Origin of the sequence: Methylococcus mesophilus (assembly GCF_026247885.1) — a bacterium.
In the GTDB taxonomy this organism is placed as follows: Bacteria; Pseudomonadota; Gammaproteobacteria; order Methylococcales; family Methylococcaceae; genus Methylococcus; species Methylococcus mesophilus.
On record NZ_CP110921.1, the window covers coordinates 1433837 to 1488920 of the forward strand.

The 55084-nt window shown below is 62.7% G+C and carries 56 protein-coding genes and 1 pseudogene (1 of these 57 only partly in view); 25 read left to right on the forward strand and 32 right to left on the reverse strand.

From position 1 onward, the window contains the following. The 4 genes from OOT43_RS06550 to OOT43_RS06565 form a co-directional block, all read left to right on the forward strand. Nucleotides 1-943, forward strand: partial view of a cation:proton antiporter gene (locus OOT43_RS06550; protein ID WP_266024030.1) — the 3' portion only. The gene continues 263 nt to the left of window position 1, outside the view; 943 of the gene's 1206 nt are visible here — the last part of the coding sequence; the start codon falls outside the window, past its left edge; the stop codon is at nt 941-943. A 6-nt stretch (nt 944-949) separates the two neighbouring features. Beyond that, nucleotides 950-1375 carry a hypothetical protein gene (locus OOT43_RS06555; protein ID WP_266024032.1) on the forward strand — a complete coding sequence of 142 codons (426 nt, stop codon included), beginning with the start codon at nt 950-952 and terminating at the stop codon, nt 1373-1375. 74 nt (nt 1376-1449) lie between these two features. Then, nucleotides 1450-2382: a protein-methionine-sulfoxide reductase catalytic subunit MsrP gene (msrP, locus tag OOT43_RS06560; RefSeq protein ID WP_266024033.1), complete on the forward strand. Its 933-nt coding sequence runs from the start codon at nt 1450-1452 to the stop codon at nt 2380-2382. A 13-nt stretch (nt 2383-2395) separates the two neighbouring features. Continuing rightward, nucleotides 2396-3013, forward strand: coding sequence for a protein-methionine-sulfoxide reductase heme-binding subunit MsrQ (locus OOT43_RS06565; RefSeq protein WP_266024034.1), 618 nt, complete (start codon nt 2396-2398; stop codon nt 3011-3013). A 9-nt stretch (nt 3014-3022) separates the two neighbouring features. Here OOT43_RS06565 and OOT43_RS06570 read toward each other — a convergent pair whose 3' ends face one another. Beyond that, nucleotides 3023-3277, reverse strand: coding sequence for a hypothetical protein (locus OOT43_RS06570; protein ID WP_266024035.1), 255 nt, complete (start codon nt 3275-3277; stop codon nt 3023-3025). 25 nt (nt 3278-3302) lie between these two features. Continuing rightward, nucleotides 3303-3926, reverse strand: coding sequence for a ParA family protein (locus tag OOT43_RS06575; RefSeq protein WP_266024036.1), 624 nt, complete (start codon nt 3924-3926; stop codon nt 3303-3305). A gap of 137 nt (nt 3927-4063) precedes the next feature. On the opposite strand from OOT43_RS06575, the gene OOT43_RS06580 reads away from it, so the two are divergent. Together OOT43_RS06580 and OOT43_RS06585 are read left to right on the forward strand one after the other, a co-directional pair. Beyond that, nucleotides 4064-5416 (forward strand): GGDEF domain-containing protein, encoded by a 1353-nt coding sequence (locus tag OOT43_RS06580; RefSeq protein WP_266024037.1) that lies wholly within the window; start codon nt 4064-4066, stop codon nt 5414-5416. 36 nt (nt 5417-5452) lie between these two features. Continuing rightward, nucleotides 5453-5947 carry a glutathione peroxidase gene (locus OOT43_RS06585; RefSeq protein ID WP_266024038.1) on the forward strand — a complete coding sequence of 165 codons (495 nt, stop codon included), beginning with the start codon at nt 5453-5455 and terminating at the stop codon, nt 5945-5947. On the opposite strand, the gene OOT43_RS06590 is transcribed toward OOT43_RS06585, so the two are convergent. Further along, complete coding sequence (locus tag OOT43_RS06590) at nt 5944-6687, reverse strand: substrate-binding periplasmic protein (protein ID WP_266024039.1); 744 nt, start codon at nt 6685-6687, stop codon at nt 5944-5946. The two genes, OOT43_RS06585 and OOT43_RS06590, sit on opposite strands and share 4 nt — an antisense overlap. Nucleotides 6688-7018: 331 nt before the next feature. On the opposite strand from OOT43_RS06590, the gene OOT43_RS06595 reads away from it, so the two are divergent. Continuing rightward, nucleotides 7019-8767, forward strand: a complete 1749-nt coding sequence (locus OOT43_RS06595) for a DUF1800 domain-containing protein (protein WP_266024041.1) — start codon at nt 7019-7021, stop codon at nt 8765-8767. A 5-nt stretch (nt 8768-8772) separates the two neighbouring features. Further along, a complete protein-coding gene (locus tag OOT43_RS06600; RefSeq protein ID WP_266024042.1) occupies nt 8773-10128 on the forward strand; it encodes a DUF1501 domain-containing protein in 1356 nt (451 codons plus the stop codon). A 58-nt stretch (nt 10129-10186) separates the two neighbouring features. On the opposite strand, the gene OOT43_RS06605 is transcribed toward OOT43_RS06600, so the two are convergent. From OOT43_RS06605 to OOT43_RS06630, 6 genes are read right to left on the reverse strand one after another with little or no spacing between them, the layout of a single operon-like run. Further along, on the reverse strand, nt 10187-11359 hold the full coding sequence (locus OOT43_RS06605; RefSeq protein WP_266024043.1) for a fused response regulator/phosphatase: 1173 nt from the start codon (nt 11357-11359) through the stop codon (nt 10187-10189). After that, a complete protein-coding gene (gene cheB / locus OOT43_RS06610; protein ID WP_266024044.1) occupies nt 11352-12419 on the reverse strand; it encodes a chemotaxis-specific protein-glutamate methyltransferase CheB in 1068 nt (355 codons plus the stop codon). The genes OOT43_RS06605 and cheB overlap by 8 nt, the downstream gene beginning before the upstream one ends. After that, nucleotides 12416-14671: a hybrid sensor histidine kinase/response regulator gene (locus tag OOT43_RS06615; protein ID WP_266024045.1), complete on the reverse strand. Its 2256-nt coding sequence runs from the start codon at nt 14669-14671 to the stop codon at nt 12416-12418. The genes cheB and OOT43_RS06615 overlap by 4 nt, the downstream gene beginning before the upstream one ends. Further along, nucleotides 14668-15321 (reverse strand): chemotaxis protein CheW, encoded by a 654-nt coding sequence (locus OOT43_RS06620; protein ID WP_266024046.1) that lies wholly within the window; start codon nt 15319-15321, stop codon nt 14668-14670. The genes OOT43_RS06615 and OOT43_RS06620 overlap by 4 nt, the downstream gene beginning before the upstream one ends. Continuing rightward, nucleotides 15318-16574: a CheR family methyltransferase gene (locus tag OOT43_RS06625; RefSeq protein WP_266024047.1), complete on the reverse strand. Its 1257-nt coding sequence runs from the start codon at nt 16572-16574 to the stop codon at nt 15318-15320. The genes OOT43_RS06620 and OOT43_RS06625 overlap by 4 nt, the downstream gene beginning before the upstream one ends. Next, complete coding sequence (locus tag OOT43_RS06630) at nt 16565-17026, reverse strand: chemotaxis protein CheW (protein ID WP_266024048.1); 462 nt, start codon at nt 17024-17026, stop codon at nt 16565-16567. Before OOT43_RS06630 ends, OOT43_RS06625 begins: the two co-directional genes overlap by 10 nt. A 112-nt stretch (nt 17027-17138) precedes the next feature. Here OOT43_RS06630 and yfbR point away from each other — a divergent pair, with 112 nt between their 5' ends. Continuing rightward, a complete protein-coding gene (yfbR, locus tag OOT43_RS06635; protein WP_266024049.1) occupies nt 17139-17726 on the forward strand; it encodes a 5'-deoxynucleotidase in 588 nt (195 codons plus the stop codon). A gap of 10 nt (nt 17727-17736) precedes the next feature. Here yfbR and OOT43_RS06640 read toward each other — a convergent pair whose 3' ends face one another. From OOT43_RS06640 to parE, 16 genes and pseudogenes are all read right to left on the reverse strand, one after another. After that, nucleotides 17737-18162, reverse strand: coding sequence for an SRPBCC family protein (locus tag OOT43_RS06640; protein WP_266024050.1), 426 nt, complete (start codon nt 18160-18162; stop codon nt 17737-17739). A gap of 231 nt (nt 18163-18393) precedes the next feature. Then, nucleotides 18394-19230, reverse strand: a complete 837-nt coding sequence (locus tag OOT43_RS06645; protein WP_317134057.1) for a helix-turn-helix transcriptional regulator — start codon at nt 19228-19230, stop codon at nt 18394-18396. Nucleotides 19231-19488: 258 nt separating this feature from the next. Then, complete coding sequence (locus tag OOT43_RS06650) at nt 19489-19968, reverse strand: GNAT family N-acetyltransferase (protein ID WP_266024052.1); 480 nt, start codon at nt 19966-19968, stop codon at nt 19489-19491. Nucleotides 19969-20120: 152 nt separating this feature from the next. Continuing rightward, entirely contained in the window at nt 20121-20657 is a 537-nt protein-coding gene (locus tag OOT43_RS06655; RefSeq protein WP_266024053.1) for an SRPBCC family protein, read from the reverse strand. Between the two features lie 123 nt (nt 20658-20780). Continuing rightward, nucleotides 20781-21194, reverse strand: coding sequence for a GNAT family N-acetyltransferase (locus OOT43_RS06660; RefSeq protein ID WP_266024054.1), 414 nt, complete (start codon nt 21192-21194; stop codon nt 20781-20783). 246 nt (nt 21195-21440) lie between these two features. Next, nucleotides 21441-21656, reverse strand: coding sequence for a DUF4287 domain-containing protein (locus tag OOT43_RS06665; RefSeq protein ID WP_266024055.1), 216 nt, complete (start codon nt 21654-21656; stop codon nt 21441-21443). Nucleotides 21657-21923: 267 nt separating this feature from the next. Further along, nucleotides 21924-22283 carry a nuclear transport factor 2 family protein gene (locus OOT43_RS20535; protein ID WP_394358046.1) on the reverse strand — a complete coding sequence of 120 codons (360 nt, stop codon included), beginning with the start codon at nt 22281-22283 and terminating at the stop codon, nt 21924-21926. A 150-nt stretch (nt 22284-22433) separates the two neighbouring features. Next, nucleotides 22434-22997, reverse strand: coding sequence for a DUF6194 family protein (locus OOT43_RS06670; protein WP_266024056.1), 564 nt, complete (start codon nt 22995-22997; stop codon nt 22434-22436). Continuing rightward, complete coding sequence (locus tag OOT43_RS06675; protein WP_266024057.1) at nt 22994-23422, reverse strand: hypothetical protein; 429 nt, start codon at nt 23420-23422, stop codon at nt 22994-22996. The genes OOT43_RS06670 and OOT43_RS06675 overlap by 4 nt, the downstream gene beginning before the upstream one ends. Continuing rightward, a complete protein-coding gene (locus tag OOT43_RS06680) occupies nt 23419-23712 on the reverse strand; it encodes a TfoX/Sxy family DNA transformation protein (protein WP_266024058.1) in 294 nt (97 codons plus the stop codon). Before OOT43_RS06680 ends, OOT43_RS06675 begins: the two co-directional genes overlap by 4 nt. A gap of 14 nt (nt 23713-23726) precedes the next feature. Next, a complete protein-coding gene (locus tag OOT43_RS06685; protein ID WP_266024059.1) occupies nt 23727-23927 on the reverse strand; it encodes a tautomerase family protein in 201 nt (66 codons plus the stop codon). Between the two features lie 66 nt (nt 23928-23993). Further along, complete coding sequence (locus OOT43_RS06690; RefSeq protein ID WP_266024060.1) at nt 23994-24467, reverse strand: VanZ family protein; 474 nt, start codon at nt 24465-24467, stop codon at nt 23994-23996. Nucleotides 24468-24620: 153 nt separating this feature from the next. Further along, nucleotides 24621-25196, reverse strand: a complete 576-nt coding sequence (locus tag OOT43_RS06695; protein ID WP_266024061.1) for a DUF6151 family protein — start codon at nt 25194-25196, stop codon at nt 24621-24623. A gap of 581 nt (nt 25197-25777) precedes the next feature. Next, a pseudogene (locus tag OOT43_RS06700) lies at nt 25778-25879 on the reverse strand (transposase); the annotation flags it as partial. A 7-nt stretch (nt 25880-25886) separates the two neighbouring features. Beyond that, nucleotides 25887-28121 carry a DNA topoisomerase IV subunit A gene (gene parC / locus OOT43_RS06705; protein WP_266024062.1) on the reverse strand — a complete coding sequence of 745 codons (2235 nt, stop codon included), beginning with the start codon at nt 28119-28121 and terminating at the stop codon, nt 25887-25889. Nucleotides 28122-28140: 19 nt separating this feature from the next. Then, complete coding sequence (gene parE / locus OOT43_RS06710) at nt 28141-30027, reverse strand: DNA topoisomerase IV subunit B (RefSeq protein ID WP_266024063.1); 1887 nt, start codon at nt 30025-30027, stop codon at nt 28141-28143. A 155-nt stretch (nt 30028-30182) separates the two neighbouring features. Here parE and OOT43_RS06715 point away from each other — a divergent pair, with 155 nt between their 5' ends. The 4 genes from OOT43_RS06715 (at nt 30183) to OOT43_RS06730 (ending at nt 33866) form a co-directional block, all read left to right on the forward strand. After that, on the forward strand, nt 30183-30413 hold the full coding sequence (locus OOT43_RS06715) for an exodeoxyribonuclease VII small subunit (protein WP_169602617.1): 231 nt from the start codon (nt 30183-30185) through the stop codon (nt 30411-30413). After that, a complete protein-coding gene (gene ispA / locus OOT43_RS06720) occupies nt 30403-31305 on the forward strand; it encodes a (2E,6E)-farnesyl diphosphate synthase (RefSeq protein WP_266024064.1) in 903 nt (300 codons plus the stop codon). Before OOT43_RS06715 ends, ispA begins: the two co-directional genes overlap by 11 nt. Nucleotides 31306-31431: 126 nt before the next feature. Further along, a complete protein-coding gene (gene dxs / locus OOT43_RS06725; RefSeq protein ID WP_266024065.1) occupies nt 31432-33351 on the forward strand; it encodes a 1-deoxy-D-xylulose-5-phosphate synthase in 1920 nt (639 codons plus the stop codon). Then, nucleotides 33351-33866: an adenine phosphoribosyltransferase gene (locus tag OOT43_RS06730; RefSeq protein ID WP_266024066.1), complete on the forward strand. Its 516-nt coding sequence runs from the start codon at nt 33351-33353 to the stop codon at nt 33864-33866. The genes dxs and OOT43_RS06730 overlap by 1 nt, the downstream gene beginning before the upstream one ends. A gap of 77 nt (nt 33867-33943) precedes the next feature. Here the strand turns inward: OOT43_RS06730 and hpnH are convergent, their stop codons facing one another. Continuing rightward, entirely contained in the window at nt 33944-35059 is a 1116-nt protein-coding gene (hpnH, locus tag OOT43_RS06735) for an adenosyl-hopene transferase HpnH (protein ID WP_266024067.1), read from the reverse strand. 390 nt (nt 35060-35449) lie between these two features. Here hpnH and OOT43_RS06740 point away from each other — a divergent pair, with 390 nt between their 5' ends. From OOT43_RS06740 to OOT43_RS06770, 7 genes are read left to right on the forward strand one after another with little or no spacing between them, the layout of a single operon-like run. Further along, nucleotides 35450-36538, forward strand: coding sequence for a phytoene/squalene synthase family protein (locus tag OOT43_RS06740; protein ID WP_266024068.1), 1089 nt, complete (start codon nt 35450-35452; stop codon nt 36536-36538). 31 nt (nt 36539-36569) lie between these two features. Further along, a complete protein-coding gene (shc, locus tag OOT43_RS06745) occupies nt 36570-38534 on the forward strand; it encodes a squalene--hopene cyclase (protein ID WP_266024070.1) in 1965 nt (654 codons plus the stop codon). Next, nucleotides 38531-39241, forward strand: coding sequence for a phosphorylase family protein (locus tag OOT43_RS06750; protein WP_266024071.1), 711 nt, complete (start codon nt 38531-38533; stop codon nt 39239-39241). The genes shc and OOT43_RS06750 overlap by 4 nt, the downstream gene beginning before the upstream one ends. A gap of 8 nt (nt 39242-39249) precedes the next feature. Next, nucleotides 39250-41904, forward strand: a complete 2655-nt coding sequence (locus OOT43_RS06755; RefSeq protein ID WP_266024072.1) for an MMPL family transporter — start codon at nt 39250-39252, stop codon at nt 41902-41904. Between the two features lie 53 nt (nt 41905-41957). After that, complete coding sequence (locus tag OOT43_RS06760; RefSeq protein WP_266024073.1) at nt 41958-43346, forward strand: aspartate aminotransferase family protein; 1389 nt, start codon at nt 41958-41960, stop codon at nt 43344-43346. Between the two features lie 27 nt (nt 43347-43373). Continuing rightward, nucleotides 43374-43754 (forward strand): copper resistance CopC family protein, encoded by a 381-nt coding sequence (locus tag OOT43_RS06765; protein WP_266024074.1) that lies wholly within the window; start codon nt 43374-43376, stop codon nt 43752-43754. A gap of 18 nt (nt 43755-43772) precedes the next feature. Further along, nucleotides 43773-45449, forward strand: a complete 1677-nt coding sequence (locus OOT43_RS06770; RefSeq protein ID WP_266024075.1) for a copper resistance D family protein — start codon at nt 43773-43775, stop codon at nt 45447-45449. 325 nt (nt 45450-45774) lie between these two features. Here OOT43_RS06770 and OOT43_RS06775 read toward each other — a convergent pair whose 3' ends face one another. From OOT43_RS06775 to OOT43_RS06800, 6 genes are all read right to left on the reverse strand, one after another. Continuing rightward, nucleotides 45775-46404: an HpnM family protein gene (locus tag OOT43_RS06775; RefSeq protein ID WP_266024076.1), complete on the reverse strand. Its 630-nt coding sequence runs from the start codon at nt 46402-46404 to the stop codon at nt 45775-45777. A 198-nt stretch (nt 46405-46602) separates the two neighbouring features. Further along, a complete protein-coding gene (locus OOT43_RS06780) occupies nt 46603-49101 on the reverse strand; it encodes a heavy metal translocating P-type ATPase (RefSeq protein WP_266024077.1) in 2499 nt (832 codons plus the stop codon). Next, a complete protein-coding gene (locus OOT43_RS06785; protein ID WP_266024079.1) occupies nt 49094-49678 on the reverse strand; it encodes a heavy-metal-associated domain-containing protein in 585 nt (194 codons plus the stop codon). Before OOT43_RS06785 ends, OOT43_RS06780 begins: the two co-directional genes overlap by 8 nt. A gap of 51 nt (nt 49679-49729) precedes the next feature. Next, entirely contained in the window at nt 49730-50164 is a 435-nt protein-coding gene (locus OOT43_RS06790; protein ID WP_266024080.1) for a hypothetical protein, read from the reverse strand. Between the two features lie 83 nt (nt 50165-50247). Next, the gene (locus OOT43_RS06795; protein WP_266024081.1) at nt 50248-50451 is read right to left on the reverse strand and encodes a heavy metal translocating P-type ATPase metal-binding domain-containing protein; all 204 of its coding nucleotides are present in this window, start codon (nt 50449-50451) and stop codon (nt 50248-50250) included. Nucleotides 50452-50576: 125 nt separating this feature from the next. Next, the gene (locus tag OOT43_RS06800) at nt 50577-50849 is read right to left on the reverse strand and encodes a hypothetical protein (RefSeq protein ID WP_266024082.1); all 273 of its coding nucleotides are present in this window, start codon (nt 50847-50849) and stop codon (nt 50577-50579) included. Between the two features lie 322 nt (nt 50850-51171). Between OOT43_RS06800 and OOT43_RS06805 the strand changes: the two genes are divergently transcribed. The 5 genes from OOT43_RS06805 (at nt 51172) to OOT43_RS06825 (ending at nt 54914) form a co-directional block, all read left to right on the forward strand. Further along, nucleotides 51172-52104, forward strand: a complete 933-nt coding sequence (locus OOT43_RS06805; protein ID WP_266024083.1) for a sulfite exporter TauE/SafE family protein — start codon at nt 51172-51174, stop codon at nt 52102-52104. Nucleotides 52105-52230: 126 nt separating this feature from the next. After that, nucleotides 52231-52848: a methylthioribulose 1-phosphate dehydratase gene (locus OOT43_RS06810; RefSeq protein WP_266024847.1), complete on the forward strand. Its 618-nt coding sequence runs from the start codon at nt 52231-52233 to the stop codon at nt 52846-52848. After that, the gene (locus OOT43_RS06815; RefSeq protein ID WP_266024084.1) at nt 52845-53405 is read left to right on the forward strand and encodes a 1,2-dihydroxy-3-keto-5-methylthiopentene dioxygenase; all 561 of its coding nucleotides are present in this window, start codon (nt 52845-52847) and stop codon (nt 53403-53405) included. The genes OOT43_RS06810 and OOT43_RS06815 overlap by 4 nt, the downstream gene beginning before the upstream one ends. After that, a complete protein-coding gene (gene mtnC / locus OOT43_RS06820) occupies nt 53402-54085 on the forward strand; it encodes an acireductone synthase (protein WP_266024085.1) in 684 nt (227 codons plus the stop codon). The genes OOT43_RS06815 and mtnC overlap by 4 nt, the downstream gene beginning before the upstream one ends. A gap of 241 nt (nt 54086-54326) precedes the next feature. Then, nucleotides 54327-54914: a YcbK family protein gene (locus OOT43_RS06825; RefSeq protein ID WP_266024086.1), complete on the forward strand. Its 588-nt coding sequence runs from the start codon at nt 54327-54329 to the stop codon at nt 54912-54914. The last annotated feature ends 170 nt before the right edge of the window (nt 54915-55084 follow it).

Below are 55084 nucleotides of genomic sequence, written 5' to 3' on the forward strand. Positions count from 1 at the left end.
CGGGGCGCTCGGTTGGGCGCTGTCCTTCGGCGTTGCCATTCTGTGCGTGCTCCTGTTCCAGGCAATGGGCTTGATCCCCCTGCCGCTGCTGCTGGCTGCGGCAGCTCTGACCACCACCGCGCTGGGCATACTCGTGCCCATCCTGCGCGACTCCGGGGAAATCGATACCGAATTCGGCAAGTATGTGGTGGCTTCTGGAGCGTTCGGCGAACTCGGCCCGATGTTCCTCTTGTCCTTCCTGGCGATTCCGGACGACAGCAATATCCTCCATACCCTGTTCGTGCTTTCCTTCGTGGCGATCACCCTGGTTACGGCATACCTTGCCATCCGGGTCCGGTCCTCGAAGGTGATCGATCGCCTCGCCCGCTCCATGCAGCGCAGCGGTCAATTTCCCGTGCGCATCTGTATCGCCCTGCAGGCGCTCCTGATCCTCCTGGCCGGGAAGTTCGGCCTGGACATCGTCATGGGCGCCCTCGCCTCGGGCATGGTCGTGGGACTCGCCAGCAAAGGACCCGGAGGCGAGGCACTGCGGTCCAAACTCGACGCCATCGGATACGGCTTTCTCGTCCCCATATTCTTCGTCACGGCAGGCATACGGTTCGATCTCGACGCGCTCTGGGCAAGTCCCCTCGCGCCGCTCCAGGTCGTCATCCTGCTCGGGTTGCTCATATTGGTCCGGAGCGTTCCCTTGTGGGTTTACCGGCGCAGTCTGGCGCCCGCCGACGCCATCCCGTTCATGCTGTATTCCGCGACGGGTTTGCCTCTGATCGTCGTGATCACCGAGATCGCCCTGTCGTCGGACCTGATGTCGCCGGAACGTGCGGCGGTCCTGGTCAGCGCCGGCATGATCTCGGTACTTGCTTTCCCGATTCTGGCCGACAGGCTGCGAATAAAGCTCGGCCTGCCGGCATCAGGAGCCGAAGTCCCTATGCATGAGAAGTGAGCGTTCATGAAAACCCATGCCCAGTTCCCCTATGTGGCCGTCGCGGCTCTGCTGCTGCAGGCGTGGCTTACCGCCCTCGGCGACGACTCCCCCAAAGAATCGCCGTCGATCGAGGACATCGGACACAAGATGAAGGAAACCGCCCGGGCCATCGGCGACTACTCCTCTCAGAAGGGGAACGAGGCCGCCGACTCCGTGAAATCCGGATTCAGCGAGCTGAAGTCACGAACCGGCGAACAGTGGCAGCAGGTCGACCGGGCAGCACGGGACACGTCGAAGGAAACGCTCGACCAGGCCTCGACCCAGGCGGATCGCATCAAAACCGGCTCGCAGGACGCCTGGGGCCATCTCAAGAAAGGATTTTCCGACGCGTTTTCATCATTCCGAAGGGCTTGGGACAAAGACCGTCGGGACAGCGACTCGAGCGAATAAAGCGGCCCGTCGCGGCCGTGGGGCGACATGCAGTACCATCAGGTACCACTCGCCACTGGAGCCGGGAGACTGCCATGCGTAAGACCAGCTCACCCACAATCGCCCCGTCCGAAATCACGCCGAGGGACATGTACTTCGGCCGCCGCCGCTTCATGCAGGCGGCAGCCGGCGCGGCGGCTGCCGCCCTCCTGCCCCGTGGGCTCAGCGCGGGCGAGAACCTGCCCGGCGTGCGGACGGGCGCCTACGTCCTGCCGGACGCGCTGACTCCCTTCGAAGACGTCACCCATTACAACAATTTCTATGAGTTCGGAACGGACAAGGAAACGCCGTCCCGAACCGCCGGCAGCCTCAAGACCCGCCCCTGGACGGTATCCGTGGAAGGCGAAGTGCAGAAACCCAAGGTGTTCGACGTCGACGAATTGCTCAAAGTCGCCCCTCTCGAGGAGCGCATCTACCGCCTGCGCTGCGTCGAGGGCTGGTCCATGGTGGTGCCCTGGGTGGGTTTTCCGCTGGCCGAACTCATCAAGCGCGTCGAGCCCACCGGAAACGCCAAATTCGTCGAGTTCATCACGCTGCACGACCCGATCCAGATGCCCGGCCAGAAGTCATCGGTGCTGGACTGGCCCTACCGCGAGGCCCTGCGCCTCGACGAGGCCATGCATCCCCTCACGCTCCTGGTCTTCGGGCTTTACGGCGAAGTGCTGCCGAATCAGAACGGCGCGCCGGTTCGGATGGTCGTGCCCTGGAAATACGGCTTCAAGAGCGCCAAGTCCATCGTCCGCATCCGCTTCGTCGAGCAGCAACCGATCTCGACCTGGACACGGGCGATCCCGGACGAATACGGCTTCTATGCCAACGTCAATCCGGACGTGGACCACCCGCGCTGGAGCCAGGCGAAAGAGCGCCGGCTCGGCGAATTCTTCAAGCGGCCCACGCTGATGTTCAACGGCTACGCCGAACAGGTCGCCCACCTCTATGCCGGCATGGACCTCAGGAAATTCTTCTAGGGGAAGGAAGCATTTGCGGCCCGAACCGAACGCACTGCGGGCCGCGGAAACCGCCGTGTTTCTCGCGGCCCTGATTCCGCTGGCAAGGCTCGCCGCCGGCGCCGCGCTCGGCACCCTGGGCGCCAATCCCATCGAAAAGATCATCCGGACGGCGGGCTACTGGACCCTGAGCTTTCTGCTCATCACCCTCGCCGTCACGCCCTTGCGCATCCTCCTGCGGCAGCCCTGGCTGGTGCGTTTTCGGAGGATGCTGGGCTTGTTCGCATTCTTCTATGGCACACTGCATTTCACCGGCTATCTGGTGCTGGACCAGTTCTTCGACTGGCAGGCGATACTGAAGGACATCGCGAAACGCCCGTTCATCACGGTGGGCTTCCCTTCTTTCGTGCTGCTGATTCCGCTGGCGGTCACGTCAACCGATGCGATGATGCGCCGGCTCGGCGGCAAGCACTGGCAGCGCCTGCACCGGCTGGTCTACGTCTCGGCCGTCGGCGGGGTGATCCACTACCTGTGGCTGGTGAAGAAGGACATCGCCGATCCTCTGAGGTTCGCGATCCTGCTCACCGTGCTGCTCGGATTCAGGGCGATCGTCCTGCTGCGCCGCCGCGCCCGCGCGGTCTCGGCGGCTTGAGCTTTCCCGTCAACGCACCAGGACCCAGGGAAAAACCACCGTATAGGTCATGCCGTACACCGCCCCATAGACCGTCAGCCGGCAAGCGCGGCCGATCGCCGGGACGATTCCTGCGCGTCCGGCCGGCGCAGCCGCGACCGGGGCATCCATCGATCCGGCAGCCGGAATCCCTGCCGCAGCCGCCGTTGTTTCCGCGTCTTCGGCCGGCTTCCGCCGTGCCTTGCGCACTGCGGTCGAGAGTTTCACCTTGCTGTTGTTCGCCACGATGCCTTCCTTCAAGCACTGAGATTCAGAATACGGCGGGGCCGCAAATCCACCGATACAAACGATCGATCTCCTCCGCCCCCTTGCCCCGCGGTTCGAATTCCTGGATCGACTTGCCGCAAGTGAGCGAATGCACGTAAGCCGCGCGCTGCACGATGCGCACCGGGGCCAGCGTGACCTCATAGCCGGCGACGGCTTCCGCCGCCTCGTCCGCCAGCGCTCCGCGCGAGGGAATCGAATTCAGCACCACCGCCGCGGGTGTACCGGCCAGCCGGGCCAGGTCGATGGTGGTGCCGATCGCGTGCAGATCGAGCACCGCGGGCCGGCAGGGAATGAGGATCAGATCGGCGGCACGCGCCGCCGCCAGCGCTGCAGTCTCCGAATGCGGCGCCGTGTCGATCACCGTGAAACCGCCGCCGTCGGCACGGGCTCTGTCCAGGCATTGCTGCAGGCGGTTCGCCTGGGCCGACTCGACCCGCGGCGCGAGCGCCTCCCGGTTGTCGCCCCAGACGCTGGCGCTGGCCTGGGGGTCCAGATCGACCAGCGTGACGCTCCGGACTCCCGCAAGCTCCGCCGCAACGGCCAGGTTGATGGCCAGAGTGGTCTTGCCGGCTCCGCCTTTCTGCGAAATCACTGCGATGATTTTCATGGCCCAAAGCTACTGGACAAGCCCTATCCGGGTCAACCCGCGCCACGCTGTGCGGCTGATGCAAAGCCGGCTAAACTCAGGACTGTCGGCAAACCGGCCCGGTTTCCAGCCGCTACCAGCAACCTTGGAACGCCACGATGCTCCGACTGACCCGCAAAGTCTTCGTCGACCTGTCGATCTGGATGATCGGCTTCGGCCTGTTGATCGGGCTGATTTTTCCGTTCTTCGCACTGAGTCTGGGGATTCCTTCCTCATTCGTCCTGACGCCCTGGTTTTTCGCGGCTTGCATCACTGCCGGATTCGCCGTGGGTGCGATGAACATTGCGCTGGCGCGTTCGGTCGTCGGCGAGCGGCTGCGGCTGCTGGCGGAACGGATGAGCCTGGTCGCAAGCCGGCTGAGAAGCATGGCGCACGGCGACACTGCCGAAAAATGCACCCCGGACCATTGCACCATCCAGGTCGATTCCGACGACGAAATCGGCGACAGCACCCGGGCATTCAACCAGTTGATCCATGCGCTGGCGCTTTCGATCGAAACCGAAACGGCGGTGCGCAACTTCACAGAGATGTTGGTCAGCCAGCTCGACGTGCATCAGCTTACCGAACAGGCCTTGGCGCTCTTGCTGCAGCACACCGGCGCGGACGGCGGGGCGATCCTGATCGAAGTGGAGGGAGAAATCCGGGTCGCGGCGTCGCAGGGCATCGGCAGCGCCCACACTCTGGGGAACAACGACCGCGTCCGCAGCGCCTTGCGGAGCGAGCGCCGCCACAGGGTGAAACTGCCCGAGGACCTGGTGGTGGACGGCATGCTGGCGCAGTTCCGGCCGCGGGAAGTCATCATCGACCCCGTGCTGCACAAGGAGGTGATCCTCGGGGCGGTCGTGCTGGCCAGCGGTCATGGCTTCAGTGCCGAAGACCGGAATCGTCTGGACGTCTTCGAAAGAGGCCTCGCGCTGGCATTGCACAATGCGCTCCTGTACGACCGTTTGCAGACCCTGGCTGCGCTCGATCCCCTCACCGGCGCCTACAACCGCCGGTTCGGGATGGCCCGGCTGGGCGAAGAGTTCAGGCGCGCGGTCCGGCTGAACCTGCCGCTCGGCCTCCTGATGTTCGACATCGACTATTTCAAACGAATCAACGACACCTACGGCCATCTGGCCGGCGACCGGGTGCTCGCCCGCGTCGCCAAAACCGCGCGCACCGTGCTGCGCGAGGGGGACGTCCTGGTCCGCTACGGCGGCGAGGAGTTCATCGCGGTCCTGCCCGCCGCATCACTGCACGACCTCGAATACGTAGGCGAGCGACTGCGCCACATGGTCGAAGACCTCATACTGATGGATGGCGACCAGTCGATACGCGTGACTGTCAGCATCGGGGCGACCGCGTATCCTGACACCGACGTGGAAAACGACACCGCCCTGGTCGACCGTGCCGACAAGGCGCTTTACACCGCGAAATCGGGCGGGCGCAACCGCGTGGTCGTCACCTGACGCCGCATTTCCCTCGCTCTTGCAACAGGACACGACATGAACATCTACGACTTCGAAGTCCGCACCCTGGACGGCGAAACCATTCGCTTGGACGTCTACCGGGGCGAGGTTCTCCTGATCGTCAACGTCGCCAGCCGCTGCGGCTTCACCCCGCAGTACGCCGGCCTGGAAGCGCTGTACCGGCGCCACCGCGACGCCGGCCTGGTGGTGCTGGGCTTCCCCTGCAACCAGTTCGGCGCCCAGGAGCCGGGCAGCGAGGCGGAAATCAGGCAGTTCTGTTCGAGCCGGTACGAAGTGAGCTTCCCGCTGTTCGCGAAGATCGAGGTGAACGGCGAGCATGCCCACCCGCTCTACGCCTATCTCAAGTCCGCGCAACCGGGGCTGCTCGGCAGCGAAGCCGTCAAATGGAATTTCACCAAGTTTCTGGTCGGCCGCAACGGTGAAGTCGTCAGGCGCTACGCCCCGACCGCGGCGCCGGAGAGCATCGAACCCGACCTCTTGCCGCTGCTGGCCGCGGGGAGCGGGGGCTAGGGACTGTAGTTGTGGGCATCCAGAATGCGGCCGTAGGTGCCGTCGTTCTTCATCGCCTTGAGAGTCCGGTTGAAATCGTCGACGATCCGCGCGTGATTGGGATTGGCGCGGCTGACGGCGATGTGGAGCTGCTCCAGGCCGACCGGCCGCGGCAGGAATTCGAGGCGGTTCTCGCTCTCGGGCAGGTATCTCTTCGCCGTGTATTCCAGCACGTGCTTGTCGTCGATCACCAGATCGCATTGGCCCTCCACCAGTTCGGTCAGCGCCTCGACCAGGGTGTCGTTGGCGATCTTCAGCACCCCGCCCGCACGGAGAAATCCTGAAGGATAGCCGTAGTTCTTCACCATACCGATTCGCAGGCCCCGGATGTCGCCGTAATCCTCGAACTCGATGTCGGTCCATTTGCGCTTGACGAAGCGGACGTCGTTGACGAGGTAAGGATCGCTGTAGTCGAGATATTGGGCGCGTTCGTCGGTGTACCAGATGTTCGCGACCACGTCGTAGACGCCGATGCTCGCCCCTTCCAGGTCGCGCGACCAGTCGTCCACCGTGAGTTGCGTGGTGTAACCGGCGCGGGAAAACACGGCGGACACCAGATCGATGGCCAGACCGCCGCCCGTGGCGGTCGGGTCGACATAGGGCGGCCACTCGTCGGCCACCACGCGCAATTGCTCGGCCCTGGCGGCCAGGGCAAAGAACAACAGCATGGCAGCCAGACTCAGCTTAGGCAGTTTGGACATCTTGGGACCCCGTTCCTTGATGAAATTGGTCGATGGCAGCACGGTTGAAGGAAATGCGCAATGGCTGCGGTGGGAGAAAAATAGCACTCGCGCGGCCCACCGCGCTCGGTTCGGAAGTGTAGAGGGAGTAAGCGACGAAATCGAGACGCTGGAAATTTCGAACAAGTCCGGCTACGGGCTTTGCGCACAGATGGCTATACTTTGGACCGGCGCTGGAGTTATGCAATTTACGCGCTGCCGGGCGCCTGACTCAGGAGCCTACCCGGCCGGAACCGGAAACAACGCGCACGGGGACCCAAACCCTGTCGATAAATACGATAAAGAGGCTGCCATGACCCGCGCAAGAATCCCCGACATCGGGTTCCACGGATCCCGAAATCCAGCATTGGAAAAAGTATCGAAACCCGTGCGCTGGTTGCCAGCCGCCGGAGCCGTCGTCTTGCTCGGCGCGACCGCTTTGGACACGCAGGGCGCCTCCGCGGCGGTCAACACCGCCGATGCGGTACGCTTCCTCGAACAAGGCAGCTTCGGGCCGACCGATGCCGCCATCGCGGAAGTGCAGAAACTCGGCTTCAGCGGCTGGCTGGACATGCAGCGCAACCTCCCGGCTTCGCGCTTTCCGGATCTGCCCGAGTTTCCTTCCAATCCCGCGGAAGGCTGCCCCAAGGACGATCCGTCAACTTCCCAGAACTGCTACCGGGACCATTACACCCAGTTTCCCCTGCAGATGCAGTTTTTCCTGCATGCCTTGGGCGGGACGGACCAACTACGCCAGCGGGTGGCTTTCGCATTGAGCCAGACGCTCGTGGTGTCCGGGGTCCAGATCCAGCAGCCCAGTGCCCTGGCGCCCTACCTCAACATCCTGGCGGACAACGCGTTCGGCAATTATCGCGACCTGCTGGAAAAAATCACGCTGAATCCCGCCATGGGCGATTACCTCGACATGGTGAACAACGACAAGCCGAGCAGCGACGGCAAGTTCAAACCCAACGAAAACTACGCCCGCGAAATCCTGCAGTTGTTTTCGATCGGCCTCTATCAGTTGAACACGGACGGCACCCTCAAGCTCGATTCGAAAGGCCAGTCCATCCCGACCTATACCCAAGACACCATCGGGAACTTCGCCCGCGTCTTCACCGGCTGGACCTATGCCCCCAAGGACGGCGCCACGCCCAAGAAGCACAACCCGCGCAACTATCTCGTTCCCATGGTGCTGTACCGGGTCAACGGCGCGGACACCAACCACGACAAGGGCGCGAAGCCACTGCTCAGCTATTCTGGCGCGGTGTATTCCACGTTGCCGGCCAACCAGGACGGGGAAACCGACCTCAAACAGGCGCTGGACAACATTTTCCGGCATCCCAACGTCGGGCCTTTCATCGCCAAGCGGCTGATCCAGAACCTGGTGACCAGCAACCCGAGCGCGGCTTACGTGGGACGGGTCGCCAGGGTATTCAATAACAACGGCTCCGGCGTCCGGGGGGATCTGTTCGCCACCGTCAGGGCGGTCCTGCTCGACAAGGAAGCGCGCGGCGCTTCGCGCCGGGAAGCGGGATATGGGCGGTTGCGAGAGCCGGTGCAATTCGTAACCAACCTGCTCCGCGCATACAACGCCCAGAGCGACGGTGTGCTGGCCGAACTCCCCAAGGCCATGGGCCAGAACCTGTTCTACTCGCCTTCCGTCTTCAACTATTACCCCCGTGAATACACCGTCCCCGGAACGGCGCTGCAAGGGCCGGAATTCGGCATCGAGTCCAGCGCCGCCGCGCTCAACCGCGCGAACGTCGCCTATCTCCTGATTCTTTCGAAACTGCAGCTTCCGGGGGCGACGACGCCGACCACGATCGATCTGAGCGGACTCGACGCCCTGGGCGCCAATCCGGACGCCACCCAGCTCATCGAATCGATCAACCGGCTGCTGATGCACTCCTCGATGTCGAAGGACATGAAGACCACCGTCGGCGCCGCCCTGCCATGCACGCGCAAGGCCGGCCAGGGCAGCTGCACGGAAGCGCATCTGCGCGCGCAGATCGCCCTCTATCTCGTCGCGACCTCGTCGCAATATCTGATCCAGAGGTAACCGCCATGATGTCACGCCGAAAATTTCTTAAGCAGTCGAGCCAGACACTGGGGGCAGCCGCCCTGCTTTCCAGCCTCGGCCGGATCGTCCCGGCCCAGGCCGCCGCGGGCGATTACAAGGCCCTGGTCTGCATCTTCCTGGCGGGCGGTAACGACAGCAACAACACCGTCATCCCCTACGACGACTATGCCGCGTATCAGGCGGTCCGCGGCACCGGCGCGCTGCTGAACATCCCGCAGGCCCAACTGCTGCAGATCGCCGCGGCCAGCCACCAGGACAAGCTGTTCGGGCTGCATCCCAGCCTGCCGGAATTGCAGGCGCTCTATGCCTCCGGCAGACTCGCGGTCCTGGCCAACGTGGGCACGCTGGTCCGCCCGATAACAAAAACCGAGCTGCTGGGCAGCGGACCGCGCCCGGAAAACCTGTTCTCGCATTCGGACCAGCAGGCCCAGTGGCAGTCGGCCACGGCTTCGAGTTCCGGCCAGTCCATGCCCACCGGGTGGGGCGGGCGGCTGGCGGACGACATCGGGAGCGCCTACAACCCCGGCATCAGCTTTCCCATGGTCACCTCCCTTGCGGGAGTGACCCTGTTTTCCACCGGCAAGACCACCAGCCCGATCGTTCCCGGTGCGACGCTCATCGGCCTCGACGGCAAGGACCCGGTGGCGACGGCGGCCTATAACGCCGTGCGCAAGCTCCAAGGGCTGGACCTGGGGATGACCTTGGTCAAGGCCAAGAGCGCCATCACTTCGTCGGCCATCGACAACAGCCGAACCCTGCAATCGGCGCTGAAAAACGCACCGGCTCTGTCCACCCCCTTCCCCGGCACCAGCATAGGCGGCCAGCTCAAGACCGCGGCCAGCATCATCGCCGCGCGCGGCACGATCGGCCTCAGCCGGCAGATATTCTTCTGCACCCTGGGCGGCTTCGACACCCACGCCGGACAGCCGGGAACCCAGAGCAGCCTCCTCGCCCAGCTCAGCCAGGCCATGAAGGCGTTCTACGACGCCACCGCGGAACTCGGCGTGGAAGCCAACGTCACCACCTTCACCCTCTCGGACTTCAACCGCACCTTCCAGCCGAACTCCGGCCTCGGCACCGACCACGCCTGGGGCAGCCATCATTTCATCCTGGGAGGCGCCGTGAACGGCGGTGATTTCTATGGCCGGTTCCCGGCGCTGCAACTGAAGGGGCCGGACGACCTGACCGGCGAGGGTCGCTGGATACCCACCACTTCGGTGGACGAATACGGCGCGAAACTGGCGGAATGGTTCGGGGCCGCGGACCTCGCCGCGGCATTTCCCAACCTCGGCAACTTCGACACAGGCCGCACCGATCTCGCCTTCATGAAGGCCGGCTGATCGGCGCTGCGGATCATCAATGCTCCGGAGCGTCGAACCCGCTCCGGCGCCCTCGCGATCAATCGAACTTCAATTCCAGGACGGACACGTCGTCTTCGAACTCGGCACGGTCCTGGATGGCACGCATCGCCGCCAGCAGCTCCCGCGGCCCGCCGCCGGCCGAAGCGACCGACGCCAGCTGGTCCATGAACTCGCCGAAGGTGAACTCTTCCCCGCCGGGGCGCGTGACCTCGTAAATCCCGTCGCTGAACAGATAAACCGCAGCGGCCGGCGGTAATCGGAATTCTGCTGTAGCAAAAACGGAATCGCTCATGACACCGATGGGCATGGCCTGCTGACGCAGCTCCGCGGGCGCGCTGCCGGCCGCGATGACGATCGCCGGGGGATGCCCCGCGCTGGCGTACCGCACCTTGCGGGTGGTCCGCTCGAACACCCCGTACCAGATGGTGAAATACAGCAGATTGTGCTCTTCCATGGCAAAGGCTTCGTTGAGCGCGCCGAGCACGGACGCCGGGTCCAGGAAATCCACCTCCGTGAAGGTGCGCCGGCTGACGGCCGCCATTGCCGATACCGAGAGCAGGGCCGGCCCCACGCCATGGCCGCAGACGTCCAGGAGGAAAAATGCGAAATGGCCGGGATCGACGTCGAAATAGCCGAAGGAATCCCCTCCCAGCGTGGTGGAAGGCACGAACTCCCAGGCGCTGCGGATGGGCCCCGCGAGTATCGGCGCCGGCAGTTGCGAGCGCACGTAGCTCGCCGCTTCGTGCAGTTCCGCCGCCAGCGCGCCGTAGGCCTCGTCGCGCTGCAACTGGGCGATGTAGGCATTGGAATGGTAGCGCAGGCGGGCGATCAGCTCGATGCGGTCGGGCAGCTTGACCAGGTAGTCGTTCGCCCCCCGTGCGAAGGCTTCCGCCTTCACCGTCGGCTCCTCCTTGCTCGACAGCACGATCAGCGGGATGTTGCGGGAAGCCGGATGTTCCCGGAACCGCACCACCAGATCGAGGCCGTCCACGTCCGGCATCACCAGATCCTGGAGGATGATCGTGGGCCTTACGCGCTCCGCTTCCGCCAGCGCCTGGGTCGGATCGCTCAGGAAATGGAACTCGATGTCGGTCTCGTCCTTCAGCAGGCGGCGGACGGCTTCGCCGATGATCTTCTGGTCGTCGATCAGCAGCACGACGACGGGGTGGGCAACCGCGAGCACCCCGGCCACCCCTTTCTCTTCACTCATCAGAAGCTCCCTGGGAAACTCGTCCCGGTTCGGATAACGAACGTATGTGCTCCACCACGGCGGGCGCGATCCGGTTCAGAGGCAGAACGGCGCTGGCCGCTTGCTCCCGGACCGCGGCCCCCGGCATGCCCCAGATGACGCTGGTGTTCTCGTCCTGTGCGATCGTCATCATGCCCGCCCGCCTTAAAGCCAGCAGGCCCGCTGCACCGTCCCTGCCCATCCCGGTCAGCAGTACCCCGCAACCGGCCAGGCCAGGGACAACGGCGAGGCTTTCGAACAGCCGGTCCACCGACGGGCAGTGGTTGGCCTTGTCCTCGGCATCGGCGTAGTGGAGCCGCATCCGGCCATCCAGCACCATGTGCGCCTCGCGAGCGGCAAGGAATACCGTAGCAGGCCTGATCCGCTCCGGCCGCTCCAGCAGCCTGACTTCCAGCGGCGTCTGGCGCGACAGCCAGTGTGCCAAGTTGTCGGCAAAACGCGCATCCAGATGCTGCACCACCAGGACGGCAGCGGGAAAATCGGCCGGAAGCCCGGCGAGAACGACGCCGAGCGCATGGGGACCGCCGGTCGAGGACCCGATTGCCACCACCGGCACCGCCCCGCCGTTCGACGGCCGAAGCGGCCGAGGCGCTGGCTTTCCCGCGGATGCCCCTTGGAGCGGCGCGGCCATCAGGGCACCCACCGTTGCTATCTTGCGCAACAGCTCGCCGGCACCGGCAATCTCCTTGCCATCACCCACCCTTCGGGGCGTCTCGACGGCATCCAGCGCACCAGCTGCAATCGCCTCGTAGACTCGGGTGAATGCACCGGCGATCGTCGCCGTCACCACCAGGATGGGGCAAGGGGTCGTGCCCATGATACGGCGGGTGGCTTCGACGCCATCCATCGCCGGCAGATGCATCGCCATCAGAATCAGATCCGGTCTGTCGGCGGCGCAGCGGGCCACGGCTTCCTTCCCGTCGAGGGCGGTCCAGCAGACCTCCAGGCCGGTCGCCGGCTCGACCACGCAACGCAAGGTTTCGATCGCCTGAAGGTCGCCGTTTACGATCGCGATTCTCAAACGGCGGCCTCGCCGATCAGCTCCCGCACCGCCTGGATCAGCGTATCGTCGCGGAATCCGCTCTTGGCGAGGTAGTAGTCCGCGCCCGCCTCCAGTCCAGCCATCCGATCCTCCTCCCTGTCCTTGTACGAAACGATCATGACGGGCAGCCGCTCGAAACGGGCATCGGCCCGTATACGCCGCACCAGCTCGATGCCGTTCATGCGCGGCATGTCGACGTCGCTCACCACCAGATCGTAGCGGCCCAGCCCCAGCGCATTCCAGCCCTCCATGCCGTCGACCGCCACGTCCACCTCGTAGCCGTGGTTTTCGAGCAGCCGCCGTTCCAGTTCGCGCACGGTGATGGAATCGTCCACCACCAGGATCCTGCGGACACGCTGGCGCTCGGGCGCCGCCCGGTTCCGCCGTCCGACCGCCAGCCCGCCCGACAGCATCGAGGCGATGGACCGGAACAGGTCGTCCACGTCGAGAATCAGCACCGGCATCCCGTCCTCTCCGACCGAAACGGCGCTGACGTGCGGGACCTTGCCGAATCGCGTATCCATGGGCCTGACCACCAGCTCGGATTCGCCGAGGAAGTCGTCGACCTCGATGGCGTAGGATTCCCCCTGGTTCATCAGAACTACCGCATGGATACGGTCCGCCGTCGTATCCGGAGCCCCCATGTCCAGCAGCCCTCGGGCGGCGACCAGGGCAATGTTCGCGCCGTCTGCTACGAAATAGCTTCGGCCTTCGACGGTCTTGAGTTCGGAAAGCCCCAGCGCCGCCAGGTAGCCGATGCGCGCCAGGGGAAAGGCATAGGGCTCGCCGCCGAGGCGGACCAGCAGGGTGCGGACCACCGAGCGCGTGACCGGAAGCTGGAGCCGGAATACCGTGCCGCGGCCAGCCTCCGACTCGACCGATACCGAGCCGCCTTCGGCATGGACCATGGATTGCACGACGTCCAGGCCCACGCCGCGGCCCGAAACCCGGCTGGTCATGTCACGCGTCGACAATCCCGGCAGAAACAGAAAGTCGAACAGCTCCGCGTCGGTCATGTGCGTCGCCAGCGCCGCGGTGGTCAGGTTGCGTTCGACGATCTTCCGCCGGAGCCGCTCGCGGTCCACGCCGCGACCGTCGTCGCTCACCGAGATCAGCAGCAGTCCGGCGCGATGACGCGCCTCCAACCGCAGGCTGCCGCTTTCCGGCTTCCCCGACGCCCGCCGCTGCTCCGGCTGCTCCAGGCCATGATCCAGCGCGTTCCGGAGCAGATGGCCGAGCGGCGCCTCCAGCTTGGCAAGGATGTCACGGTCAACCAGGGTGGCGCCGCCGCTGATCTCGAAATGGACCTGCTTGCCCAGCTCCCGCGCCAGATCGCGGACCTGGCGCGGAAACGAGCGCGTTCCCTCCTCGAAAGGACGCATCCGGCCGGCCACCACTTCCCTGAACTGGGATTCGGCAGTCAACGCCGCACGGCGCGCGTGAGCATCCAACTCTTCGAGCGTCCTCGCCAGCCCGTTGCGTATTTCTTCCAGCAGCCGGAGTGCGCTCCCGCCCTGATCTTCTTTTTTCTGCAGCACGGCCGCCAGCCGGCCGAGGCCACGGCGAGTGGTCTCCAGCCCGGCGAGGGTGTCCTCCATGCGGTGCGCCTCCACCAGCGACTCGGAGGCCAAGCTGATGATCCGGTTGAGCACCTCGGCGCTGATTTTGACGGAGCGGTCAGACGCCCCGGCGGCCGGGGGCTCCGGTGCCGGCGCGGCGGGCGGCGCCACGGCTTCGGTTTCGGAAGGAGGCGGCGCGGCTGCGGCGACCGCCGCCGGGGCCTTGGCGGCGGTCGCGGCGGCTCCTGACCCGGCGGAGCCGCCGGCCATATCCGATTCCGCCTTCTCGATATCCCGCAAACGGCGCTCCAGATCGTCCGCCGCGTCCGCCTGCGCCACCAGCCAGGCCGGCAGGTCCGGCTCGTCCACCTGCGCCAGGGCGACGATCCAGTCGACGCCCTTGAGCAGCACGTCGACCCGCGCCGGAGTCAGCGCCAGCCTGCCTTCCTTGGCCGCCACCAAGCCGTCCTCCATGGCGTGAGCGATGCCGACCGCCGCGTCCAACCCCAAGACCCGCGCCGCCCCCTTGAGCGAATGGGCCGCACGCATGAGCGACTCGATCTGCGCGGGTCCGGCGGGTTCCGCTTCCAGCGCGATCAGGCCCGCGGTCAGGACGCCCGTATGGGTGTCGACTTCCTCCCGGAACAAGTCCAGCAGGGCGAAATCGCTCATCGCAACAGGGCCTCCAGCGCCCCGAACAGGCGTTCGGCGTCCAGCACCGCTATGCTGCCCACATGATGCCTCACCAGCCAGCGGGTATATGCGTCCGCGGCCCGGCCGACCGTCGCCGGCGGCCTGCTTTCCTCACCCAGGATCAGACGTCTCGCGCCCAGGATGGCTCCGACCGGAAACACCAGCCGGCGTCCCTCCCCGCCGCAGACCAGAACCAGTTCACTCGTGGAATCGGCTTCGGTTTCGATGCCCAGGACGGCAGCGAGGGAAAAATATGGCATCAGGTCGCCGCGCACGCTCATGATTCCCAGGAACTCCTTACCGCTGCGGTGCGGAACGCTCCGCCAGGGGCCCGGCGCGACGCCTTCCCGCACCCGCTCCGCCGGCAGGGCGAACCACTCCGCCCCCAGCCGGAAGACTACCAGCGACGTCCGCTCCGCCGCGTCCGCGTCCGGAACGGCCGAGAGTTGTTCGGTCCAGCGGTCGATGCTGTCCTCGGCAGGCAGCCGGTCGAACAACGCACGGCCCGCGGTCTGATAAACGCCGCAGCTGCGGCAATGGATCACCTCGGCGAGCCGGGAGCACTCGCGGCTCCCGTAGATGCCTGTTTGGTTCCAGCAGCTTCCCTCCGGGATTCCCGCTTCCTTCATTGCCCACCCTCGCCGGCGGCGGAGCGGTTGCGAAGCTGGCGGGCGCGCTCGCCATCTCCGCGCCGCTCGTGCAGGGCGGCCATGTGCAGCAGGCTTTCGCCGTGTGAAGGGGCCAGATAAAGCGCCTGGCGGAAATATCTCAGCGCTTCGTCGTCCCGGTTGGCCGCAGACATGACGATCCCAAGCAAGGCGTGGACCTCCGGATCATGCGGGTGCGAAGCCAGATAGCCGAGACAGAGGCGTTCCGCACCCGCGTAGTCCCCACTGTCCGCCAGGGCGCGCGCGGTGCTGATCGCTGCGCCGTCGTCGAACGGCACGGCACGCGCGGCTTCCTTGGCACCAGAGAGCGAATCCGGCCTCGAAGGCCTCGCGCCCCCCGGCGCATCGCGCCTGACCGCCTTGGCGGCCACCGGCCGGGATGGACGAGCGGGAGGGGGCTCCGCTTCGGCCGCGTCCTGCCGTATCCAGGAGAATGCTCCGGCCGCGCCGTGCCGCCGGAACCCCCGGTCGATCCCGCCGATGCCGTCGGCGTGCCCCAGAACCAGCAGCCCGCCCGGATCGAGCGCCTCATGGCAGCGTGCAATGACCCGCTCCCTGAGATCGGCCTTCAGATAGATGAGGACGTTGCGGCAAAACACGGCATGGTAGCGACGGCCGCCGTCACCCCAGCCCGGGTCGCCCAGATGAGCGACCCGGAACTCGACACCGCCCCGAAGCCCATCCTTCACACGGTAGCGGCCCTGACCGATCTCATCGAAGTAGCGGCCCCGCCAGGTACCGTCCCCAGGACTCCGGAACGAGCGTCCGCCGTAGATTCCCGCACTGGCCCCCTCGATGGCTCTCGCACTGATATCCAGGGCTTCGACCTGGAAGTCCCCCTGTTCCAACCCAGCCTCCCGCAGCGCGATGACGATGGACCAGGGCTCCTCCCCCGTCGAACAGCCCAGGCTTAGCGCCCGAAACGGCCCAGTCCGCCGCTCCAGCCGATGCCGGACGGAAAATTCGGTCAGCAGTTCGAAAGCCGGCGGCTCCCGGAAAAACCAGGTTTCGGGCACCAAGACTGCCTCCAGCAGACGCGCCTGCTCCTCGGTATCCGCCGCCAACCTCGCCGGATAGGCCGCGGCGCAGCAGCCGGCGGCGGCGAGCCGCCGCTTCAAGGCGCATTCGACGGCAGCCTCGCCCAGGGCGTGCGGCTCGAGCCCGGCGGTCGCCAGCCAGTCCCACAGCCAGTCGATGTCGCCATTCAGCCGCACCGGTCCACCTCGGCGCACAAACGGGTCAGTTCCTCCGTTGCCAGAGGTTGCCAGCGGATGATCTGCAGCAGAACCCGGTCCAGGCCGGCCACCGCGCCCAGCCACTCGGCGCCCGGAATGCTGACGCCGGTCTCGCGAAGCGCGTCCCGATCGACTGTCTCGGTACCGGTCACCCGCTCGGCCAGCAGTCCCAGGCCAGGCACGGCGCCCAGGTCTTTGGCATTTCCGACCAGAAGCAGACGCGTACTGAGGAGGCTGCGGGAGGGCTGACCCGCGATCAGCAGGCTCAGATCGACAGCCGGCAACACCGCGCCACGATAACGGAACACGCCTGCCACCCAGGCCGGCGCCTGCGGCAGCGGACGCAGTCTGGGAACCTGGGTCACCGTAAAGACATCTGCAGCGGGCAGTGCATAATGCTCACCGCCGATCTGGAAGGGTACGAGCAACATAGTCCGACGATCATACCGGCCCACGCATTTTTCTGCATGCCGCGATCTCCCGCCAGACCGGCGTTCTTACGCCATCAGACCTGCATCAAGACTGCGTGTGATCAGCAATCCCATGAACGAGAGCCCGTTTTTCGCCCACTTAGGCCGCCTGCGCTGGATCAAGCGCTGGGGCCTCATGCGCAACGCCTACGAAGAAAACGTCATGGAGCACAGCTGGGAAGTGGCCGTCATCGCCCACGCCCTGGCGGTGATCCGCGGCGAAATCTTCCAGCGGCCCATCGACGCCGAGCGGGTCGCGACCGCCGCGCTTTACCACGACGTGAGCGAAGCCATCACCGGGGACCTGCCCACGCCGATCAAATACCACTCCCCCGCCATCCGCGACGCCTACAAGGATCTGGAGCAAAAGGCCTCGCAGGAACTGCTCGCCCTGCTGCCGGAAGCGCTGAAACCGGCATTCGCCCGGATGCTGCTGCGGGAAGCCATCCCGGAAGAGTTCTGCGTCCTCATCAAAGCCGCCGACCGCATCGCCGCCTACCTGAAATGCTGCGCCGAACGGCGGGCCGGCAATACGGAATTCGTCAACGCGGAACAAGAAATCCGGGAAAAAATCCGGCAGCTGGAGTTGCCGGAAGTCGACTATTTCATGGCCGTATTCGTGCCCGGCTATGAACTGACGCTGGACCGCCTGGTGCTCTGAGTATTTGTCGTTACGCGCCGCGCAGATCCCTTTCCATGCCATCGATACCGTCGCTTATGGCGCTGCGCACCAGTTCCGCCACCGATGCGGCATCCTCCGGCTCCGACTCGAAATCGATGGTCCAAACCACGATCGCTAAGCCATCGTAAGACTTGAATACTTCCACCGTGCCTTTGTAGTAGGTGACAGGAAACGGAGACAAGGGCCGGAGATAGGTCAGCCTCATGGTGACATCGTCGATCTCTTCGATGGTGTCCTTGATCTCACCGCCGCCCGCCACGGTCATGTACCGCAATGCACCGGCTCCCTTGCCCTCCAACCTGCACGTCTCGATGATCGGAAACCAGACATCGAGCCGCCCTATGTTTCGGACCGCTTTCCAGACCACATCCGCGGATACGTTCAGTTTTTTTGCAATGGGTTGCTTGGTAAGCACAGATATCTCCTCGATCAATTTGGACAACACAACGATTGCACTGGCGGCGCCGACTCCGTCGAATCCCGATCGCCTACGGCCCGCCCAGCACACTGTCTCAGCACCGCCTGGAACCCGTATTGGAAAAATCCGACAGAGCAGAACGGCGCGACGCGCATCGCGGCGCCAATCCGCCGACCGGCGAGAAGACGCATGGACTGCGTCTGGAAATAACTTTTATGGGAAAACCGGCTAATCGCTGTGATATCCGGCCACATTTAAATTCAGCAATCCGGAGCATCGTATAGTCCCGGACGCCTTCACTTGAGGATAAATGGACTCTGGCGGCATCCCGTAAAACTCCCGGAACTCGTGAATCATATGGCTTTGATCGTAGTAGCCTGCCGCGTACGCGAGATCGGCCCAACTCGAATATTTTCCGGTCTGTAATATCGCGCTCCGCAGACGGACTATGCGGGCGTATTTCTTAGGCGTAGCGCCGATATGAGCCTGAAACCGCCGTTCGAGCGTGCGCTCACTCAAGCCCAGGGTACGGGCAACCATAGAAATAGGACAGCTTCCGCCGGATTCATCGAGCGCCTTGCATGCGGTTTGAACCAGCACGTCATCATTACCGACATTCAAACGGGAGAGCAGGAACTGCTCGACGCATTGAACGCGTTCACTCGCCGCCGTCTTGAGAGCCAACTGGTCCTCGATTTCCTCTATCGAATATTTAGGAAAAATATCCCGGCAATCGACCCGCCTTTCCGCGCAATCTCTCGCAACACCCCGGCAGAACACATTCAACCCCCAAGGAGTCAGCCGCGCCGAAACCCCCGATACCTTACCTGACGCACCGAGGTCGCTTCGAAAACTCTGGAAACCGGCGAGTCCGCTACGTGTCGTATAAGTTTGCCCCTTGTGCTTCGTAGTGAGCAAATCGCCGTATAAAAAGCACAAATAGGTTGCGGTATCCGGAAGAATAGAGAGCGCGAGGTTATCGCCGCCCAGCAAATCCTCATAATCCCAAAACGCCGAGACAAAAGGCGCCAACAAACGGGATGGCCGAAAAATCCTCAAGCTCATACTAAGCGTTAAGAAAGAAAAGTCATGCGTCACCTCGGCATGGATTCGCTACGCGCTCTGACGAGTGCCGAGGCCCAGGTTACATGGATGTATCAGCCTTGCCATCCCTGGCTTCTCCATTCCGGCACAAATCCGCCGGGAGCGGATTTGCGTTTCCCCGAAGGGCGGCAGGCAGGATGGCCAGCCGTGAGTCCATGCCGGAATGACGAGCGATGCGGCATTCATTTATTTACGCTTAGTGACGGACAGCATGACATCTCACAATAAGGAGCGGAGCGCGTTCGCCCAGCGTTCCGCCTGATGGATGTAGGTTTCGTTGACCAAACCCCATCCGAGAGCCTGTGACTGATTTTCGAAAATGGCCATTGCTGTCGTCATGCGTTTGAAGCCCAGGCTGCGATAAAAAGGTTCCTTGCCAGGAGCGGAATACAGAATAATCTTTTTATGCCCTGCCGACAGTGCGATAAGTTTTCCAACGATTCCTCTCCCAATGCCAGCGCCTTGGTGCGATGGAAGCACCGCTACGTCACAGATATATGAGCAGTCCGCCCCGTCGGCCAGAGCCCGCCCGACACCCACTATCCGGCCATCATCGTACACAAACAGCCTATATAGGCTGTTTGAAAAGACCTTCTCAAGATCAGAAGGACTCTTCTCTCCAAGCGGGGCCGCACGGTAAAGAGCGGCAAGCTCATTCCAATCGACACCGTCCAATGATTCTTTCCATTCAAGCTTCAATCGAAATTCCGGAAAATTTAAACGTTGAATATAACGAGCGACCTAGCAAACGGCGAAGCCGGCTGCCTGTCCTACCGTCCGTGACGAACTGACCGGTATGGCGGCATCCTGTCAGAAGGCCAAATCGTCACCGCCAAACCTCTTGTGTACCTTCAAAGCAGGGCTTCGAACTTGTCGAGCTGTTGCTGCCACCCCAATGTTCCAAAGAACTTCATGATGAGCGGGATGCCGACTTCAGTGATGGCGATCGTGGTTTTCCCCGCCGCCTCCTTGAACTCCACTGTGACGGTGATTTCATCTGGCCACTTGCCAGGAACACGTACGTCCGATCCCGGTATGGCCTTGCCGTTTTCGTCGGAGAATGACATCGTTGAAACGATTCTCGTGTTAGGGACGACCTCTTTGTAACTTCCCGCATTCCAGACTATCTCGCCTGTCCGCGAACGCATGGAAAGCAAATAGGCGCCACCCACGCGAAGATCGTTTGTTACAACGGGAGCGGTGTAGTCCTTTGGCCCCCACCATTTCTTGACCGATTCCGGGTCATTCCAGACCTGCCACACTCTTTCGACGGGAGCAGAAACGGTCCGTTCGACATAAACTGTCGAGCTGCGACCACGAGCGATGAACAGAAAGGCAATAAAGAGTAATAAAACCACTGACGAGATAGCCACGATTTTGATTAGCATATGAGAGACTCCTTAGTTCGGATGTCACGTTGAGATTATTCAGCACTTCGTCTGCCATCGTCGTTTCCTCTGTCCCGGTGAGCTTGTTTACGCTCTCCTGCGCCCAGGTTCGGCTTCATTGTTTCATTCTATCACTTTCGACTTGGCTAGAATCCAGGCTGATTTATGGGCCTCGAAGCCGATCCGCGGATAGTAAGTTTCCGCGTTCGGTGCGGCCAACAAAATAATCTTCGCTCGCGGCCCTAACCTCGATTGAGTCAGCCGGACCAGTTCTCGGCCAATCCCCGTCCGCTGATAGTTTGTATCAACTGCAAGATCAGAGAGATAGCAACAATACTCAAAATCCGTGAGTGAACGCGCCACGCCAATAAGCTTTTGATCGTCCCATGCCGTGCATAGCAGATTCGCGTGCTGCAACATGGCCAGCAGGCAACGCGGATCATCCACCGGGCGACGTTCCGCCAATGTGGAACGCCGTAACAGGTCTCCGAACTCTTCCGAAGTAATAGCGACAGAACTCTCGTAGCGGATATTCATATCTTTGCCGAAATCTCAGTTCATGTAGGTCCGATTAGCGCAGCGTAATCGGACGAATGTCATTCGCCGCCGTCGACCGAAACGCCTATATCGCCGCACCAGTACCCAGGATAGATTCCATTCGCGAGATACCGGTGCAAGGTGGAATACGGCCAATCCCGCGTACACAGGACATAGCCAGATTCAAGCGGATTCACTTATACATCATCCACATGCCGTCGGTAGTTATCTTGTCAGACATACACTTCAGATACCTTCCTGACCACGAAAATATGCCACAAGCGCGTTTGCATGGCCATGCCCCATCTTGTACTCGTTCTTTAGCCAGGCGACCATATCCATATGCTTAAGGTCTTTTTGATCTTTCAGCAAATCAAACCAGTGGCCGACAGGAAACCCATATTTCTTTTCAATCGAAGGGAAATACGAAGCCGGGCCTTTAACCTTTTCATCTTCAGACATTCGTCACTCCTGGTCGGTGATTTTTGCGAATGGGAATGCTCTATTCATAGAATGAATAATAAACATAGATAAAGCCTCGCCCATAATTCCTGCCAAACTCCAAGATTACGTGCATAAACTGCGACGCACAAGCTGCCTCAATAACACCGACGAGAAATAGATGCAGAGCGGGCCACCCAATATTCGCCATCGCATCGGTTGCTCCCTGTGCGCTGAGTCATTGTAGTGCGACTGGTCCGGTGAGCATGAAGAGTGCAATGAACTCAATCATCGACCACCCGGCTTTCTTTCTGGGACCCGCCTGTCTGCCCAACGTTGAATGCTTCGGTCCGAGGCATTCACCCCAGCCCATTCGAGAGCCGGCCGATGATCATCGAATATACGCATTTCTATGGCCTTGCCGTTGCGGAGCGTATAGGCAGCCGCATGCCGTCCTTCGCGCCACTCCGTCTCGCTCTTCAGTCTCACCCGCACGTATATGAACACGATGACCTTATCGCCAACGACGACGAACCGCTCCGGCTCGCAGGCTCCTTCGGCCCAAGTGCTCCGCGCCTGTGACAGGTGCGCTTTTACTTCTGCATAACCCCGATATATCCCGCCACCTGGGTAGTCCGCTGGTTCGATCTACACAATCTGCGGGGCAAATGCTTCGACGGCTGCATCGATATCGCCCCGGTTGAGCGCAGCATATGTCTCCCTCAATGCGTCGGTCTCAGTTGCAACGGTCGGTGTCGATTGGTCCATATTTATCTCGCGGTGTTCAAACATCTGAATTCACAGGTCTTGCACGGCTTCAGGCGCAAGGTCCGGTGGAATGACCGGTTGGGCCGCTTTTCGGGCAGCAGAGGCAACTCGCTTCTTGAACTTTTCTGTAGCTAGCTGATAGGACTCTGCAAGGAGTGGTTTGAGTTCGTTCAGCGTTTCTGGCGACGGATTCTTAACCGCAATCCAGCACATCCAGCCATAGACTGGGTGGGGCGTGACAATATTGGACTGCGTAAAGTCATGGTCTGAATTGACGATGCAACCGGCAGAAGGCCGGTCGGGGACAGTGCCAAAACGTTCGATAAATGCACGCTTGGAAATGCCAACATTGAGGCGAAATTCGCCAGCGCCGATCTTCGAAGCGTGATCGTTTGCGCCGTCACTTTCCTTGAATGTCAGGAAGTAAATCCCCTTGGGAAGTTGACGATTCGGGTTGTAAAAGAGCGCTCGCTCTCCCCAGTTGAAATCATAGACGACATTTGGGAACGAACGCTGAACGTACTCCACGATCTGGTCAATGGTCAGCCGCACAGGATGCAAGCAGTCGAAAAATAGCGCGCCCGCGTCGCTCATTGCGCTCCCTCATGCAGTCGCCAGTGCACCCAAGTGCCTGCTAACGCGGCAATCGGCAATTCAACAAATCCCCACGCGACGGTAGCTATGGCAATGGGTGCTGTAACGAAGCCCGCAAGCAACATTCCCCACTGCACCCAGGCCCAGACGAGGAACCACACACAAAGGCCAGAGACGATGCCGGCGCGATTGGGGTCGGGAAGGGCGAGCCTGAAAGTAACCGCTAGCCAGACAGAAAAGATGCCAAGGAGCAACAGCTTAAGCACTCCTTGTGCTGCGACGAGTGGGGTTGGGTGCGGAAGGGTAAAGCGTAATAACAGGTTGGCCCATTCGTCAGCGAGTACTACCAAATTTAGGACTGCTTCACCAGCGAGGATTATGAGTCCGGCAGCAACGCCGCCGACGAGTAGTGGAAACGGTTTCATGAGGAGCTCCGGCTTCTTTCTTCTTCCTCAAGAGCAAGCAGCAAACTGGCCCGACGTTTCTTGGCGATATCTCTCCAATGCTCCCCGGTGAGTAATCCTTCCAGCCCCCACAGGAAGTTCAGGCTGGGCTTGAAGTTCAGGCTAGGGTTTTCTCCGGCAGCGCGTTTAACCATCAAATAGGTGCGCACGGAACCAAGCTCAAGAAGCTGCGGTAGCGAAGTAATTCCAGCGGCGCGCAACACTTCACCTGACTTCGGGCCGACTCCGGGGAATAGTCTTTCTTTTTTCATGCTTAATATGAAAGTTATCGTTCCAATTCTTTCCACTCATCTGTTAAGAGGCCTGAAAACCCCCAGTTTTCCTCGTCAATTTCCTGAATGACAACATGGGTATGCTCTGGTTTTTTGCCCAATATGCGCGCAAAGGAATCGGTTACTTCTTTAACGAGTTGAGCCTTTTGTGCCCGCGTGGCGCCCTTTGTGATTTGTATATTTACATATGGCATTTGGGTTTCCCATCAGAAACATGCGGAGATGATTTCTCGTTTTGCGCACCAACAAAGTCATCCTCGTCAAGCGCCCCAGGCCAGCGCTACCCTCTTGAATGCCAAGTTCAATCCAATGCCCAGTCCTACCTGCAACGCAAATGGAAGCCAACTACGGAATGCGCTACCGGCAGTCCCGTTGCTCCTGACATAACAGCAGCCAACATAGTGAAAAAGTAGAGCTGCTGAAACGCCGACGAAATTGGCCAAGATGTCCCGCAGGCGACAGTGGCCTTCCACGAAGAACAGTTGGGTACATTCGACAGCCAACGAGAAGAACAGGATCAAGATCAGGGCTTGAGGATAGAAACGCACTTCATCTCCCCAGTACCGCAATACCAGAAGAACAAGCAGCCCGTACCCAACTACATGTGAACTATTCGTCAGCGCAAGCGACAAATCAAGCGCGGTCAGCCCATAATGCACAGAGCCAATGTGCGTCTGAAAGCCGCTCTGGAGTGGAGTGTACAGCACGTACATCGCCCCAAGCACTAAGAGCATGACGCCCGCCTGCCGCTGGCTTATGTATGGAATGCGCACTGTTGCTCTACATTTCTTCACGACGTCGGGAGGCCGGTGCAATAGGCCCAACGCCTTAGCTAACCGGCGGCGAAGCCGTCCGAGTTGAGCGCAATGTTAGGCACAACGCCATTATTAGAGTGGTGTATGCCGTTCCGCTTCATTCAGAATATGAGGAGCGACGATAGGAGTTACGCCATCCTCGGCAAAGAATGGCGATGGCTTGAATTTTTTGAGCAATTTACCTTTCAGCATGAACGGCATTACGGTTACAAAAGCTCGCAAGTTGAATTTTTCGGGTGTACCAGCGGGCGGCGTTCCCTTTGCATAGCGACCCATGATGCGACTGCGAACCGGCCCCAGCGCTTGATCGACTCCGATCGTGTACACGCAGCGCAGAAAACCCGCCCACGGCTCTTTGGGCCGGATATTAACAATGGGCGTATTGCAGCACGAAGTGGAAAAACGGAATGTTCCGTTAGGCGACAACTGCGTGCATTTCAAGTGCTCCAATCCGCTGAAAATTTCAACATCAGCGGGATATGCGGGAATTACCTCTGTGCCGCCATTGGCGTCAAGTAGATCATCACGTTTAAGGTGATGCAGATAAGACTGGCAATCATCGCAATAACAGACCAGGCGCCCTGGTGTGTTGTTGGGGAAGGCTTTGAGTTTGGCGCGGAATTTTCCACATCCACACTGTATTTCCATGTTGCAAATTCTCCTTGGGTCACAGATTGATGGCAAGCTCTGAATGTCTTTGCCTAACGTCTAAGCATTTATCCGTCGTGCGCAGACGAGGATATCTGGATTCATGGATTCACACTTGCGCGCATGACGGGTAAATGTTTGTTGGACTAAGCCGCGACCACCCCGAGCTTGGGGCACAGGGACGGCCCATCTTGATTTAAGGGGATTGTATTCCGCAGTCCAAACCCGGGGAACCTGCGGGGAGCGGAAATCTGCCGCCCTTCGGGAGGACATCGCGGATTTTGGTGGCTTACGGCGATTTTCTCAGTCCGTTTCATGATCGTTCTTTGGCGAAATTCGGGGATTCTGACGGATGAGCGCAAACGGGCTCCCAGACCGCAGCGGGCCTGTCGCGAAGGGAGCGGGAGAATGGGAAGGAATCGTGGGGCGTCGTCACCCTCCAGTCATTCGTTTCGGTGCCAGAACGGCGGTGATCCGTAGCTGGCCCTGCCGGCAGTGGGGAGAGGGGTAGTCGTCGAAGGGCGCAGGCGCTTTCCGATCCTCGGCAGCCTCTTCTCGTGGTGCGGCGTCGATCGTCGCCCGGCACGGCAGCGGTTGGCGAGCCAGCCGAAGTGGCGGATGCGCATGAAGCCCTTGGGCAGCACATGCAGCAGGAAACGCCGGAGCGGTTCTTCGCCCGGCAGATTCCGCTTATACCGTCTCCAGCCGCTCCACCCGCTGAAATCCCCGCGGCAGCGGATTGCCGCGCCGGCCTCTCGACCCCAGGTAATGATCCAGGTCAGCTGGCTGCAGTGTGAGGGTGCGCTTGCCGGCGGTGGCGCGCAGCGCTGCGCCCACGGACAGGCTGGCCACGGCGACGATGAAGTCCTGCCGCGCTTCGAGGTCGGCGGGAGCGATCTGGATCAGCTTGTTGCCCTTTCCTTTGTTGAGGCGGGGTATTTCGTTCGCCGGGTAGACCAGCAACCTCCCCTGCGCCGAGACGAAGGCCAGGCGGTCGCCGTCGGGGTTCGCGACCCGCAGCGGGGTCGTGACCTTGGCGTGATCGGGCACGGTCAGCAGCGTCTTGCCGGAGCGGTTTTTCGATCCCAGTTCGCCGAGTTGGACCAGGAAGCCGTAGCCGCCGTCGGTGGCCAGCAAATACCAGTCTTCGTCCGATCCGGCCAGCACCGCGGTGAAGGTGGCGCCGGGCGGCGGGTTGAGTCGGCCGGTCAGCGGCTCGCCCTGGCTGCGGGCGGAGGGCAGGTCGTGCACCGCCAGGCTGTAGCTGCGGCCGGTGGAGTCGAGGAAATAAGCGGGCTGGGTCGAGCGGCCCAGCGCTGCGCACAGGAAGCCGTCGCCGGCGCGGTAGCTCAGGGTTGCGGAATCGACTTCGTGGCCCTTGGCCGAGCGTATCCAGCCCTTCTCCGAAAGCACGATGGTGACCGGCTCACTGGCGATCAGGGCGGTGGTGTCCAGGGCCTGGGAGGCCTGGCGGGCGACGATGGGCGAGCGGCGGGCGTCGCCGAATTTCTCCGCATCCTGCCGCAGTTCCTGCTTGATCAGGGCATCGAGTTCCGCACGAGAACCTAAGGTTTTCTCGAGCTGGGCCCGCTCCTGTTCGAGCGCGTCCTGTTCGCCGCGAATCTTCATTTCCTCCAGCTTGGCCAGGTGGCGCAGCTTCAGTTCCAGGATCGCCTCGGCCTGAAGGTCGGTGAGGCCGAAGCGCGCCATCAGCACCGGCTTGGGCTCGTCTTCGCGGCGGATGATGGCGATGACTTCGTCGATGTTGAGGAAGGCAATCAGCAGCCCTTCCAGGATGTGCAGCCGCGCCAGCACCTTGTCCAGGCGATACTGCAAGCGGCGGCGTACGGTCTCGGTGCGGAAGCTCAGCCATTCCGTCAGGATTTCGCGCAGGTTCTTGACCAGGGGCCGGCCGTTGAGGCCAATGATGTTGAGGTTGACCCGGTAGGAACGCTCCAGGTCGGTGGTGGCGAACAGATGCGACATCAATGGCTCGACCTCGACCCGGCGGGAGCGGGGCATGATGACCAGCCGGGTGGGGTTCTCGTGGTCGGATTCGTCGCGCAGGTCTTCCACCATCGGCAGCTTCTTGGCCTGCATCTGGGCGGCGATCTGCTCCATCAGCTTGGCGCCGGATACCTGGTAGGGCAGCGCGGTGACGACGATGTTGCCGTCCTCCAGCTCGTAGCGCGCGCGCAGGCGCACCGAGCCGTTGCCGGTCTGGTACAGCTTCAGCAGCTCCTCGCGCGGGGTGATGATCTCGGCCTCGTTGGGGAAATCGGGGCCGCGAATGCAGCCGAACAGTTCCTCGACCGTCGCCTCGGGCCGGTCGATGAGCAGGATGCAGGCCTCGACCACCTCGCGCAGATTGTGCGGCGGGATGTCGGTCGCCATGCCGACGGCGATGCCGGTGGTGCCGTTGAGCAAGAGGTTCGGCAGGCGGGCCGGCAGGAGCTGCGGCTCTTCCAGCGTGCCGTCGAAATTCGGCACCCAGTCGACCGTGCCCTGCTCCAGCTCGGACAGCAGGGATTGCGCGTAGGGCGTCAGCTTGGCCTCGGTGTAGCGCATGGCCGCAAACGACTTGGGATCGTCGGGCGAACCCCAGTTGCCCTGGCCGTCGATCAGCGGGTAGCGGTAGGAAAACGGCTGCGCCATCAGCACCATGGCCTCGTAGCAGGCCGAATCCCCGTGCGGATGGTACTTGCCCAGCACGTCGCCCACGGTGCGGGCGGACTTCTTAGGCTTGGACTGCGCCGACAGCCCCAGTTCGGACATGGCGTAGACGATGCGCCGCTGCACCGGCTTCAGGCCGTCGGCGATGTGCGGCAGGGCGCGGTCCAGGATGACGTACATGGCGTAATCGAGGTACGCCTTCTCGGTGAAATCCCTTAAGGGAATGCGCTCGTAATTCGCGACTTCGTTCATGGTGGATGCTTGCACAGGTTCAGATATCGGCCAGATTGCCCTTTTCTTCCAGCCAGACGCGGCGGTCCCCTGCCCGCTTCTTGGCCAGCAGCATGTCGAGGCGCTCGTCGGTGGCGGCCGGGTCGTCCAGCGACAGCTGTACCAGCCGCCGGGTGTCGGGATTCATGGTGGTTTCGCGCAGCTGCGAGGGGTTCATCTCGCCCAGGCCCTTGAAGCGCAGCACGTTGATCTTGCCCTTGATCTTCTCGGCTTCGATGCGGTCGAGCACGCCTTTCTTCTCCGCCTCGTCCAGCGCGTAATACACCTGCTTGCCGACGTCGATGCGGTACAAGGGCGGCATGGCGATGAAGACGTGGCCGGCCTCGACCAGGGCGCGGAAATGGCGCAGGAACAGGGCGCACAGCAAGGTGGCGATGTGGTTGCCGTCGGAATCGGCGTCGGCCAGCACGCAGATCTTGCCGTAGCGGAGGCCGCTCAAGTCGCTGGCGGCGGGGTCGACGCCGATGGCCAGGCTGATGTCGTGCACCTCCTGCGAGCCCAGAATGGCGCCGGACTCCACTTCCCAGGTGTTCAGGATCTTGCCGCGCAAGGGCATGATGGCCTGGAAGTCCTTGTCGCGCGCCTGCTTGGCCGAACCGCCGGCGGAGTCGCCCTCGACCAGGAACAGCTCGGTGCGGTTGAAATCCTGCGCCGCGCAGTCGGCCAGCTTGCCGGGCAGCGCCGGGCCGCTGGTGACTCGCTTGCGGGTGACCTGACGGCTGGCGCGCAGCCGCTTCTGGGCACTTTCGATCACCAGTTCGGCGATGCGCTCGCCGACCGTGGGGTGCTGGTTCAGCCACAGACTGAAGGCGTCCTTCACGACGCCCGAGACGAAGGAAGCGCATTCGCGCGAATTCAGCCGCTCCTTGGTCTGGCCGGCGAACTGCGGCTCCTGCATCTTCACCGACAGGACGTAATTGCAGCGCTCCCAGACGTCGTCCGGCGCGATCTTGATCCCGCGCGGCAGCAGGTTGCGATACTCGCAGAATTCCCGCACCGCCTCGGTCAGGCCGGTGCGCAGGCCGTTGACGTGGGTGCCGCCCTGCACCGTCGGCACCAGGTTGACGTAGCTCTCGGTCACCGGCGCTGCGGTTTCAGCACACCAGAGCAATGCCCAGTCCACCGCCTCCTGGCGGCCTTCCATCGCTCCGGTGAACGGCTCCTCCGGTATGCACGCGCTGCCCTGCAACTGGTCCAGCAGGTATTGCGGCAGGCCGTTCTGGTAGCACCAGGTTTCGGTGTCGCCGCTGGCGTCGTCGGTCATCCGGATTTCCAACCCCGGGCACAGCACGGCCTTGGCGCGCAGCAGATGCTTGAGACGCGATCGGGAAAACCGGACATTGTCGAAATAATGCGCTTCCGGCCAGAATCGCACCGTCGAACCGGTTTCGCGCTTGGGCGCGGTGCCGGTCTCGGCCAGTTCACTCACCTTTTCGCCCTTTTCGAAAGCAATGGCGTGGACCTTCCCGTTGCGCCGCACCTCGACCTCCAGCCGCAACGACAAGGCATTGACCACGGACACCCCGACGCCGTGTAGGCCGCCGGAATAGCGGTAGGCCTTCTGGGAGAACTTGCCGCCGGCGTGCAGCTTGGTCAGGATCACCTCGACGCCGGAGACGCCGAGTTCCGGGTGTATATCTACCGGCATGCCGCGGCCGTCGTCCCGCACCTCCAGCCCGCCGTCGGCCAGAAAGCGGACCTCGATGAGGCGGGCGAAGCCGGCCAGCGCCTCGTCCACGGCGTTGTCGATGACCTCCTGGGCGAGATGGTCGGGCCGGCTGGTGTCGGTGTACATGCCCGGCCGGCGGCGAACCGGATCCAGGCCGCTCAGGACTTCGATGGCTGATGCGTCGTAAACTTCATTCATTGGGTGAAATGGCGTGCAGAGTGGGGATAGGGACGCGGCGGCCGTCACAAACAGCGGCGCATTTTAATCAACTTGACAAGTTTGAGATAATGCCGCGTTCGGCCCCGATGCAAACCCGTCACCGCCGCACCTTACGACTACCGCACAGAACCCCCATGGCCCGTAAACCCCCGAGCTTTGAAGAAGCCCTAGCCGAGTTGGAGCAACTGGTGGAACGCATGGAACAGGGCAACTTGCCGCTCGAAGAGTCCCTCAAGCTGTTCGAACGGGGCATCGAGCTCACGCGGACCTGTCAAAAGTCACTGCAGGATGCCGAACAGAAGGTCCAGATCCTGCTAGAAGAAAACAGTTTACCCACTTTGAAGCCTTTTCGTGATGAACCCTGAACAATCTCTGCGCGATTTCATGCAGTCCTGCCAGGAGCGGGTCGAACGGGCGCTGGATGCGCGCCTGCCGGCCGCCGACCGCATGCCGGAACGGCTCCACCAGGCCATGCGCTACTCGGTGCTCGGCGGCGGCAAGCGCATGCGCCCCCTGCTCACCTACGCGACCGGCCAGGCCATCGGCGCGCAAGCGGACCTGCTCGACGGTCCCGCCTGCGCGGTCGAATTCATCCACGTCTATTCGCTGATCCACGACGATCTGCCGGCGATGGACGACGACGACCTGCGCCGCGGCAAGCCGACCTGCCACAAGGCCTATGACGAGGCCACCGCGATACTTGCCGGCGACGGCCTGCAGGCCCTGGCTTTCCATGTGCTCGCCCAGGACCCCAGCATCGCCGTACCGGCGGAAAACCGCATCGCGATGGTCGAAACCCTGGCGCAAGCCAGCGGCCCGGCCGGCATGGTCGGCGGACAGGCGATCGATCTGGATTCGGTGGGCAAGAAACTGGACCTTCCGGGCCTGGAGAACATGCACATCCGCAAGACCGGCGCTCTGATCCGCGCCAGCGTGCGGCTGGCCTGCCTGGCCCGCCCCGGCCTGCCGGCCGAGCAAGCCGACCGCCTGGACCACTACGCCAAGTGCATCGGCCTCGCCTTCCAGATCCAGGACGATATCCTCGACGAGGAAAGCGACACCCAGACCTTAGGGAAAACCCAGGGCAAGGACCGCGACCACAACAAGCCCAACTACCCTGCCCTGTTGGGGCTCGGCGGCGCCAAGGAGAAAGCGAAGGAAATGCACGAAGCCGCACTGGAAAGCCTGGCCGGCTTCGGTCCCGAGGCCGATCTGCTGCGCGAACTTTCCCGCTTCATCATCCAGCGGCAGAGCTAGAGACAGGCCGTGCTTTCCTTGAAAGGCGGGGACCGCGGTTACATAATTCCCGAGTAACCTACTTTACTTATTAAGTCTGGACAGCCGAAGCCTCCGGCCGGACCGAGCAACCTGGAACGCGATTACATGACCGAAACCACAAGATATGCCCTTCTCGAAGCGGCAGACAATCCCGCCGCACTGCGCAACCTGCCGGAAGACAGGCTGCCTGAGCTCGCCGAAGAACTGCGGGGCTATCTCCTGGCGAGCGTGAGCCAGTCGGGCGGCCATCTGGCCGCAGGGCTCGGGACGGTGGAATTGACCATCGCGCTGCATTACGTCTTCAACACGCCCGAAGACAAACTGGTCTGGGACGTCGGCCACCAGGCCTATCCGCACAAGATATTGACCGGACGCCGCGCCCGACTCCCGACCATCCGCAAGAAGGACGGATTGTCAGCCTTCCCCAACCGCGCCGAAAGCCCTTACGACTGCTTCGGCGTCGGCCATTCCAGCACCTCGATCAGCGCCGCCCTCGGCATGGCCGTCGCTGCCGGGCTGGACCGGCGGCCCAGCCATGCGGTGGCGATCATCGGCGATGGCGGCCTCACGGGCGGCATGGCCTTCGAGGCCCTCAACCACGCCGGCACCCTGGACGCTAACCTCCTGATCATCCTCAACGACAACGAGATGTCGATCTCGCCGAACGTCGGCGCGCTCAACAACTATCTGGCGAAGATTCTGAGCGGGAAGTTCTACTCGTCGGTCCGCGAAGGCGGCAAGCACATCCTGGGCCGCCACATGCCCGGCGTGTGGGAGCTGGCGCGCCGCGCGGAAGAGCATGTCAAGGGCATGGTGGCGCCCGGCACCTTGTTCGAAGAACTGGGCTTCAATTATTTCGGGCCGATCGACGGCCACGATCTGGACACCTTGATCACCACGCTGCGCAATCTGCGCGACCAGAAAGGCCCACGCTTCCTGCACGTCGTTACCCGCAAGGGTAAGGGCTACGCGCCGGCGGAAAAAGACCCCGTCGCCTACCACGGCGTCGGCGCGTTCGACCTGGACGCCGACGAACTGCCCAAGTCCAAACCGGGGACACCGACCTACACGGAAGTATTCGGCCAATGGCTGTGCGACATGGCCGCGCGGGACAGGCGCCTGCTGGGGATCACTCCGGCGATGCGCGAGGGCTCGGGCCTGTTCGAGTTTTCCCAGCGCTTCCCGGAGCGCTACTTCGACGTCGGCATCGCCGAGCAGCATGCCGTGACGCTCGCCGCGGGTCAGGCCTGCGAAGGCTATAAGCCGGTGGTGGCCATCTATTCCACCTTCCTGCAGCGCGCCTACGACCAGCTGGTGCACGACGTCGCCCTGCAGAATCTGCCGGTGCTGTTCGCGATCGACCGCGCCGGTCTGGTCGGCCCGGATGGCCCAACCCACGCCGGCAGCTTCGACCTGAGCTTCATGCGCTGCATTCCCAACATGCTGATCATGACACCGGCGGACGAAAACGAATGCCGGCAGATGCTCTACACCGGCTTCGTCCACGACGGACCGGCGGCCGTCCGCTATCCGCGAGGCAGAGGCCCCGGCATCACGCCCGAGGAGACCATGACTGCGATTCCCCTCGGCAAGGGCGAAGTGCGCCTCTCGGGCAAAGGCACCGCCATCCTGGCCTTCGGCACAACCCTGGCGGCCGCACTCGCGGTCGGCGAACAACTCGGCGCCACCGTCGTCAACATGCGCTTCGTAAAACCGCTCGACGAGGCGCTGATCCTGGAACTGGCCGGCAGCCACGACCGCTTCGTCACCGTCGAGGAAAACGCCGTCGCGGGCGGCGCGGGCAGCGCGGTCAGCGAATTCCTCACAGCCCAGCGCTGCGGGATTCCGGTCTGCCAGATCGGGCTGAAGGACGAATTCCTCGACCAGGGCAGCCGCGAGGAACTCCTGGCCATCGCCGGCCTGGACCAGGCCGGCATCGCCCGGTCGATCGACGCCTTCCTTCAGGCCACGGCTGCCACCGAAAAATCCCAGCGCGCCCGCAGCTCGGGCAAGGGCAAGCACTGATGGACAAGCTGCGCTCCCACATCCGCGACATCCCGGATTTTCCAAAACCAGGCATCCTGTTCCGCGATATCACGCCGCTGGTCAAAGACCCGGCGGCGATGAGGCTCGCCGTCCACCAGCTCATCCACCCCTTCATCGGCGATAACATCACCGCCGTGGCTGGCATGGAGGCGCGGGGCTTTATCTTCGGCGCGCTGGCGGCCTGGGAGCTGGGGGTCGGCTTCGTGCCCCTACGCAAGCCGGGCAAACTCCCTTACAACGTCCAGGCCATCGACTATGACCTGGAATACGGCTCCGCCCGCCTGGAGGTACACCTGGATGCGCTAGGGGTAGGCGACCGCGTGCTGATGGTCGACGATCTGCTGGCCACCGGCGGCACGGCCCGCGCCAGTTGCTCACTGGTGGAAAACCTGGGTGCCGAAATCGCGGCCTGCGCTTTCGTGGTCGAACTCGATGGACTCGAAGGACGGCAGGCTCTGAATGGCCGCCGCGTGCATTCGCTGCTGCACTACTGACGCTCTTCCGTTTCCCTCGGGCGCAAAAAAGCCGGCCTCGAAGCCGGCTTTTTTGCTTGCGCCTTACCGTGGCTGGACTATTCGACCACTTCGATGCGGGTCGCCGGACGCACCTTGACTGGAATCGCCCCAGGCGCTTCGGTCTCGTATTCCGGCTTCGGCTCCGGTGCCATTCCCCCTGCCGTTTTCGGCCCGAATAGGGCGACCCAGGCCGCTTTCCAGGGACGGTGCATGGCATCTTCCACCGCACTGGCCTCGTAGCCGCAGTGCGCCATGCAGTTGGCGCATTTCGGATTTTTCGAATTGCCGTACTTGTGCCAGGGCGTTTCGTCCATCAAGGCCCGGAAGGAAGGCGCATAGCCCTCGTCCACCAGCAGATAGCACGGCTTCTGCCAACCGAAGATGTTTCGGGTCGGATTACCCCAGGGCGTGCAGTTGTAACTCTGGTTGCCCGCCAGGAAATCGAGGTACAGCCCCGAATGGTTCAAACGCCAGCCGCGCCCCCGGCCGAGTTTGAACACTTTGCGGAACAGCTCTTTACTGTCCCGCATCCGGATGAAGATGTTCTGCAGCGGCGCGTGCTCGTAGCTGAAGCCCGGCGCGATGGTCACGCCTTCGACGCCCAAGCGCTTGGTGTGGTCCAGGAACTCGGCCACCTCCTCAGGCGACTCGCCCTGAAACAGGGTGCAGTTGATGGTCACGCGAAAACCGCGGGCGATAGCCATCTCGACGGCTTCGACAGCCCGGTCGAACACGCCGGTCTGGCAGACCGACGCATCATGCCTGTCGCGGTTGCCGTCCAGGTGGATCGACAGCGTCAGAAACGGGGAAGGCTGGTAATCGTCGATCCGTTTCTTGAGCAGCAGCGCGTTGGTGCACAGATAAACGTATTTCTTGCGCTCGATGATGCCGCGCACGATCTCGGGCAATTCCTTGTGGAGCAGCGGCTCGCCCCCGGCGATGGACACGATGGGCGCACCGCACTCGTCCACGGCCTGAAGCGACTCTTCGACGCTCAGGCGTCGGTTCAAGATCTCGTCCGGATAATCGATCTTCCCGCACCCGGCGCAGGCGAGGTTGCAGCGGAACAACGGTTCGAGCATCAGCACCAGAGGATAGCGCTTGACCCCGAAAATTTTCTGTTTGAGCAGATACTTTGCGACGGTCAGTTGTTGACGCAGTGGAACGCCCATTCGTTTCTCCTCGATTCTATAGCTGGCGAGACGGAACGGCGTAAGACAACCGCCCCGACAGTCGGTTCATGTCGGCCCAAAGGCACTCCGGCCAAACTCTTGCCCGATAAGCGCCGCCCATGACGACGTTGCGGGACATTTTCCTAGTCTGGCGCTAGGGATTGAGCCCGGATTGTAACAACAATCCTTTTTCTTGTTTAAAAAATGGGGTTTGCGGCATTCCCTTGAATGGGTACGCATGCTAGCATCCAGTTGCATATTACTCAACTCATCTTTGATAAAAAAACAACAGAACTTGACTCAAGCGCCCGAATAGGTAGACTTTCACCCCTTTTACAAGGAGTTAGCCACTGTGGCCGACTCGAGCTCCAGCAACCGACGCCTACCCCGATGAGCGGAACATCCCCCTCGCAACCTGCGATGCACGAGAACATGTCGGACGACGAGTTCCAGGCCTATTTTCTGGACGGGGTGTCGCGCACTTTCGCCCTGACGATCCCGAGACTGCCCGAAAGCTTGGCCCGCCCGGTATCCAACGGCTACCTGTTGTGCCGGATCGTCGACACCATCGAGGACGAGGTGGCACTCGGCTCGGCGCAGAAGAGACGGTATTGCGAACGCTTCGCGCAGGTCGTCGCCGGTCATGCGCCGGCCGCCCCGCTCGCCGACGAGCTTTTTCCGCTGCTCTCGGAACAGACCTTGGCCTCCGAGAGGGAACTGGTCGCCGCCATTCCGCGCGTCATCCGCATCACCCACGGCTTCGCCCCGCCCCAGCAGGAGGCATTGGCCGAGTGCGTAGCCACGATGTCGAGGGGAATGGCCGAGTTTCAGGACAAAGACCTGAGCCACGGGCTCAAAGATCTACGGCAGATGGGCGATTATTGCTACTACGTCGCCGGTGTGGTCGGCGAAATGCTGACCCGACTGTTCTGCCATTATTCGCCGGAAATCGCCGCGCACCGGACCCGGCTCATGGAACTCGCGGTATCGTTCGGACAGGGCCTGCAGATGACCAATATCCTCAAGGATCTGTGGGACGACTATTCGCGAGGCGTCTGCTGGCTTCCGCAGGACGTGTTTTCGGGTTGCGGCTTCGCGCTGTCCGAATTGCGCCCCGGCCACAACAATCCGGATTTCGTCCGCGGCTTCGACCGGCTGATCGGGGTAGCGCATGCGCATCTGCGCAACGCGCTGGATTATACGTTGCTGATCCCGAGCCATGAAACCGGCATCCGCGAATTCTGCCTGTGGGCGCTGGGCATGGCGGTGCTGACCCTGCGCAAGCTCCACGGCAACCTTTATTTCAGCGATTCCAGCCAGGTCAAGATCACGCGGCGGGCGGTCAAGGCGACGATACTCGCCTCCCGGCTGACCCGCGGCAACGACACCTTGCTGAAGACGACCTTCCGGCTCGCCGGACTCGGCCTGCCCACTGAGGTGCCTGCCGCCGTGCTCCAGCCCAGGCCCATCGACATTTGAATACGCACCGAACCTCCAGGAAACATCGCCCATGTTGAGAGAAGCGACAGTAATATCCAACCTCGAACCGCCGCTGACCGCCACATATGTCGAGTCTCCTCTCGATGCGGCGATCCGCCAGGCCAAGGACCGTCTGCTGAGCCTGCAGCACGTGGAGGGCTACTGGGTGTTCGAACTTGAAGCCGACTGCACCATCCCGGCCGAGTACATCCTGATGATGCATTTCATGGACGAAATCGACGGCGAGCTGCAGGCCAAGATCGCCAACTATCTGCGCACCCATCAGAGCGCCGACGGCAGCTATCCGCTGTTCCAGGGCGGCGCCGGCGACATCAGCTGCACCGTCAAGGCCTATTACGCACTCAAGCTGGCCGGCGACTCCATCGACGCCCCTCACATGAAGCAGGCCCGCGAGTGGATTCTGGCCCAGGGCGGCGCGGCGCGCTCCAATGTATTCACGCGCATCATGCTCGCCATGTTCGAGCAGATCCCTTGGCGCGGTGTCCCCTTCATCCCGGTGGAAATCATGCTGCTGCCCAAGTGGTTTCCGTTCCACCTGGACAAGGTGTCGTACTGGTCGCGTACGGTCATGGTGCCCCTGTTCATCCTGTGCAGCCACAAGGTGACCGCCCGTAACCCGTCCAAGACCCAAATCCGCGAACTGTTCACGGTAGACCCGCAACAGGAGCGCCATTATTTCGACCATGTCAGGACACCGCTCGGCAAGGCCATCCTCGGCCTGGAGCGTTTTGGCCGGCTGCTTGAGCCGCTGATCCCGAAAGCCATGCGCAAGAAGGCCACCCAGAGGGCCTTCGAGTGGTTTACGGCGCGGCTCAACGGCGTCGACGGACTCGGCGCGATTTTCCCGGCCATGGTCAACGCCTACGAGGCGCTGGATTTCCTCGGCGTGCCGCCGGACGACGAGCGCCGCAGAATCGCCCGCGAGTCCATCGAGCGGCTGCTCGTGTTCCAGGGCGAGAGCGCCTACTGCCAGCCCTGCGTCTCGCCGATCTGGGACACCGCCCTCACCTCCCTGACCTTGCAGGAAGTGGCTCGCCATACCGCCGATCTCCAACTCGACGCGGCTCTGCACAATGGGCTTAAGTGGCTGGCTTCGAAGCAGATCGACAAGGATGCGCCCGGCGACTGGCGGGTCAACCGGCCCGGCTTGGAGGGCGGCGGCTGGGCCTTCCAGTTCGGCAACGACTACTATCCGGACGTCGACGACAGCGCCGTCGTGGCCCATGCGCTGCAAGGCTCGGAAGACCCGAGCTTCGACGAGACCCTGCGCCTGGCGGCCAACTGGATCGCCGGCATGCAGTCCAGCAACGGCGGATTCGGCGCCTTCGACGCCGACAACACCTATTACTATCTCAACTCCATTCCCTTCGCCGATCACGGCGCCCTGCTCGACCCGCCGACGGCCGACGTCAGCGCCCGCTGCGCCATGTTCCTCGCCAAATGGGTGAACCGGCAACCGGAGCTGCGCCCCGTCCTGGACCGCACGATCGAGTACCTGCGCCGGGAACAGGAAGCCGACGGCTCCTGGTTCGGCCGCTGGGGCACCAACTATATCTACGGCACTTGGTCGGTCCTACTGGCCTACGAGGCCGCCGGCATTCCGAACGACGACCCCGGCGTGCGCCGCGCGGTGGCTTGGCTCAAGAGCGTCCAGCGCGAGGACGGCGGCTGGGGCGAGGACAACTTCAGCTACCACGACACTTCGTTCCGGGGCCGCTTCCACACCAGCACGGCATTCCAAACCGGCTTCGCGCTGATCGCGCTGATCGCGGCGGGCGAAGCCCGATCGCCCGAAGTGCAGGCCGGCGTGGACTATCTGCTGCGGCAGCAGCAGCCCGACGGATTCTGGAGCGACGAATGCTTCACCGCACCGGGCTTCCCCCGCGTGTTCTATCTGAAATATCACGGCTACGACAAATTCTTCCCCCTGTGGGCACTGGCTCGTTACCGTAACGAACGCTACGCCCGGGCGTGATTCGGATCGGTGTCGTCGTCGCCCTGCCGGCCGAATGCCGTACGCTGACGCGGCGCCCGCTGCGCCGCCGCGAACCGCTGGCCGTCAGTGACGCGCTCCACCTCTGCCTGTCCGGGAGCGGCCCGGACAATGCGGCGAAGGCCGCACTCCGGCTGGCAGAAGCGGGCTGCACCGCCCTGGTCAGTTGGGGATGTGCCGGCGCACTGGGGGGGCATCTGGCGTCCGGCGACCTTATGCTGCCCGCCGAAATCGCTTGCGCCGACGGCACGGTATTGCCTGCACATCCCGACTGGCACCGAGCCGCTGTGCGGTATGCAGAAGCCCTTCCCTGCAAGGTGTCCACCGGACGGGTAACCGCCAGCGACGGCGTCGTCCACGGCCGCGACGCCAAGCGGGCGCTGGCGGCCGCCACCGGCGCCGACGCCGTCGACATGGAAAGCGGCGCCATCGCCCACACTGCAATGGCGCTGAAACTGCCGGTGCTGGTGATCCGCGCCATCGCCGACGACGCGGCAACGGCAATTCCCCGCAGCGTGCTCGATGCGCTCGACCCGGACGGCAATACCCGGCTCCCGAGGCTGGTCGCCAACCTGGCCCGGCGGCCTTCGGAAATTCCCGACCTGATCCGTTTGGCCATGGCTTTCAAGGCGGCATCCGCAACCCTGCACGCGATGAGCCCGCATCTGCGCGTTCCCGGAAAACTCTGACTCAAGCAATGTCCAAAGGAAAAAAGACCGTTACGCAGGAAACCCGGACGAGCTTTCTCATCCGGCTGATGCACGGATGGGAATCCAGGGTGCTGACCCATCCCTGGCTGGTCCTGTTCTTCGCGTTTGCCGCCTGCGGCCTGACGCTGCAATACACGATGAAGAACCTGACCGTGAACACCAACACGGCGGACACCATCTCGACGGAACTCCCGTTCCAGAAAAACAGGATCAGGTTCGAAACCGAATTCCCCCAGGACGTCTCCACCATCGTGCTGCTGGTCGAAGGCAAGACGCCCGAACAGGCTTCCGATGCCGTCGACGCGCTGCAGCAGAAGCTGGCCGGGCAAATGGCGACGATCGAGTCGGTCTATGTACCCGATGGCGGCGACTTCTTCGCCCGCAACGGACTCTTGTATCTGAGCCTGAAGGACCTGGAAAAGGTCAGCCAGGATCTGTCCGCCGCCCAGCCATTCTTCGGACGGCTGGCCGAAGACAACAGTCTCGACGGCTTCTTCGGCATCTACGCCCAGGCGCTGGATGCCAAGGAATCTGACCTGCCCGTCGAACTGGGCGCCTTCACCCGCCGCCTCAACGAGGCGTTTCAAGCCGCGGTGGACAACCGCCCCTACCGCCTGTCCTGGCAACAGTTGATCATGGGGCAGAAGGAAGGCCTCGGCATCACCAAGCGTTTCATCGTCATCCGGCCGAAACTCTTCTTCGAGGAACTGATGCCTGCGGCGAAGGCCATAGCCACCATCGACCAGGCCGTAGACGGTATTCGCGCCGATGCCCTGTCCGACGTCCAGGTGCGCAAGACCGGCGAAGTCGTCCTCGAATACGAGGAGATGCTGACGGTGCAGGAAAGCGTCACCATCGCCGGCGTGGCTTCCGCCGTGCTGGTCTGCCTCACGCTGTGGCTGGCCTACCGCTCGTTCAAGCTGATGCTCGCCACTTTCCTGACCCTGGGCATGGGTCTGGTGTTCTCCATGGGTTTCGCCACCCTGGCCATCGGCCAGCTCAACCTGATCTCCATCTCCTTCACCGTTCTGTTCATCGGCATGGGGGACGCTTATTCGTCCCATTTCTGCCTGCGTTATCGGGAGCTCATCCTGCGGGGCATGCCGCAGCGGGCCGCCTTGCGCGAAACCTTCGCGTCGACGGGATCGGCGCTGCTCCTGTGCACGCTGACCGCCGCCATCGGCCTCTACGCATTCATCCCGACGGCCTATTCCGGCGTCGCGGAACTTGGCATCATCGCCGGCACCAGCATGTTCATCGCCCTGGCCACCACCTTTACGGTGCTGCCCGCGATCATGAACATCCTGCCCTATAAGCCTTCCCGCCGTGCGGTCCAGCACAGGCCGCGCGCGCTGACCCGGGTACTGCTGTCCAACTGGCCGATGCGCTATGCCGGGCCGATCCGGATACTGACCCTGATCCTGGGCATCGCTGCCGGCGCGCTGCTGAGCCGGATCGTGATCGACTTCAACCCCATCAACCTGCGCGACCCGGCCACCGAATCTGTCGAGACTTTCAAGTACCTGCTGAAATCCCGCGACACCTCGCCGATGACCCTGGCTTCGCTCGCCTTGAACGAGGAGGATGCGCACACCCGGATTCACCGGTTCGAGAAACTCTCCTCGGTAGACAGCGTGCGCAGCGTATTCGATTTCGTTCCCGACCGGCAGGACGAGAAGCTTGCCGCCATTGCGGATCTGGCGCTGGTGCTCGGACCTCAACTGCAGAATTTCCCGGCCGCCTCCGAGTCCAAGCCGAACCTGCCGACTCTGGAAAAACTGCATGCCGCGCTGCGCAAGCGCCTCGAAAAAGGCCACGATGCCGATGTCGCCGCGCTGGATGGCACCCTCGAAAAGCTCCTGGAAGAACTCCACACATCGCCCCCTCACGCTGTTCAACCCCGTCTCGACGCGCTCGAAAAAAGCGTTCTGGGCGGCTTGAGGAAAACCATCAGCCATCTGAATACCAGCCTGGAAGCCGAGCCGATCACTCTGGACTCCCTCCCCGCGGATATCCGCGAGCGCTGGATCGGCAAGGACGGGCTTTACCGCCTGCAGATATTTCCCAGACACGACCTGAATGATCTGGACAAGCTGCGGGAATTCATCCAGCAGGCCCAGACGGTGGACCCCGACGTGACCGATCTGCCGGTGACCTACCTGGAATCGATGAACGCCGTCATCGTCGCTTTCGCACAGGCTTTCGGAACGGCGCTCGGTGCGATCACGCTTCTGCTGCTGCTGATACTGAGAAACCTCAAGGATACCCTGCTGGTCCTGTTGCCCCTGCTCCTCGCCTCTCTGTTTACCGCAGCCATGACGGTGCTCATCCAGGTACCCTTCAACTTCGCCAATATCATCGCCCTGCCGCTCCTGTTCGGCCTGGGCGTCGACAACGGCATCCACATGGCACACCGGCTGCATTACCTGAATTCCACCCGCGATGCCCTGCTGGACTCCAGCGAAGCCAAAGGCGTGTTCTACGGCGCCCTGACCACCGTATTCAGCTTCGCGAGCCTCGCGTTCACCCCGCATCCGGGCATGTCGTCCATGGGCATCCTGCTCGCCATCGGCCTGATGCTGTCCCTGGTCTGCGCCCTGATAGTGCTGCCGGCATTCGCCGCGCGCCGGGTCAAGGCCTGAGGGGCTTGGTGTAGAATGCGGAATTTGACAATTTACCAAACCCGAGGTTGTTGATGTCGAGTCGTATTGCCGACCTGCTGAAGAACCGCAGAGGCGAAAATTTCGATCTGCATGAGAAACATCTCAATACCCAGATGGTCCGGGTGTTGAAGACGATCGGCTACGACCGGGTGTACGTCCGGGCGCAAGGCCCTTACCTCTACGACGACCAGGATCGGGAATACCTTGACCTCCTCAGCGGCTTCGGCGTGTTCGCCCTGGGACGCAACCATCCCAAGGTGGTCGCCGCGCTGAAGGACGTGCTGGACGCCCAGCTTCCCGATCTGGTCCAGATGGACGTATCCCTCCTGAGCGGCCTGTTGTCGGAAAAGATCCTGCAGCGCTGCCCCGGCGACTTATCGCGGATGTTCTACTGCAACTCCGGCGCCGAAGCGGTGGAAGCGGCCATCAAGTTTGCCCGCTACACCACCAAGCGGGAAAAAATCGTGTATTGCGAACACGGCTTCCACGGCCTCACCCTGGGGGCGCTTTCGCTGAACGGCGAGCAGGTGTTCCGCGACGGCTTCGGCCCGTTGCTGCCGGCCTGCACCGCTGTGCCGTTCAACGACCTCGGCGCCCTCGAGGCCGCCATCTGCCACAACGACGTGGCCGCCTTCATCGTCGAGCCGATCCAGGGCAAGGGCGTCAACCTGCCGGATGACGGCTATCTGGCCGAGGCCGCCCGCTTGTGCCGGAAGCACGGCACGCTATTCGTCGCAGACGAGATCCAGACCGGCATCGGCCGCACCGGAAAATTCTGGGCCATCGAACATTGGGATGTGGAACCGGACATGATCCTGATGGCGAAGGCGCTGTCGGGCGGATTCATTCCGGTCGGCGCCGTCGCCATGAAAAAGCACATCATGGAGGCGGTGTTCAACCGGATGGACCGCGCCGTCGTCCACGGCTCGACCTTTTCCAAGAACAACATGGCGATGGCGGCCGGCATCGCCACCCTCGACGTCATCGACGAGGAAGGCCTGGTCGAAAATGCGGCGCGGATCGGCGAACAGATCACTTCCGGAATCCGGGCGATGGCCGACCGCTACGAATTGCTGCACACGGTGCGGGGCAAGGGCATGATGATCGCGGTCGAGTTCGGCGCCCCCCGCAGCTTTTCGCTCAAGGCCGCCTGGAGCCTGCTGGAAACCGCCAACAAGGGGCTGTTCAGCCAGATGATCACCATTCCGCTGTTCAAGAATCACCGCATCCTGAGCCAGGTGGCGGGGCACGGCATGAACGTGGTCAAGTTCCTGCCGCCGCTGGTGATCGGCCAGAAGGATGCCGACTGGGTACTCCAGGCCATGGATGCGGTCGTCGCCGATTGCCACAAGGTCCCCGGCGCCATCTGGGACCTGGGCAAGAACCTGACCAGCCACGCCCTGAAAGCCAAGGCCGGCTGACCCTTCACCCCAACACGACAGGTAGCCATGTTCCCACGCGCCATCAATCAATCCGGACGGCTCATGCCGGCGATCGCCCTGTGCCTGCTCGCGCTCACTCCCAAGGCCTGGAGCCACGCCGTCGTCACCGAATCCTCGCTGACCAGCCACCCGGTGAAGCCCAACCATCCGACCAAGGTCGTGCTGTTTTTCAACTCCGGGGTCGAACTCGCCCTGTCGCGGGTCTTTCTGGTCAGCAAGGGCGACGTGTTCCACCCGGTCAACATCGCCAACGGCAAAAAGGCGGGCGAGATGCTGGTCGATATTCCCCCGCTGGAACCCGGCGATTATGCGCTGAAATACAAGGTGTTCGCGGCGGACGGCCACTTCACCGAAAACGTGATCCGCTTCCGCGTCGACAACCCGTAGTTCGAGGTCGTACAACCCATGTTCATACAAGGCCTGGCCAATTTCATCGATGATTTCCTCGGCGGCTTGATGCTCATCAGCTATGCGCTGATCGTCGGCAGCCTGATCTGGGCGGCCTGGATTCTGCGGATTTGGGACAGATCCTCGGCCGGCGCCGGCGCGCCGGAACCGGTCGTCGCCATCTGTGTCCGCATACTGAAAGCCGGCGCGATCACGCTGGCCGCCATGCAAGGCACCAAGCTGCTGATCAAGGGCCTGCTGCTCGCCGCTACACTCGGCGATTTCCCTCTCGGCGCCTACATGGGCACGGTGCAGTTCATCGCCGGCCTGCTTCGCTTCATCCTCTCGTGCGGGTTCATCTACCTGGCGGTGCAGCTCAGCGCCGCGCCGCGCAACCGCTCCGCCTGGAACACCGCGGCCGTCCTGACCGTGCCGCTGGTGATCAGCGGCGCCTGGCTGGTCCACGGCGTCGGGCGTTTCGAGCACCGCGAACAGCTCATGGTCATGACGGTGATCCACCAGCTGGCCGCCGCGGTCTGGTTCGGCGGCGTCGCCCAGCTTCTGTTTCTGTGGCATACCCGGCGCTCGGAGCAGGCGGCGCACGAATTCTGGCCGCTGGCGATCACGCGTTTCGGCTGGCTGGGCGCAGCCTCCGTGCTGCTGCTCGTTTCCACCGGCCTGCCACTGGCCATCGAATACATCGGCTCGCTGGACGGTTTGTTCGGCACCGGTTACGGCGCTCTGGTGGCCACCAAGGTTGCGCTGATGGGCGGCGCGCTCTACTTCGCCTACCGCAACCGCAAGGCGGGGAAGGAATGGAAGCTGCGGGGCGCCTCGGCCGACCTGACCGGCAAAGTGCCCTACTTCATCGAAGCCGAGACCTTCGTACTGGTGGGCGTGCTGTTCGTCGCCGCGACGCTGTCTTCACAACCGCCGTCGGTGGACATCAAGGACACCACTGCGACGGTCTCGGAAGTGGCCTACATGTTCGCGCCGCGCCTGCCGAAGATCAGCTCGCCGACGCACGAGCAGCTTCTGGCCGGGGAAGCGGGCCGGGTCGCCGTGGTGGACAAGGTACCGTCGGTCGCCGCCACCGAGTGGTCGGACTACAACCACAACATCTCCGGCATTTTCCTCACCGGCATGTGCCTGGTGGCGATGCTGTCCTATACCGGGCGCTTCCGCTGGACCCGTTATTGGCCGGTGGGCTTCATCGGGCTGAGCATCTTCCTGTTCTTCCGCAGCGATGCGGAAACCTGGCCGCTCGGTCCCATCGGCTTTTGGGAGAGCACTTTCGGCAACGGCGAGGTATTCCAGCACCGCATCGCCACGCTGCTGGCCTTCCTGCTCGGCGTGATGGAGCTACGCGCCCGCACCCGGCCCGATGCGGATCGGCTACGCTACATGTTTCCGGTGCTGAGCGCGTTCGGCGGCATCCTGCTGCTGACCCACTCGCACGCGGAGTTCGAGCTCAAGAGCGAATATCTGATCCAGTCGACGCACACCGCGATGGGCCTACTGGCAGTCGTGGTCGCCAGCGGTCGCTGGCTGGAACTGAGGCTGGCAGCGGCGCCCGCGTCCTCTTCGAGGACCGTAGCCGGGTTCGACGAAGGCCACGTCGCCGGCTTCCTGTCCATCCTCGCCATGTTCGTGATCGGCAACTTCCTGATGTTCTATCGGGAACCGCTGTACTGATCTAACGATCATGGCGACCAGCCGCCCAGGACGATGACAAATCGGCAGGAAGGCCGATTTGCGCGCTCTGCGCCGAAAGGGTGGGATACAGGGAGGTATCGCATGAGCGCCGCCGTCCGCTATGGTCGTTCTCCTCGTCTCCGGCACTTTCATACCGGGCTATCCTGCCCGGCACCCTTCGGGTCAATGCAAATCTGCTCCCGGCAGATTTGTCCCAGCGGGAGAAGGGAGTAAAGGTGCTGCGACTTTCACGTTAAGGATCGTCGCGAGCAAAAAAGGCATCCCGCGGGATGCCTTTTTTACCGTCCCCTGCTGTAAAGCAAGGTCAACTCTTGGAGTTGTTATCGTTGTTGGCGTAGTCCGTGATCTTTTGAGTCAGCTTGCTCATGAGCACATCGAAACCTTCGCGGTCGATCACGCTGGTGTACTGGGCCTTTTTCAGTGCCAGATCGCTGATGCCGTCAACGACGATGTTGATGATCTCCCACTTCCCGTCGAACTGGTTGACCATATAGTCGAATTTCACGGGAGTTTCCTTCGGTGCCACCATTTTGTACCGCACCACCACTCGATCGGGTTTGGCCGCCTGATCCGAGTCGTACTGGAATTGTTCGCCGCCATAGCTGTTGAACTGGGCAGCATAGGTGGCGATGCTCAGTTCCGTGAGTTTCTTCACGAACTCCCTCTTCTGCTCGTCGCTCAACGTCTTCCAGTGGGACCCCAAGGCGATCTGCGCAACGGCTTCGAACTGGAACACCTCGCGCACGACGGGGTCCAGCTTCTTATACCGCCCTTGATAACCGAGTTGTTTTGCATTTTTCATCACGTCGATGAGCGCGCCGTTCAATTTGTCCACCACCACACGCGCAGCTTCCGTGCCGGTATCGGCTGTCGCGACCCTTCCGGCCGACAGCATCAAGGCCAGCGCCAGCCCGCCAAGAATTCGTAACAACATGTAATTCCTCACCATAGGCATATTTACAACAAAATATACCATAACACCCACAGTCCCCGAATCAGTTTCGAACGCAATGAGGACCGCCAGCTCCCTTCGAAGGAGACATTACGTTCGACAACGGCCGAAAAGGCATAGGAGGCTGGGTGCACGGGGAAAGCGTACGACTTGCCTTCGCCGAAGCGGACGGGATGACGCTTACCGGCGCTGTAAGCGCAGGGAATTCAACACGACGGAAACGGAACTGAAAGCCATGGCCCCGGCCGCGATCATGGGACTCAGCCGCCCCATGACTGCGAGCGGGATGGCGATCGTATTGTAGCCGAAGGCCCAAGCGAGATTTTGATGGACGACCTGCAGCGTGAAGTGGCTAAGCGCCATACCGTCCGCCACCCGGCTGATGTCGCCCTGGCTGATGATCATGTCGGCGGTCTGGATAGCCACGTCGGTACCACTGCCTATCGCAAAGCTCACGTCCGCGGCGGCCAGCGCGGGCGCGTCGTTGACGCCGTCGCCGATCATCCCTACCCGCTCCCCCTGCTCCTGCAGGGCGCGGATGATCTCCAGCTTCTGCTCCGGGCGGGCGCGGGCAGTCACTTCCGCGATGCCCACCTGCTGCGCGATGTGCTGGGCAGCCGCTTCCACGTCGCCGGTCACCATCAGAGTCCGGACGTCCAGGTCCTGCAGCCTTTCGATGGCGGCCAGCGCGTGCTCGCGGGGCCGGTCCGCAATGCCGAACACCGCCGCGAGCTTGCCGTCCAGCGCCATGAAAACCGGCGTCTTGCCCTGCCCGGCCAGGCTCGAAGCCGGCTCCAGGGCCGCGGCAAGATCGACGCCGGAGTCCACCAGCCATTCAGCATTGCCAATCAGCACCTCGCGGCGCTCTACCCGCGCGCGGATGCCACGTCCCGGCACGCTGTCGAATTCATGGGAAACCAGGGGTTCGGCTCCAGCGTCCTGCGCCTTGCGCACGATGGCCCGCGCCAGGAAATGCTCGGAGTCAATTTCCGCCGCCGCCGCCAAGCCCAGCAACCGGGGCTCACCCAGCCGCGAAAACCGGACGATGTCGGTGACTTCCGGCTTCCCCTCGGTGATGGTGCCGGTCTTATCAAACACGACCGCGGTGAGTTTCGACGCCATCTCCAGACTTTCGCCATTGCGGATGTAGATGCCCTTGCGGGCGGCCTGTCCGGTGCCGACCATGATCGCCGCCGGCGTCGCCAGACCCAGCGCGCAGGGACAGGCGATGAGCAGTACCGCGATGGCGTTGGCGGACGCCCTGGCCACCGATACGCCGAGCCAAGTCCAGCCGATTAACGTGCCGGCGGAAATCACCAGCACGGTCGGCACGAACACTGACGAAACCCGATCCACGGTCTTCTGAATCGGGAGCTTCGACGACTGGGCCTGCCCCACCATGTGGATGATCCCGGCCAACACCGTATCCTCCCCCACGGCCGTGACCCTGACCTGGAGCGCGCCGGTGCCATTGACACAGCCACCGATCACCCGATCGCCGGGCTGCTTGATCACGGGAACGCTTTCGCCGGTCACCATGGATTCGTCGATGCCGGAACTGCCGGTGAGGACTTCGCCGTCGGTAGGCAAGCGGTCGCCGGGACGCACGCGCACCACATCACCCACCTTCAAGGCCTCGACCGGTACCTCGAACTCCCCGCCGTCCTTGAGCAGCGTAGCGGTGGCGGGCTGCAGGTCGAGCAGGCGTCGGATCGCTTCATGGGCACGGCCGCGGGTGGTCTCCTCCAGGTAGCGCCCGTACAGCACGAAGCTCACGATGGCGGCAGCGGCCTCGAAATAGAGTTCCCCCCGCCGCGTCAGCAAGGCGACGACGCTGGAACCATAGGCCGCGCCGACGCCCAGCGCGACCAGGGAGTCCATGTTGGCCGTCCCCTGCCCCGCGAGTCTCCAAGCCTTGGAGAAAAACGAGCGGCCGCTGCCGAACACCACCGGCGTGGTGAGAATAGCGCTCAACCAAGCCCATGCCCGCCCGTGCGGCATCACCATTCCGAGCACCACCACGGGGGCGCTGAGCAGGGCCGACACCAGGGCCTGGCGCCGCGCCAGCCGCAGACGTTCGGCTTCCCGTGCCGCCATGAGTTTGCGCTGGACGATGCTGTCGGCCGCCTGCGCGCGGTAGCCGATCCGCGCAATGGCTGCCATCACGGCGTCGCGGCTGAGGACGGCCCGGATCGTAGCGGTCTCCGTGGCGAAATTGACCGAAACGTCACGGATACCCGGCTGCCGCTTCAGCATCATTTCGATGAGCAGCGAGCAGGACACGCAGGTCATCCCTTCGATTGCGAACTGCCATTCGCGCACCGGCCCGTCGCCACCACTGCCGCCGAGCGCTTCCGGCGCCTGCTTGCGGCGCCCGAGGCTGGCGATCAGATGATCCGCCACCTGCAGCAGATTCGAGCGCGGAAGCAGGTCCGGATTGAAACGGATTGCCACCGAACCGAGGTCCGCCACCACCCGGACGGACCGTATCCCGGAATGCTTGAGCAGAAGAATCTGCAAGAGGTAGCAGCGCTCCGCATCCTTGCGCAGTGCCGGCGCCCGGATCCGGATACGCCGCCGCAAGGCATGCACGACCTCCAGGTTGGGCCAGGCATGGGCGAACGGCGCCGCCGCCGCGGCGCGGGCCGTCGAAACCTCGGAACCTGTGGCGTCAGACATTGCGGGGACGCCGTGACCGGACCAAAAGGAAAATCATGTAGAACACCGCCATCCACTCGTAGCGGTAGCGAAATGGCTGTCGCAGCCAGTGCTGGGTGATGAGGTGCCAATGCAGCTTGATGAGATAGAGCACCAGCACGTCGTTGAAGAATTCTATCAACCCTCTTTCACGGGCCGGCGTCAGCAGCTTGGGCGAATTTTTCACGCTTCGCTTGGCGAGGATTTTCATGGCCGCCAGGGTCTCTCCCGCCTCCTGTGCTTTTTCCCGCAGCCAGCCGATAGGCCCGCCCATCGGGACGCTCACGGCCCCCTGCGCCCGGCCGGCCTGCCCGACGCCGGCGTCGACGAGTTGGCCCAGCCCCCGCCCAATGGCTTTGAGGTCGCAGACGGCGATGTCGAAGCGCACCGACAGCTTGCGGCTGCCAGGCGACAGGCTGACCCGGTAAACGCCGTCGAGCGCACGCAGGACCGACTCGATCTGAGCGCGCGCCGAAACCTCGCAGAGTTCCGCCGGCAGATCGAATCGCACGTGACCGGAACCGCTGTAGCGCAAAATTATCTGTTTTTTCAGTGACATGATCTCAAGGTCAGACGATAACAGGCTGCCGGCGGGTTTTTATCCGTGTATTCAGGCGTCACCCCGTTCCGAGCCTTCCTGACGCTCGGCCAGCATATCTTCCAGGTTTTCCCGCTGCTGAAGAATGAAATCCTTGCCGCCTTCCGCCACGCTCATAGCCGAGCCGACGATTTCCTTGCGGTATTTGTGAATGTAATAGCCCGCCGCCATGCCGAGACCGAACAGAACCAACGGATGGGTGAATACCCGCTTCAGCAACGACCTTCCGGTGTGCGTCCCCGCCGTCGCGGCGGCCCCAACCGCTGCGCCCTTGGCCACCGCGGCGGCGTTGTGGGACGACTGGACCAGATGGCGGGCGCCTTGCATCGCACCGTGACTCATCATGCCCTCCATGCCGGCCATCGGACCCATCATCCCGTGCTCCATCGCCTTGGCCGCACCTGCCGCCACTTCCGTCATCGCTTTCCCGCCGTGTACATGAGCCATGATCTAGTTCCTCGTTGACTATGCCGAATATTCCGACGCCCCGCCCGTCAGGGGAGCGATCGAGAGCCGGCCCCGATTATCGGTCATTTGTTCGAATGAGGTAAATCCGGCGCTTCCCCATGGCAGGGGGGGGCCTCGGCAAGGATCTCGTACTCGTGAAGCATCGCGTAGATGCCCTGGCAGCCTTCACAGCAGAAAACCTTGAGCCCGCCCGTGGTGTTCAGGGGAAAGCCCGGCGGAATCACGGGCAGGCTGCACAAGTCACAAACACGCGGTTCGGTGTCCATCCATCGTCTCCTTGATGTCTCTTACGAAAAATCAATCAAACCTAGGCAGTTATAATAAAAAACTCCGCAGCGGCTTGCACAGCCTGCGGAGTTCACGCTGGCCTATCCGGCCGGAGGACGGAAATTCAGTGACAGCTGAAGCTTATGGTCGCAGCTTCGGCGCCGTCGCCGGAGCCGCGAATGGCGCGGCTGGAAGCTTTCATGAGGGCGATTCGGAGAGCACCGGTCAGACTGGTCCCCAGGCCGACCTGAGTGGCAATCGCAGGCACCAGGATCAATGAAGCGAAGGCGAGGCCGGTGCCGATCAGCAGCGGTCCGATGGGCGCATCCTGTTTCCGCGCGCGGGCCGTTTTCGGCTTTTCGACGGTTTTCACATGGGCTACCTGGGAATTTTTCATGTTCGGCTCGCTCTGATGAGAATGAATGCTGCGACGAAACAATCTTTTTCAACATTCGTGCCCAATGCCTAGTCGCTTGATTCGCAAGCGCCAACGACTCAACTGAGGATCAGGGATACAGATAGGCATGGCGTATCACACAGGCAAACTGTGTGATATCCCACACCTCTCCCGCACGACCCAGCTCCCGATTCGCGCCAAGGCCTGCCGATCCGGCCGGATTTGACGCCGGACAAGCTGGCAGAAAATCTGCACGCCTTATAATCTCCGAGGCCTCTTGGCTGTCTTCACACCTCATCCGTACCACAACCCGATCGGAAACATGAACTCGACCAACGCAGCGAACCGGCAATCCCTCGCGAGTCCCTCAGCCTGGCTCACAAGGCCAGGCGCGATCGTCCTGGGACTCCTGGGTGTCATCGCGATCCTCTTCCTGGACGAACGCATGGGCGCTCTGGCCCAAATGCCAGCGCTCGGGCGCGACATGAACTACTGGCTGCTGTTCGTGACCGGTCTTCTGACCGGTTTCCATTGCGTCGGCATGTGCGGGGCGCTGGTGCTTGCCTATGCCACCAAACCCGCCAGCGGCGGCAAGCCCTCTCCGCTCTCCCACCTGCTCTACGGTACCGGCAAGACCCTGTCCTATACCTTGATCGGCGCGGTTTTCGGCCTGATCGGATCGATTTTTTCGTTCTCGCCGGTGCTTCGGGGCGCCATCGGCATCGCCGCCGGCCTGTTCCTGGTCCTGTTCAGCTTAGGCACGCTGCGCTGGGTGCCGGCCTTGAGCCATTTCCAGATCAAGACCCCGGGCTTCCTGCTACGGTTCATCGGCACCCAGTCGAGGCAGTCCCACAGCCCCTTCGTCATCGGCCTGCTCAACGGTCTCATGATCATCTGCGGTCCGCTGCAAGCCATGTATGTCATGGCCGCGGGCACCGGCAGCCCGGTCGAAGGAGCCCTGCTGATGTTCTTTTTCGGTCTGGGGACGCTGCCGGTGATGCTCAGCTTCGGCTGGTTCGCCGCGCTCATTTCGGCCGGACTGAAACCCAAGCTGGTCCGCTTCTCCGGCATCATCGTGCTGATCCTGGGAATACTGATGGTCAATCGCGGCCTCAAGACCAGCGAAAGCGGATTCGACTTCCACTCCCTGCTGGTGGGGCTCTCCGGCTTCACCGAATCACGCTGGGGCTTCGTGCTCGCCACGCCGGATGCCCCGCTGCCGCAGGACATGTCCGGGATGCACCACAACCACTGAAGCCTCTTTCCGTAGGGGCGGGAAGTCGACCGGACGAGAAGCGGCCCTGTGCCGGCGATTTTGAATCGGCCCGCCGGCACCGCTAGAATCGGCGCCTCTTCTCTCAACTTCCTCCGGCGAACTCCCATCTTGCACGACACCGAATTCGAAACCCGCGCGGCCGAACTGATCGATGCGGGCCGCTTCATCGACGGCCGCGGCTGGGTTCCCGCCACCAGCGGCAATTTTTCCGCCCGCCTGAGCGATGGCCGGATCGCCATCACGGTTTCCGGCCGGCATAAGGGCCGCCTGCGCCCCGAGGACATCATGCTGGTGGATGCCGAGGGCCGTTCGCTCGACGGCAAGAAACCCTCAGCGGAAGCCGTACTGCACACCGGCATCTACCGGCGCTATCCCGATGTCGGCGCCATCCTGCACCCGCACTCGCCGGCCGCTACCCTGCTGTCGCGGCTGGTCGCCGGCGAAGTGATCCTGGAGGACTACGAGCTTCTGAAGGCGCTGGCCGGCATCGACAGCCACGAGACCCGAGTCGCCGTGCCGATCTTCCCCAACGACCAGAACATTCCCCGCCTCGCCCTGAAAGTCGAGGAGTACATCGAGATGCACGGCGACCTTCACGCTTACATCATCGCCGGCCACGGCTTCTACACCTGGGGAAAATCGGTTGCCGATGCGCTGCGCCATGTGGAAGCGCTGGAATTCCTCTTCGACCTGGAAACCCGCATACACGGAGTCAAACGATGAGCCTTCTGACCATACACCCTGAGTCCGGGACCTCGGCGCCGGAGATCTTCCGCGACGGTGACGCGATTGCGGAGCGGCTGGCTGAAATCGGCGTTTTGTTCGAGCGCTGGCAGGCGGGCCGGGCATTCGAACCGGATGCCGAGCAGCAGACGATCCTTGCGGCCTACGCCGATTCGGTCGAACGCTTGAAGGCGAAATACGGTTTCGAATCGGCCGACGTCATCAGCGTCGGCCCCGATCATCCGCAGAAGGACGAACTGCGGGCACGCTTCCTGAACGAGCATATTCACAGCGATTTCGAAGTTCGCTTCTTCGTCGAAGGCCGCGGCCTGTTCTACCTTCACCCCGGCGACCGCGTCTACGCCATCCTGTGCGAACGGGGCGACCTCCTGAGCGTCCCCTCAAATACCCGCCACTGGTTCGACATGGGCGCCGAACCCTGCCTGAAGTGCATCCGGCTGTTCACCACACCGGAAGGCTGGATAGCGGATTTCACCGGCAACGACATCGGCGAGCGGTTTCCCAGGCTCGAAGAATATCTGAGGACTTTCGCATGATCCGGGCGATCCTCACCGACATCGAGGGCACGACCTCCTCGCTGTCCTTCGTGAAAGAAACGCTGTTTCCCTATGCCCGCGCCCGAATGGCGGATTTCGTCCGCGGCCGCGCCGACGACGCCGCCGTACGAGGCCTGCTCGCCGATGCCAAGGCTGCGGCCGGAGACGCTTCGTTGGACGATGAAGGCGTCATCGCCCAGTTCATCCGCTGGATCGACGAAGACCGCAAGATCACGCCGCTCAAGGCTATTCAGGGCCTGATCTGGGAAGAGGGCTACCGCAATGGCGATTTTTTCGGGCACGTGTACGACGATGCCGTGCGACGGCTCAAAGCCTGGCATGAACAGGGTATCGACCTGTATGTGTTCTCCTCGGGCTCGGTCCATGCCCAGCAACTGCTGTTCGGCCATACCCGCTTCGGCGATCTCAAACCGCTGTTTTCCGGCTACTTCGATACCCGCATCGGCGCGAAGCAGGAACCCGACGCCTACCGTGACATCGCCCGGCAAATAGACCTGCCGCCCGACGAAATCCTCTTCCTCTCGGATATCGAAGGCGAGCTGAATGCCGCCTGGGAAGCGGGCTTAAAGACGTTCCTGCTGGTCCGCGACGGCGGGACGAAGACCAGCGATCATCCCCAGGGAGCGGACTTCGACGCCATCCAGCCGGAACTCTTCTAAACCTCCGAAACGCCGCAGGTTGCCGCAATCCGGACCGCGATTTGAAACAGTTTCGTAACATTCGAAGGGTTGATTTCAGACGTTCATAGCGCTTACAGTTCGGCCTTTGCCCGATTTGGGTGCGGCGATGCCGCCCCTCGGGCCACCAGGATGTCGCAAAAGCCACTGGCAACGGGCTCCGGCCTCAGCGGCTTTTTCCGCACCCTGTCATCAAGATGTTCGACTACCGATAGGGGTAATAATGGGATTCAATTCGTCCTTGCGCCCGCCCGTGCGCGCATCCGAACCCAATCTCAGCCGCCGCAGTTTTCTCACTCGTGCAGGGATCGCCGCCACCGGGGCCCTGCTGATTCCCAGCTTCGATGCCTACGCGTACTCCTTGAGCAGAGAGCGCACCCTGTATCTCTACAACAAGCATACCGGCGAAGACTTGACCCTGGTATGCTGCCCGGAGCGAAATTACGACCGCGGTCTGCTGCGGCAATTCAGCCACTTCCTTCGGGATCATCACGCCGAGGAAAGCTATCCCATGGATCCGGGGCTGATCGACATTCTCTACGCGATTTCCGCAATGACCCGCTCCAGCGGCACCTTCGAAATCATTTCCGGCTATCGCGCCCCGGAAACCAACCGGATGCTGCGCAAGCACAGCCACGGTGTGGCGGAACACAGCCTGCACATGGAGGGAAAGGCGATTGATCTGCGCATGAGCGACGTCAGCACCCGAGCGATTCGTAAGACCGCGCTGGCGCTGCAGTACGGCGGCGTAGGTTATTACCGCCGCGCCGATTTCGTTCATCTGGACACGGGGCGCATCCGCTCCTGGTAAGGCCCTCGGCCGGACACGCTGGACAGGTCGGGCCCGCTTGCGCAAACTATGCGGGACCCGCCGTACGGTCGCCGGTGCCCTCCGCGGCCGGCCTATCGCTTGCCCGGTTCTTTTCAGGATACTCCGGCCGCGGGACGAGACGGTTCGCCCACCTTTGGAATGGATACTCG

What these genes read in the sequence shown, in the direction of transcription:
- OOT43_RS06555 (WP_266024032.1), top strand. Translation starts at nt 950, where the DNA reads ATGAAAACCCATGCCCAGTTCCCCTATGTGGCCGTCGCGGCTCTGCTG.
- msrP (WP_266024033.1), top strand. Translation starts at nt 1,450, where the DNA reads ATGCGTAAGACCAGCTCACCCACAATCGCCCCGTCCGAAATCACGCCG.
- OOT43_RS06575 (WP_266024036.1), bottom strand. Translation starts at nt 3,926, where the DNA reads ATGAAAATCATCGCAGTGATTTCGCAGAAAGGCGGAGCCGGCAAGACC.
- OOT43_RS06580 (WP_266024037.1), top strand. Translation starts at nt 4,064, where the DNA reads ATGCTCCGACTGACCCGCAAAGTCTTCGTCGACCTGTCGATCTGGATG.
- OOT43_RS06585 (WP_266024038.1), top strand. Translation starts at nt 5,453, where the DNA reads ATGAACATCTACGACTTCGAAGTCCGCACCCTGGACGGCGAAACCATT.
- OOT43_RS06590 (WP_266024039.1), bottom strand. Translation starts at nt 6,687, where the DNA reads ATGTCCAAACTGCCTAAGCTGAGTCTGGCTGCCATGCTGTTGTTCTTT.
- OOT43_RS06595 (WP_266024041.1), top strand. Translation starts at nt 7,019, where the DNA reads ATGACCCGCGCAAGAATCCCCGACATCGGGTTCCACGGATCCCGAAAT.
- OOT43_RS06600 (WP_266024042.1), top strand. Translation starts at nt 8,773, where the DNA reads ATGATGTCACGCCGAAAATTTCTTAAGCAGTCGAGCCAGACACTGGGG.
- OOT43_RS06605 (WP_266024043.1), bottom strand. Translation starts at nt 11,359, where the DNA reads ATGAGTGAAGAGAAAGGGGTGGCCGGGGTGCTCGCGGTTGCCCACCCC.
- OOT43_RS06615 (WP_266024045.1), bottom strand. Translation starts at nt 14,671, where the DNA reads ATGAGCGATTTCGCCCTGCTGGACTTGTTCCGGGAGGAAGTCGACACC.
- OOT43_RS06620 (WP_266024046.1), bottom strand. Translation starts at nt 15,321, where the DNA reads ATGAAGGAAGCGGGAATCCCGGAGGGAAGCTGCTGGAACCAAACAGGC.
- OOT43_RS06630 (WP_266024048.1), bottom strand. Translation starts at nt 17,026, where the DNA reads ATGTTGCTCGTACCCTTCCAGATCGGCGGTGAGCATTATGCACTGCCC.
- yfbR (WP_266024049.1), top strand. Translation starts at nt 17,139, where the DNA reads ATGAACGAGAGCCCGTTTTTCGCCCACTTAGGCCGCCTGCGCTGGATC.
- OOT43_RS06645 (WP_317134057.1), bottom strand. Translation starts at nt 19,230, where the DNA reads ATGAGCTTGAGGATTTTTCGGCCATCCCGTTTGTTGGCGCCTTTTGTC.
- OOT43_RS06655 (WP_266024053.1), bottom strand. Translation starts at nt 20,657, where the DNA reads ATGCTAATCAAAATCGTGGCTATCTCGTCAGTGGTTTTATTACTCTTT.
- OOT43_RS06660 (WP_266024054.1), bottom strand. Translation starts at nt 21,194, where the DNA reads ATGAATATCCGCTACGAGAGTTCTGTCGCTATTACTTCGGAAGAGTTC.
- OOT43_RS06665 (WP_266024055.1), bottom strand. Translation starts at nt 21,656, where the DNA reads ATGTCTGAAGATGAAAAGGTTAAAGGCCCGGCTTCGTATTTCCCTTCG.
- OOT43_RS06670 (WP_266024056.1), bottom strand. Translation starts at nt 22,997, where the DNA reads ATGAGCGACGCGGGCGCGCTATTTTTCGACTGCTTGCATCCTGTGCGG.
- OOT43_RS06675 (WP_266024057.1), bottom strand. Translation starts at nt 23,422, where the DNA reads ATGAAACCGTTTCCACTACTCGTCGGCGGCGTTGCTGCCGGACTCATA.
- OOT43_RS06680 (WP_266024058.1), bottom strand. Translation starts at nt 23,712, where the DNA reads ATGAAAAAAGAAAGACTATTCCCCGGAGTCGGCCCGAAGTCAGGTGAA.
- OOT43_RS06685 (WP_266024059.1), bottom strand. Translation starts at nt 23,927, where the DNA reads ATGCCATATGTAAATATACAAATCACAAAGGGCGCCACGCGGGCACAA.
- OOT43_RS06690 (WP_266024060.1), bottom strand. Translation starts at nt 24,467, where the DNA reads ATGCTCTTAGTGCTTGGGGCGATGTACGTGCTGTACACTCCACTCCAG.
- OOT43_RS06695 (WP_266024061.1), bottom strand. Translation starts at nt 25,196, where the DNA reads ATGGAAATACAGTGTGGATGTGGAAAATTCCGCGCCAAACTCAAAGCC.
- parC (WP_266024062.1), bottom strand. Translation starts at nt 28,121, where the DNA reads ATGAACGAAGTCGCGAATTACGAGCGCATTCCCTTAAGGGATTTCACC.
- parE (WP_266024063.1), bottom strand. Translation starts at nt 30,027, where the DNA reads ATGAATGAAGTTTACGACGCATCAGCCATCGAAGTCCTGAGCGGCCTG.
- OOT43_RS06715 (WP_169602617.1), top strand. Translation starts at nt 30,183, where the DNA reads ATGGCCCGTAAACCCCCGAGCTTTGAAGAAGCCCTAGCCGAGTTGGAG.
- ispA (WP_266024064.1), top strand. Translation starts at nt 30,403, where the DNA reads ATGAACCCTGAACAATCTCTGCGCGATTTCATGCAGTCCTGCCAGGAG.
- dxs (WP_266024065.1), top strand. Translation starts at nt 31,432, where the DNA reads ATGACCGAAACCACAAGATATGCCCTTCTCGAAGCGGCAGACAATCCC.
- OOT43_RS06730 (WP_266024066.1), top strand. Translation starts at nt 33,351, where the DNA reads ATGGACAAGCTGCGCTCCCACATCCGCGACATCCCGGATTTTCCAAAA.
- hpnH (WP_266024067.1), bottom strand. Translation starts at nt 35,059, where the DNA reads ATGGGCGTTCCACTGCGTCAACAACTGACCGTCGCAAAGTATCTGCTC.
- OOT43_RS06740 (WP_266024068.1), top strand. Translation starts at nt 35,450, where the DNA reads ATGAGCGGAACATCCCCCTCGCAACCTGCGATGCACGAGAACATGTCG.
- shc (WP_266024070.1), top strand. Translation starts at nt 36,570, where the DNA reads ATGTTGAGAGAAGCGACAGTAATATCCAACCTCGAACCGCCGCTGACC.
- OOT43_RS06755 (WP_266024072.1), top strand. Translation starts at nt 39,250, where the DNA reads ATGTCCAAAGGAAAAAAGACCGTTACGCAGGAAACCCGGACGAGCTTT.
- OOT43_RS06760 (WP_266024073.1), top strand. Translation starts at nt 41,958, where the DNA reads ATGTCGAGTCGTATTGCCGACCTGCTGAAGAACCGCAGAGGCGAAAAT.
- OOT43_RS06765 (WP_266024074.1), top strand. Translation starts at nt 43,374, where the DNA reads ATGTTCCCACGCGCCATCAATCAATCCGGACGGCTCATGCCGGCGATC.
- OOT43_RS06770 (WP_266024075.1), top strand. Translation starts at nt 43,773, where the DNA reads ATGTTCATACAAGGCCTGGCCAATTTCATCGATGATTTCCTCGGCGGC.
- OOT43_RS06775 (WP_266024076.1), bottom strand. Translation starts at nt 46,404, where the DNA reads ATGTTGTTACGAATTCTTGGCGGGCTGGCGCTGGCCTTGATGCTGTCG.
- OOT43_RS06780 (WP_266024077.1), bottom strand. Translation starts at nt 49,101, where the DNA reads ATGTCTGACGCCACAGGTTCCGAGGTTTCGACGGCCCGCGCCGCGGCG.
- OOT43_RS06785 (WP_266024079.1), bottom strand. Translation starts at nt 49,678, where the DNA reads ATGTCACTGAAAAAACAGATAATTTTGCGCTACAGCGGTTCCGGTCAC.
- OOT43_RS06790 (WP_266024080.1), bottom strand. Translation starts at nt 50,164, where the DNA reads ATGGCTCATGTACACGGCGGGAAAGCGATGACGGAAGTGGCGGCAGGT.
- OOT43_RS06795 (WP_266024081.1), bottom strand. Translation starts at nt 50,451, where the DNA reads ATGGACACCGAACCGCGTGTTTGTGACTTGTGCAGCCTGCCCGTGATT.
- OOT43_RS06800 (WP_266024082.1), bottom strand. Translation starts at nt 50,849, where the DNA reads ATGAAAAATTCCCAGGTAGCCCATGTGAAAACCGTCGAAAAGCCGAAA.
- OOT43_RS06805 (WP_266024083.1), top strand. Translation starts at nt 51,172, where the DNA reads ATGAACTCGACCAACGCAGCGAACCGGCAATCCCTCGCGAGTCCCTCA.
- OOT43_RS06815 (WP_266024084.1), top strand. Translation starts at nt 52,845, where the DNA reads ATGAGCCTTCTGACCATACACCCTGAGTCCGGGACCTCGGCGCCGGAG.
- mtnC (WP_266024085.1), top strand. Translation starts at nt 53,402, where the DNA reads ATGATCCGGGCGATCCTCACCGACATCGAGGGCACGACCTCCTCGCTG.
- OOT43_RS06825 (WP_266024086.1), top strand. Translation starts at nt 54,327, where the DNA reads ATGGGATTCAATTCGTCCTTGCGCCCGCCCGTGCGCGCATCCGAACCC.